The organism is Streptomyces sp. NPDC006739 (assembly GCF_042869815.1).
In the GTDB taxonomy this organism is placed as follows: domain Bacteria; phylum Actinomycetota; class Actinomycetes; order Streptomycetales; family Streptomycetaceae; genus Streptomyces.
In genome coordinates this window covers 1-57,671 of the sequence record NZ_JBIAGM010000003.1, presented here as the reverse complement: position 1 = coordinate 57,671, position 57,671 = coordinate 1, and the positions used below count along the sequence as shown (strand labels likewise).

General features: G+C 72.5%; 41 protein-coding genes and 3 pseudogenes (1 of these 44 running past the window's edge). 13 read left to right on the top strand and 31 right to left on the bottom strand.

Features of this window, described 5'->3' with window-relative positions; translation table 11 throughout:
• Window positions 1-1,161, bottom strand: partial view of a carbamoyltransferase gene (locus ACFYMM_RS06820; RefSeq protein WP_388384616.1) — the 5' portion only. It extends 474 nt beyond the left edge of the window; the window shows 1,161 of its 1,635 coding nt (coding positions 1-1,161); the start codon lies at window positions 1,159-1,161; the stop codon falls past the left edge of the window.
• A 35-nt stretch (window positions 1,162-1,196) separates the two neighbouring features.
• Window positions 1,197-2,186: an NAD-dependent epimerase/dehydratase family protein gene (locus ACFYMM_RS06815; RefSeq protein ID WP_388384614.1), complete on the bottom strand. Its 990-nt coding sequence runs from the start codon at window positions 2,184-2,186 to the stop codon at window positions 1,197-1,199.
• Between the two features lie 599 nt (window positions 2,187-2,785).
• On the opposite strand from ACFYMM_RS06815, the gene ACFYMM_RS06810 reads away from it, so the two are divergent.
• Window positions 2,786-4,036, top strand: coding sequence for an MFS transporter (locus ACFYMM_RS06810; RefSeq protein WP_388384612.1), 1,251 nt, complete (start codon window positions 2,786-2,788; stop codon window positions 4,034-4,036).
• A gap of 240 nt (window positions 4,037-4,276) precedes the next feature.
• Here ACFYMM_RS06810 and ACFYMM_RS06805 read toward each other — a convergent pair whose 3' ends face one another.
• Window positions 4,277-4,783: a hypothetical protein gene (locus tag ACFYMM_RS06805; protein ID WP_388384611.1), complete on the bottom strand. Its 507-nt coding sequence runs from the start codon at window positions 4,781-4,783 to the stop codon at window positions 4,277-4,279.
• Window positions 4,784-5,080: 297 nt separating this feature from the next.
• Here ACFYMM_RS06805 and ACFYMM_RS06800 point away from each other — a divergent pair.
• Window positions 5,081-5,297, top strand: a pseudogene (locus ACFYMM_RS06800) (hypothetical protein); the annotation flags it as partial.
• Between the two features lie 182 nt (window positions 5,298-5,479).
• Complete coding sequence (locus ACFYMM_RS06795) at window positions 5,480-8,842, top strand: discoidin domain-containing protein (RefSeq protein WP_388384609.1); 3,363 nt, start codon at window positions 5,480-5,482, stop codon at window positions 8,840-8,842.
• 24 nt (window positions 8,843-8,866) lie between these two features.
• On the opposite strand, the gene ACFYMM_RS06790 is transcribed toward ACFYMM_RS06795, so the two are convergent.
• From ACFYMM_RS06790 to ACFYMM_RS06705, 18 genes are all read right to left on the bottom strand, one after another.
• Window positions 8,867-11,263 (bottom strand): hypothetical protein, encoded by a 2,397-nt coding sequence (locus ACFYMM_RS06790; protein WP_388384607.1) that lies wholly within the window; start codon window positions 11,261-11,263, stop codon window positions 8,867-8,869.
• A complete protein-coding gene (locus tag ACFYMM_RS06785) occupies window positions 11,260-12,111 on the bottom strand; it encodes an effector-associated domain EAD1-containing protein (protein ID WP_388384605.1) in 852 nt (283 codons plus the stop codon). Before ACFYMM_RS06785 ends, ACFYMM_RS06790 begins: the two co-directional genes overlap by 4 nt.
• Before the next feature lie 22 nt (window positions 12,112-12,133).
• Window positions 12,134-13,762: a hypothetical protein gene (locus tag ACFYMM_RS06780; protein ID WP_388384603.1), complete on the bottom strand. Its 1,629-nt coding sequence runs from the start codon at window positions 13,760-13,762 to the stop codon at window positions 12,134-12,136.
• Between the two features lie 201 nt (window positions 13,763-13,963).
• Window positions 13,964-14,668, bottom strand: coding sequence for a hypothetical protein (locus ACFYMM_RS06775; protein ID WP_388384602.1), 705 nt, complete (start codon window positions 14,666-14,668; stop codon window positions 13,964-13,966).
• Window positions 14,661-14,924, bottom strand: coding sequence for a hypothetical protein (locus tag ACFYMM_RS06770; RefSeq protein ID WP_388384600.1), 264 nt, complete (start codon window positions 14,922-14,924; stop codon window positions 14,661-14,663). Before ACFYMM_RS06770 ends, ACFYMM_RS06775 begins: the two co-directional genes overlap by 8 nt.
• A 145-nt stretch (window positions 14,925-15,069) precedes the next feature.
• A complete protein-coding gene (locus tag ACFYMM_RS06765; protein WP_388384599.1) occupies window positions 15,070-15,843 on the bottom strand; it encodes a hypothetical protein in 774 nt (257 codons plus the stop codon).
• Window positions 15,844-15,849: 6 nt separating this feature from the next.
• On the bottom strand, window positions 15,850-17,073 hold the full coding sequence (locus tag ACFYMM_RS06760; RefSeq protein WP_388384597.1) for an AAA family ATPase: 1,224 nt from the start codon (window positions 17,071-17,073) through the stop codon (window positions 15,850-15,852).
• On the bottom strand, window positions 17,070-19,127 hold the full coding sequence (locus tag ACFYMM_RS06755; RefSeq protein WP_388384595.1) for an ATP-binding protein: 2,058 nt from the start codon (window positions 19,125-19,127) through the stop codon (window positions 17,070-17,072). The genes ACFYMM_RS06760 and ACFYMM_RS06755 overlap by 4 nt, the downstream gene beginning before the upstream one ends.
• Window positions 19,128-19,140: 13 nt before the next feature.
• Window positions 19,141-20,079: a hypothetical protein gene (locus ACFYMM_RS06750; protein ID WP_388384593.1), complete on the bottom strand. Its 939-nt coding sequence runs from the start codon at window positions 20,077-20,079 to the stop codon at window positions 19,141-19,143.
• Complete coding sequence (locus ACFYMM_RS06745) at window positions 20,076-21,092, bottom strand: JAB N-terminal domain-containing protein (protein ID WP_388384591.1); 1,017 nt, start codon at window positions 21,090-21,092, stop codon at window positions 20,076-20,078. The genes ACFYMM_RS06750 and ACFYMM_RS06745 overlap by 4 nt, the downstream gene beginning before the upstream one ends.
• A complete protein-coding gene (locus tag ACFYMM_RS06740; RefSeq protein WP_388384589.1) occupies window positions 21,089-22,657 on the bottom strand; it encodes an effector-associated domain EAD1-containing protein in 1,569 nt (522 codons plus the stop codon). The genes ACFYMM_RS06745 and ACFYMM_RS06740 overlap by 4 nt, the downstream gene beginning before the upstream one ends.
• Window positions 22,636-23,727 (bottom strand): HesA/MoeB/ThiF family protein, encoded by a 1,092-nt coding sequence (locus ACFYMM_RS06735; protein WP_388384587.1) that lies wholly within the window; start codon window positions 23,725-23,727, stop codon window positions 22,636-22,638. The genes ACFYMM_RS06740 and ACFYMM_RS06735 overlap by 22 nt, the downstream gene beginning before the upstream one ends.
• A 6-nt stretch (window positions 23,728-23,733) precedes the next feature.
• Complete coding sequence (locus tag ACFYMM_RS06730; protein WP_388384585.1) at window positions 23,734-24,363, bottom strand: hypothetical protein; 630 nt, start codon at window positions 24,361-24,363, stop codon at window positions 23,734-23,736.
• A complete protein-coding gene (locus tag ACFYMM_RS06725) occupies window positions 24,354-24,566 on the bottom strand; it encodes a radical SAM-modified peptide, FtsH ternary system-associated (RefSeq protein ID WP_388384583.1) in 213 nt (70 codons plus the stop codon). The genes ACFYMM_RS06730 and ACFYMM_RS06725 overlap by 10 nt, the downstream gene beginning before the upstream one ends.
• A complete protein-coding gene (locus ACFYMM_RS06720; RefSeq protein ID WP_388384581.1) occupies window positions 24,563-25,606 on the bottom strand; it encodes a radical SAM protein in 1,044 nt (347 codons plus the stop codon). The genes ACFYMM_RS06725 and ACFYMM_RS06720 overlap by 4 nt, the downstream gene beginning before the upstream one ends.
• Entirely contained in the window at window positions 25,603-27,960 is a 2,358-nt protein-coding gene (locus tag ACFYMM_RS06715) for a hypothetical protein (RefSeq protein WP_388384579.1), read from the bottom strand. Before ACFYMM_RS06715 ends, ACFYMM_RS06720 begins: the two co-directional genes overlap by 4 nt.
• Complete coding sequence (locus tag ACFYMM_RS06710) at window positions 27,957-28,628, bottom strand: hypothetical protein (protein WP_388384578.1); 672 nt, start codon at window positions 28,626-28,628, stop codon at window positions 27,957-27,959. Before ACFYMM_RS06710 ends, ACFYMM_RS06715 begins: the two co-directional genes overlap by 4 nt.
• A 163-nt stretch (window positions 28,629-28,791) precedes the next feature.
• Window positions 28,792-29,928, bottom strand: coding sequence for a sugar ABC transporter substrate-binding protein (locus ACFYMM_RS06705; protein ID WP_388384576.1), 1,137 nt, complete (start codon window positions 29,926-29,928; stop codon window positions 28,792-28,794).
• Window positions 29,929-30,222: 294 nt separating this feature from the next.
• On the opposite strand from ACFYMM_RS06705, the gene ACFYMM_RS06700 reads away from it, so the two are divergent.
• Window positions 30,223-32,895, top strand: a complete 2,673-nt coding sequence (locus tag ACFYMM_RS06700; RefSeq protein ID WP_388384574.1) for a glycosyl hydrolase — start codon at window positions 30,223-30,225, stop codon at window positions 32,893-32,895.
• A gap of 83 nt (window positions 32,896-32,978) precedes the next feature.
• On the opposite strand, the gene ACFYMM_RS06695 is transcribed toward ACFYMM_RS06700, so the two are convergent.
• Together ACFYMM_RS06695 and ACFYMM_RS06690 are read right to left on the bottom strand one after the other, a co-directional pair.
• The gene (locus ACFYMM_RS06695; RefSeq protein WP_388384572.1) at window positions 32,979-33,509 is read right to left on the bottom strand and encodes a hypothetical protein; all 531 of its coding nucleotides are present in this window, start codon (window positions 33,507-33,509) and stop codon (window positions 32,979-32,981) included.
• 96 nt (window positions 33,510-33,605) lie between these two features.
• Window positions 33,606-35,486, bottom strand: a complete 1,881-nt coding sequence (locus tag ACFYMM_RS06690) for an exo-alpha-sialidase (RefSeq protein WP_388384570.1) — start codon at window positions 35,484-35,486, stop codon at window positions 33,606-33,608.
• Between the two features lie 344 nt (window positions 35,487-35,830).
• Between ACFYMM_RS06690 and ACFYMM_RS06685 the strand changes: the two genes are divergently transcribed.
• Window positions 35,831-36,796 (top strand): SDR family NAD(P)-dependent oxidoreductase, encoded by a 966-nt coding sequence (locus ACFYMM_RS06685; RefSeq protein WP_388384569.1) that lies wholly within the window; start codon window positions 35,831-35,833, stop codon window positions 36,794-36,796.
• Here ACFYMM_RS06685 and ACFYMM_RS06680 read toward each other — a convergent pair.
• A pseudogene (locus ACFYMM_RS06680) lies at window positions 36,777-37,574 on the bottom strand (AraC family transcriptional regulator ligand-binding domain-containing protein); the annotation flags it as partial. The gene ACFYMM_RS06685 and the pseudogene ACFYMM_RS06680 overlap by 20 nt on opposite strands.
• Window positions 37,575-37,616: 42 nt before the next feature.
• Here ACFYMM_RS06680 and ACFYMM_RS06675 point away from each other — a divergent pair.
• Window positions 37,617-38,272 (top strand): annotated as a pseudogene (locus ACFYMM_RS06675) (molybdopterin cofactor-binding domain-containing protein).
• Here the strand turns inward: ACFYMM_RS06675 and ACFYMM_RS06670 are convergent.
• Window positions 38,237-38,575, bottom strand: a complete 339-nt coding sequence (locus ACFYMM_RS06670; RefSeq protein ID WP_388384567.1) for an ANTAR domain-containing protein — start codon at window positions 38,573-38,575, stop codon at window positions 38,237-38,239. The pseudogene ACFYMM_RS06675 and the gene ACFYMM_RS06670 sit on opposite strands and share 36 nt — an antisense overlap.
• Window positions 38,576-38,765: 190 nt before the next feature.
• Between ACFYMM_RS06670 and ACFYMM_RS06665 the strand changes: the two genes are divergently transcribed.
• Window positions 38,766-39,749, top strand: coding sequence for a helix-turn-helix domain-containing protein (locus tag ACFYMM_RS06665; protein ID WP_388384565.1), 984 nt, complete (start codon window positions 38,766-38,768; stop codon window positions 39,747-39,749).
• A gap of 25 nt (window positions 39,750-39,774) precedes the next feature.
• Here ACFYMM_RS06665 and ACFYMM_RS06660 read toward each other — a convergent pair whose 3' ends face one another.
• Together ACFYMM_RS06660 and ACFYMM_RS06655 are read right to left on the bottom strand one after the other, a co-directional pair.
• Window positions 39,775-42,255: a SpoIIE family protein phosphatase gene (locus ACFYMM_RS06660; protein WP_388384563.1), complete on the bottom strand. Its 2,481-nt coding sequence runs from the start codon at window positions 42,253-42,255 to the stop codon at window positions 39,775-39,777.
• A gap of 68 nt (window positions 42,256-42,323) precedes the next feature.
• The gene (locus tag ACFYMM_RS06655) at window positions 42,324-46,601 is read right to left on the bottom strand and encodes a HAMP domain-containing protein (protein WP_388384561.1); all 4,278 of its coding nucleotides are present in this window, start codon (window positions 46,599-46,601) and stop codon (window positions 42,324-42,326) included.
• A gap of 528 nt (window positions 46,602-47,129) precedes the next feature.
• Here ACFYMM_RS06655 and ACFYMM_RS06650 point away from each other — a divergent pair.
• The 3 genes from ACFYMM_RS06650 to ACFYMM_RS06640 all read left to right on the top strand — a co-directional run bounded on the left by ACFYMM_RS06650 (window position 47,130) and on the right by ACFYMM_RS06640 (window position 48,744).
• A complete protein-coding gene (locus tag ACFYMM_RS06650; RefSeq protein ID WP_388384559.1) occupies window positions 47,130-47,621 on the top strand; it encodes an ATP-binding protein in 492 nt (163 codons plus the stop codon).
• A 167-nt stretch (window positions 47,622-47,788) separates the two neighbouring features.
• Window positions 47,789-48,034 (top strand): DUF5133 domain-containing protein, encoded by a 246-nt coding sequence (locus ACFYMM_RS06645; protein WP_388384557.1) that lies wholly within the window; start codon window positions 47,789-47,791, stop codon window positions 48,032-48,034.
• A 206-nt stretch (window positions 48,035-48,240) separates the two neighbouring features.
• Window positions 48,241-48,744 (top strand): MarR family winged helix-turn-helix transcriptional regulator, encoded by a 504-nt coding sequence (locus ACFYMM_RS06640; protein ID WP_388384555.1) that lies wholly within the window; start codon window positions 48,241-48,243, stop codon window positions 48,742-48,744.
• Between the two features lie 109 nt (window positions 48,745-48,853).
• Here the strand turns inward: ACFYMM_RS06640 and ACFYMM_RS06635 are convergent, their stop codons facing one another.
• Window positions 48,854-50,029 (bottom strand): PP2C family protein-serine/threonine phosphatase, encoded by a 1,176-nt coding sequence (locus ACFYMM_RS06635; protein WP_388384553.1) that lies wholly within the window; start codon window positions 50,027-50,029, stop codon window positions 48,854-48,856.
• A 200-nt stretch (window positions 50,030-50,229) separates the two neighbouring features.
• On the opposite strand from ACFYMM_RS06635, the gene ACFYMM_RS06630 reads away from it, so the two are divergent.
• Both ACFYMM_RS06630 and ACFYMM_RS06625 read left to right on the top strand, forming a co-directional pair.
• Window positions 50,230-50,664: a MarR family transcriptional regulator gene (locus ACFYMM_RS06630; RefSeq protein WP_388384551.1), complete on the top strand. Its 435-nt coding sequence runs from the start codon at window positions 50,230-50,232 to the stop codon at window positions 50,662-50,664.
• 407 nt (window positions 50,665-51,071) lie between these two features.
• Window positions 51,072-51,431: an STAS domain-containing protein gene (locus ACFYMM_RS06625; protein ID WP_388384549.1), complete on the top strand. Its 360-nt coding sequence runs from the start codon at window positions 51,072-51,074 to the stop codon at window positions 51,429-51,431.
• A 6-nt stretch (window positions 51,432-51,437) separates the two neighbouring features.
• On the opposite strand, the gene ACFYMM_RS06620 is transcribed toward ACFYMM_RS06625, so the two are convergent.
• The 3 genes from ACFYMM_RS06620 to ACFYMM_RS06610 all read right to left on the bottom strand — a co-directional run bounded on the left by ACFYMM_RS06620 (window position 51,438) and on the right by ACFYMM_RS06610 (window position 56,163).
• Complete coding sequence (locus tag ACFYMM_RS06620) at window positions 51,438-53,435, bottom strand: protease pro-enzyme activation domain-containing protein (RefSeq protein WP_388384547.1); 1,998 nt, start codon at window positions 53,433-53,435, stop codon at window positions 51,438-51,440.
• Between the two features lie 113 nt (window positions 53,436-53,548).
• Window positions 53,549-54,769: a metallophosphoesterase gene (locus ACFYMM_RS06615; RefSeq protein WP_388384545.1), complete on the bottom strand. Its 1,221-nt coding sequence runs from the start codon at window positions 54,767-54,769 to the stop codon at window positions 53,549-53,551.
• Window positions 54,770-54,900: 131 nt separating this feature from the next.
• Window positions 54,901-56,163 (bottom strand): peptidase S8, encoded by a 1,263-nt coding sequence (locus ACFYMM_RS06610; RefSeq protein WP_388384544.1) that lies wholly within the window; start codon window positions 56,161-56,163, stop codon window positions 54,901-54,903.
• A gap of 370 nt (window positions 56,164-56,533) precedes the next feature.
• On the opposite strand from ACFYMM_RS06610, the gene ACFYMM_RS06605 reads away from it, so the two are divergent.
• A complete protein-coding gene (locus ACFYMM_RS06605) occupies window positions 56,534-57,370 on the top strand; it encodes a trypsin-like serine peptidase (RefSeq protein ID WP_388385279.1) in 837 nt (278 codons plus the stop codon).
• The last annotated feature ends 301 nt before the right edge of the window (window positions 57,371-57,671 follow it).

Here is a 57,671-nt window from a genome sequence, read left to right as displayed (position 1 = left end):
ACCGCGCCCCTGGAACCACGCCACGATGCCGTCCGAGGCCAGCTCCTCGGCCACCGTCTCGGCGATGTCGCCGGGCTCCTCGTAGGGTACGGCCGCCCGCTCCAGCCAGGCCCGCAGTTCGGCGTCGCTCCAGCCGCGGCCGAGCGCCGCGGTCGGCATGGCGTCCACGGTCTCCTTGGCGCTCGCGACGTGGTAGGCGGCGCCGAGCGCCGTGCCCGCGTCCCCGGCGGCGGGCTGCACCCAGATCCGTTCGAACGGCCCGTCCCGGTGCAGCCGGGTGTTGGCCACACAGTTCAGCGCCACCCCGCCGGCGAGCGTCAGCACCCTCTCACCGGTCCGTTCGTGCAGCCACCGCGCCAGGCCCAGCAGGACCTCCTCCAGACAGGCCTGGGCGCTCGCGGCCAGATCGGCGTGGTCCCGGGTCCAGCCGGCGCCGGGTGCCCGCGCCGGCACCAGCAGCGACCAGGGGACCGGCCGGGCCCGGAACCCGCCCCGGCCGGCCGGGCGGACGTACTCGCGCAGGACGTCGAGGAAACGCGGCCTGCCGTACGAGGCCAGCGCCATCACCTTGAACTCGTCGCTGCTGCGCAGGAATCCGAGGTGCTGGGTGAGGTCCTCGTAGAACAGGCCCAGGGAGTCGGGCAGCGACTGCGTGGCCAGCACGGTGAGTTCGCGGTTCGCGTAGCGGCCGGCGAGATGGGAACCGCACTCGCCCCGGCCGTCCAGGACGAGGACCGCGCAGTCCGGGTACGGGGAGGCCTGGCCCGCCGAGGCGGCGTGGGCGACGTGGTGCGCGACGAAGCGGACCTTGGCGGGGTCGAGGCCGGGGAGGGCCTCGGCCAGGAATCCGGGGGCCCTGCGCGCGTACTCCTGGCGGAGGTGGTCCCAGGGGTCGTCGAGGTCCAACTGGTCGGCTGGACGGGCGAGTTCGGGGTCGTAGGAATAGGCGACCGCGTCGAGTTCGGACGGGCTGAGCCCGGCCCGCTCCAGGCACCACCGGGCGGAGAGCTCGGGCAGTTCCCACGCGGAGAAGGGGACGGGCCGCTTGCCGTGCTTACGACGGCTGAAGCGTTCCTCCTCCGCCGCGGCCACGACCCGGCCGTCCATGACCAGGGCGGCGGCGGGGTCGTGGAAGAGGGCGTTGATTCCCAGGACGCGCATGCGGTGCCTCCGTAGCGGCGGGGGGCTCAGGGGGACTACGGCGCCGGTTCGCCGGCCGGCCGGGTCGCGGCGAAGTAGGCGATGGTCTGCTTGATCCCCTCCTCCCAGGGCACCTTCGGCTCCCAGCCGAGCAGTTCCCGGGCCAGTCCGGTGTCCGGGCGCCGCCGCTGGGGATCGTCGACGGGCCGGTCGACGAACTCGATGGACGAGGACGAGCCCGTCAGCTCCACCACCCGGCGGGCGATGTCGCCGACCGTGACCTCGTCGGTACCGCCGATGTTCACGGGGCGCACGGAATGACTCCCGGCCACCGACAGCACCCCGTCGACCGTGTCGTCCACGTAGCACAGGCAGCGCGTCTGCCGGCCGTCACCGGCCACCGTCAGGGGCTCACCGGCCAGTGCCTGGCAGACGAAGGTGGGCACGGCGCGGCCGTCGTGCGCCCGCATGCGCGGCCCGTAGGTGTTGAACAGGCGCACGATGCCCGCGTTCGCGTCGCGGGTCCGCACATGGGCGGTGACCAGCGCCTCCGCGAACCGTTTGGACTCGTCGTACACGCTGCGCGGGCCCACCGGGTTCACGTTGCCCCAGTAGTCCTCGCGCTGCGGGTGCACCAGGGGATCGCCGTACACCTCGGACGTCGACGCCAGCAGGAACCGGGCCCCGTCGCGCTCCGCCACGGCCAGCATGGCGCGGGTGCCGAGGCTGCCGGCGTCCAGGGTCTCCAGCGGCAGCCGCAGATAGTCGGCCGGTGACGCACAGCACGCGAAGTGCAGGACCAGGTCATAGGGCCCGGGAAGGGGCCCGGGGCAGTCGGGGGCCGACACGTCGCACTCGACGAACCGGAAGCCGGGGCGGCCCTCCAGGTGGGCGACGTTCGCCCGCGCTCCGGAGAGCAGGTTGTCCACACAGTCGACTTCGACACCCGAATCCAGCAGGCGCTCGCACAGGTGACTGCCGAGGAAACCGGCACCGCCGGTCACCGCGGCCCGGTGCCACGACACACGGGGGCTCGCATCACTCATGGGACTCCTTCAGCCGCGCGGACGCGCCCGGAAACGGCGCGAAGGGCCTGATGGGGGCGGGGGCTGGGGGATGGAGGGGCGGGAAGGTGCAGGACGTACGGTCCCGGTGATCAGCCGGACCGGCCTGGCGGCCGTCGTTGTCCCGACGGCGCTGAAACGGGTGCCCGTGTCAGTACGTTTCAAGCATTGATGACTAGTTTGAGTCGATATCGACCGATTCGCGACTTCGGCCCGCAGGTCAGGGCCCTGTGAGCAACCGCACTCGGCCCCGCAAGCACCCTGACGGCCAGGGGATTTGGGGCCGACGGGAGGAGCCGGCGGGCACGGACGGTCACCGGCTCGCGGGGACCGTCTGCCACGATGGTCTGCGCCGTAACCGACTCGCCGTGACGACTCGGTGGAGCGGCCGTGCAGTGCAGCCGGCGTTCCTCGGTTCCGCCGTCCTCCCCGCCGCCTCGCCCCTCGGGTACCGCACTGTGTCTACCGCATCGCCAGCACGACCGTCCGCCGCGTCCGCTGCCGCCTCCGCCCCGGGTCACGCCCCGGCGCCCCCCACGGGCTCGTCGCGCTCGCCCTGGCGGTCCCTGAGGTACCGCAGCATGCGCTGGTGGTCCGTCGCCAACCTCGTGTCCAACACCGGCACCTGGATGCAGCTGACCGTGCAGAACCTGCTAGTGCTCCAGATCACCGGCTCCGCCGCCGCCACCGGCCTGTCCATGTCGGTGCAGGCCGCGCCCGCCCTCCTGATGAGCCTGGCCGGCGGGGCCGCCGTCGACCGCTGGCCGCGCAAGCTCACGGCCGCCGTCAGCCAGGTCCTGCTGGGCGCGGTCGCCCTGGCCACGGCCGTGCTGGTGTCGCTGGGCCGGCTGGACATGACGTCCCTGCTGGTGCTGGCCGCCGTCACCGGCACGATCGCCACCGTCGACGCGCCGGCCTGCGCCCTTCTCGGCAACGACCTGGTCCCCGCGCGGGACGTCCCCTCCGCGATCGGGGTGGGCGCGCTGGTGCACAGCGCCGGCCGGCTCGCGGGGACCGCGCTGGCCGGTGTGACGGTCGCGTTCCTCGGCACGGCCGCCGCCTACGCCGCCAACGCGCTGTCGTTCCTGTTCGTGGCCTCGGTCATCCCGTTCCTGCGCCCGGCGCCCGGCGCCGTCGCACCGGCCGCGGTGCCGAGCGGGCGGCGGACGGCCACGGCGGACGGGACGACCGTGCGCGAGGGGCTGGTCTTCTTCGCACGCCGGCCGCGCCTGGTCGCGCTCGCGGTGATCACCGGGATCAGCACCGTCTTCGGCCGCAACTACGGCCTCACCCTCGCCGTACTCGTCACCGGTCCCCTCGCGGGCGGCGCCGGGTCCTTCGGCATCGTCTCCACCGTCCTGGCCGCCGGCGGCATCCTGGGAGCCGTCCTCGGCGCCCGGCTGCACCGCCCGTCCGTCCGGGTCGTGGGCATCCTGGCGGCCGCCGGGGGACTCCTCCAGGCCGCGGCGGGCCTGTCTCCGTCGCTGGCCGTGCTGCTGGTGCTGGTGCTGCCCATGGCCGTCGTCGAGTCCGTGTCCGACACCGCCGGAACGGCCGTCCTGCAGACCGACCCGCCCGCTCATCTGCGCGGCCGAGTCCTCGGCGTGTGGAGCGGCGTCGGCACGGTGTGGGGCCTCGCCGGCCCCCCGGCGCTGGGGCTGCTCATGGAGTGGGCCGGTACCCGAGGCGCCCTCGTCACCGGCGGACTCCTCGTCGCCGCCGTGATCGGCGCGGGCCTGATCACCCGCGGCTGGCGCGCCTGCGACCCGGTGGTCGTATCGACGAAGCCAGGCGAAATCACGGAACGCGAGGCTTTGAGCACGGCCGCGTGAGCCTGGCCGGCTGGGTCGGCCGAGGGTGCGCGGCCGGTGCCCGGAGGTGGCCGCGGCGCCCGGGGCGGGCGGTCGCGTCGGGCGTGCCGCCGAGGTCTTGCCGAGGCCACGGATGGCGAGCGCGCCGGTTGCCTTGGCAACCGTACGACGTCGGCGTGCGCTCCGCCGGAGTGCCGTAACCGCGGTGCACCAGCAGGCCCCGCGGCGTACGAGCAGGCCGTGGCGCGGGGGCCTCTCACCTCACCCCGGCGCGTCCGTCGTCGTCCGGGGCGGTGCCGCGGACAGCGTGGTCGCGGCCCTGGCGTGCAGCGCGTCCAGCGTCCTGAGCTGTTGTTCCGCCCGCTCCAGCAGCTGCCGCAGCCAGTCGGGGTCCAGGCGCGGTTCCCCGGCCGAGGCCGCGAGCAGGGCGCGCCACAGCAACGCCTTGCCCTGCACCCCCACCCGCAGCGCCTCCAGCTCGACCAGCGGGGTCAGCGGGGAGCGCCGCAGCAGCCGTCCGTTGGGCTTCGCCCGTGCGATCTTCTCGCCCAGCCAGGCGCCGTACATCTTGTACCGGCTCACGGCGACGTCCAGGTCGCCCAGGAGCCGCAGCAGGTGCTGCCGGTCCCGCGAGATCTCCACCGCCAGGGTCTTCAGCTCGCCGCCCAGCTCGGTGTCGCCGTGCTCCCCGGCCATGCGCCGGGCCAGCTCGGTACCGGTCGTCGCACCGGCCAGGTGATCGTTCAGATAGATGTCCAGGATTCCCATGACGTCCCTCCGGCTCCGAAAGCTCCCGACGGCCCTGTGACGGCCCCCGAGGACCCCCGAGTGCCCCGCCCGCACCGGACAACCACCGTGCGGGCGAGGCGGACGGCCCCCGCGCGCCGCCCGCCGTGTCACACGAGCGGACCGAGGGGTACCGAGGCCGGGGGCCGATGCCCCGGACTGGTGCTGGGGGGGCAGGCGTGGACGCTTCCGTGGACCGGACAGCACACCCGTGGGGGAGCCGCACCCCGTACGGGACGGCAACACCCAGGCCGCCGGCGCAGGGCGGCCGGCCGGCACCACCAGTCCCACCAGGCCACCCCCGCCGCCGTGCAGATCAACAACCTGCACCCGATCCGCGGCATGCCCGGCCCGGCCCGGCGCCGGCGTGCCGCAGATGAACGGGCGGCCCACCGCCCAGAACACCCGTGAGTGCGCAGCCGACGGCGACCTGCCCGGCTTCCGCAACTGGCAGAACGACGATCACGTCGCCGACCTGGCGCGGGTGTGGAACGTCCGAACGGCGTGACGACCGGGCGGCCTTCGTCGTCCGCGCGAATCACCTGCCGCAGCACTCTTGACACCCGACCGCGCGACGACGAATCATCACGCCTGCAAACAACCGTTTGAATCGATTCAATAGAGCCGTCCCAGCCGCCCACCCCCGCCTCTTCGCGCCGCCGTCAGTGAGGTCCCCCGATGCAGCACATCTCCCGCCGCTCGATCCTGCGCTCCGCCACAGCCGTGGCCCTCGCTCCCACCGTGGGCTCCCTGCTCCTGCCCGGCCTGGCCACCGGAGCGGCCGCCGCCGTCTCCTGGACCGCCAAGTGGATCTGGGCGCCGTCCAGTTCGACGAACCAGTGGGTGGCCTTCCGCCGATCGCTCACCCTGGCATCGGCACCGGCGCAGGCGGTGACGCGGATCGCGGCCGACTCGAAGTACTGGCTGTGGGTGAACGGCACGCTGGTCGTCTTCGACGGCCAGCTCAAGCGCGGCCCCAACCGCACCGACACCTACTACGACGAGATCGACCTCGCCCCCTACCTGACCGGCGGCGCCAACACCATCGCCCTGCTGGTGTGGTACTTCGGCAAGCAGGGCTTCTCCCACAACGACAGCGGCAAGGGCGGTCTGCTCCTCCAGTCCGACGTCACCACCGGCTCCACCACCACCCGCCTGGTCAGCGACACCGGCTGGAAGCACACCGTCCACCCCGGCTACTCGAACAACACCGGCGGCACACAGGTCAACTTCAGGCTGCCCGAGTCCAACGTCTACTACGACGCCCGCAACGCCACGGCCATGTCCGGCTGGCAGTCCCCGGGATTCGACGACGGCTCCTGGAGCGCGCCCACCGACTACGGCGCGGCAGGCGCCGCCCCCTGGAACGGACTCGTCCAGCGGCCGGTCCCGCAGTTCCGGTTCTCGGGCCTGAAGTCCTACACCAACGCGTCCTCGCTGCCGTCCACCGGCCAGGGCTCCACCGCCATCTCGGCGACCCTGCCGTCCAACCTCCAGGTCACCCCGTACCTGAAGGTCGACGCCCCGGCCGGCGCGGTGATCGGCGTGCAGACCGATCACTACGACGACGGCGCGGGCCTGACCGGCATCCAGCCCGGCACCGCCTACAACATGCGCGCCACCTACGTCTGCACGAGCGGAGTGCAGGAGTTCGAGGCACCGGCCTGGATGAGCGGCACGGCGGTGAAGTACACGATCCCCACGGGCGTGACCGTTCTGGGCCTGCAGTACCGGGAATCGGGCTACGACACCGACTTCGCCGGGTCGTTCAGCAGCGGTGACGCCTTCCTGGACACCCTGTGGTCCAAGGCCGCCCGCACGATGTACGTCAACATGCGGGACAACTACATGGACTGCCCCACCCGCGAGCGCTCCCAGTGGTGGGGCGACGTGGTCAACCAGCTCAAGGAGGGCTTCTACACCTTCGACACCCGCTCCCACGCGCTCGGCGCCAAGGCCATCGCCCAGCTGACCGCCTGGCAGAAGGACAACGGGGCGCTGTACTCGCCGGTCCCGTCGGTCATCTGGACCAGCGAACTGCCCGTGCAGATGCTGGCCTCGGTGTGGTCCTTCGGCACGTACCACCTCTACACCGGCAACGCAGACGCCGTCACCGGCGCCTACCCGGCGGTCAAGAAGTACCTGAACCTGTGGACCCTGGACGCCGACGGCCTGGTCAGCCACCGGGCCGGGGACTGGGACTGGGAGGACTGGGGGTCCGACATCGACGCCCGTGTCCTGGACAACTGCTGGTACTACCTGGCCCTCGGCACGGCCATCACCCTGGCCGGCCTGAGCGGCAACGGCGCGGACGTCGCCGGATGGCAGGCCAAACGAGACAGCATCACGGCCAACTTCGACCGCGTCCTGTGGAACGCGACGAGCAACGAGTACCGCTCGCCCGGCTACACCAAGGACAGCGACGACCGCGCCAACGCCCTCGCCGTCGTCGCGGGCCTCGCCCCCGCCTCCCGCTACCGGGCCGTCACCGAGGTCCTGCGCACCCACCTCAACGCCAGCCCGTACATGGAGTTCTACGTCCTCGAAGCGCTCTACCTCATGGGCGCGCCCGTCGTCGCCGAGGAGCGGATACGCAACCGGTACGCCGCGCAGGTCGCCGACCCGGCCTGCCACACCCTGTGGGAGGTGTGGACCAAGGCCGACGGCACCGACAACCACGCCTGGAACGGCGGCCCGCTCTACGCCCTGTCCGCCTATGCGGCCGGCGCGCGTCCCACCAAGCCCGGCTGGGAGACGTACGACGTCACCCCGCAGACCGGCACCCTCACGAACATCACCACGGTGACGCCCACCGTCAAGGGCGACATCCGCCTCGGCGTCACCCGTGCCGCCGACAAGGTGACGCTGACACTGACCTCGCCCAGCGGGACCACGGCCCGAGTGGGCGTGCCCACCTACGGCGGAGCGCGGCCGGTGATCGGCGCGAACGGCACCACCGTGTACAGCGGCGGCTCTTCGACCGGGAACGTGAGCGGTCTGACGTATGCGGGCAAGGACTCCTCCTACGTCTACTTCACCGTCCAGCCCGGTGCCTGGACGTTCACCGTCACCGGCGCAGGCCGTCTGGACAACCTCGCCCTGGGCAGGTCCGTCAGCAGCAACAACAGCCTGGAGAACGCGGATTGGGGCAAGAGCCGGCTCACCGACGGCAAGCTCGCGAGCGTGACCGGCGCCAAGGGCTACACCAGCAACGACTTCCCCTCCGCCGACGTCGGCGCGAATCCCGTCTGGGTCGAGATCGACCTCGGGGCGGACACCGACGTCGACGCCGTCCGCCTCTTCCCGCGCACCGACACCCCGGCCGCCGGCGGCGGCACCGCCGGCTTCCCCGTCGACTTCAGTCTCCAGGTCCGGCGTGACGGATCCAGCGGCTACACCACCGTGCGCACCGTCACCGCCGAACCCGATCCGGCCGGGCTGGTGCAGACGTACGGCTTCCGGACCACCACCGCCCGCTACGTCCGCCTCCAGGCCACGAGACTCGGCGCCCCCGCCTCCGACGAGTCCGCCAAGTACCGCTTGCAACTGGCGGAACTGACCGTTCCCACCGCGGCGACCACCGTCACCGCCGACTACACCCTGGAGAACGGCGACTGGGGCAAGACCCGGGTGCTGGACGGCACCACCACGAGCGTGACCGGAGCCAAGGGGTTCACCAGCATCGACTTCCCCTCCGCCGACGTCAGCGCGACACCGCTGTGGATCGAGGTCGACCTGGGCGCGGACCGGTCCGTCGGCTCGGTCACGCTCTACCCGCGCACGGACACCGCCGGAACCGGCGGCGGTACGGCGGGTTTCCCCGTCGACTTCGCCCTCCAGACCCGCGCCGACGGCTCCACGTCGTACACCACCGTCCGTACCGTCACCGGTCAGGCCGATCCGGCCGGTGCGGCGCAGACCTACACCCTCACGGGGGCCACGGGCCGGTACCTGCGCCTGCGCGCCACCAAGCTCGGGACACCGGCGTCCGACGAGCCGACCCTGCACCGGCTGCAGATCGCCGAGATACGCGTCAGGTGACGGCGCCCGCGTCGAGCCCCGCACTCACCCCAGCAGAAGCGCGGAGATGGCCTTCCGCAGCTGGGCGGGGTGCGGGGAGGGGGGAACGTGCTGCTGGAACGGCAGGGACCAGCGGCCGGCGGGCGCGTCGTCCGCCAGATGCGTGGTGAGCAGACGCAACCCCGGTCCGGCGGTCAGGCCCAGTTCGCGCGCGAGGCGGTGATGGGTGAGCAGCACGGCGGGGACACCCGTGACGGACGCCGTCTTCAGCGCACGGTCCACGTCGGGGACGGCGAGCGTGCGGGTGGTCCACAGCGCGAGCAGGTCGGTGGGCCGGGCGATGGGCACGGCCTGGGACGGCTGGTCGAAGGTCACCAACTGCGGATGGCGGCCGTACCGCCACAGTTCGGCGGTGATGACGTGCGCCGCCGCCCGCAGCAGCCCCTCGACCGGCCCGAACGTCGGCGGGCTGGTGTCCAGGACCAGGGTGACCTCTCCCGGCAACGGATCCGCCTCCGTGACGTGGAGCCGGAAGAGCAGCTCGTGGCGGGAGTGCTTGAGGAGCAGAACCTGCCGGGGCAGGGCCAGCTGGGTGGGCAGGAGGTGGGTCAGGGCACCACGGTTGGCGGTACCGCTCGTCCCCGGCGCGTGCACGGTGGTCCTCGTCCGGGCGGAGCCGTCGCTCGCCTGCGTGCTGAGGATCCGCAGCTGACGGCTGTCGAGCTGAGGCATGTCGGCCGCCGAGCGCGCGAGCAGCAGCGGGAGGCTCGGATCCGCCTGGACCGTCTCCGGACCGAGCACGGTCAGCAGGGAGATCATCCGGTCGGTCACCGTGTCGGCCGCGTCGGTGACCGGGTGCACCGGCACGTGCGGGACGTCGGCCGGCCCCCGGCCGAAGGCCAGCGCCTCCCGCAGCGCCGCCACCCGGTCCGGGTCGCCGCTGTCCGGCGGGGGGACGCACCCGTCGGTCTCCCCGGTCCCGGCCGCGAGGAGCCCCGCGAACCCCACCCGCGAACGGTCCGGCCAGGAAAGACCCCTGAGCCTGACGATCCCGGGGTGGTCGGCGAGAGCGCCGAAGCGCGGGTCGTGGAGCGGGCCGGCGACCGCCCTGCCGGTGAGCGAGACGAGGTCCTCGACGAGGGAGAGCGGCGGCCACAGGCCGACCCTGCCGAGAGCGACCAGCCCGGCGGGGTCCACCCTGGGGCTCGTGGAGCGCGGCTCGGTGCCGGCGGCGTCACGGGACTCGGGCGCGCCGGGCTCCTGCGGCATCCCGGGACCGGCCGGAGGAAGCAGGTCGGAGGGATCGACGACGAAGGGAAGCTGCTCGCGGCAGACGGTGAGGTCCTTGCACAGTACGGCGACCATCGGTTCACGGCCGGGCGTCATGCACCAGGTCGCCTTGACGACACCGGGGTGCGTGTGACTGCACGAGTGCGTTGTGACCTGCCAGCCCCGGTCCGCCGACCGCTGCCCGGGCGGCCGACGTTCCACCGTCACCACGGTCAGTTCGCCGTCCTCGTGGCCGATCGCCAACAGCGACCGGCGGGGCAGCGCGAGCCAGTCCATTGCCCTGGCGCCCCTGAGCCCTCCGTCCAGCAGCGTGACGGCCTCCGAGGACGTAGCGCGGATGAGCCGCAGTTCACCCTCCGTCGCCGCCGCCGCAAGAACGCCCGTGTCACCGAGCAGGGGCGTCACCGCCATCTGGTCCACCGAGCCCTGGGACAACCGCACCGCGCGTTCCGGCGTTGTCGCGGCTCCGTCGACCTCGTCCCTGAAGATCATGAACAACTCGTCGGAGACGTGGTCGGCGTAAACGGCGATCATCTCCCCCGAAGGAAGCGCCACCGCGCAATTCGGTCCCACGAGGTCACCATGTGGCGCCTCCACGGCCGGCAGCTCGCCACAACGGCCGCCGGGTCCCCAGACATCGGTGTAGGTCTGCATCTCGTTCAAGAAGCGTGCCGCGCCGCGAACGGGCACCATGCCGGACGGGCCGGACAGCACGAGATGCACAGGGTCGGCCACCCGCACCAGCAACGCCGCCGTCAACCCGTCCCAGATGCCCACCCCGGACTCGCCGGTGACCGCCAGGAGCGCACGATCCCGGTGCGCGTTCCACACGACGGAGTGGACCTGCCCGCGTGCGGGCATCGTCCGCAGCAACCGGCCGCTCTGTCCGTCCCACACCCGTACCAGGCCCGACCGGGTGCCCGTGGCGACCAGCAGGGGACCGCCGGGCACCGTGCAGATGTCCATGCAGGTGACGTCCCGCGCCTCGGCTTCCGTCACGTCCAGTCGCGTGACGCCGGGGATCAGCTCGTGCGACGGCCGGCCCGGCGACGGGACAGGTTCCGGTTCCGTACCGCCGCATCCCACCGAGCGGGCGTGGGTCAGGGCCCAGGCGCGCAGCTCACGGTCCGCGGCGGCCGGCGTCGACGTCACCGCCGTCCCTCCAGGTTCCCGGAACCCAGCACCACCAGGTTCGCCGTCAGCCGCCGGCCGTACTCGTCGCCCAGGTTCAGCGCGACGTGCTCGGCCGCGATCCGCGCGGCCTCGTCGAAGGCGGGCACCCGCCGCAGGAGGCCGTACAGCTCCGCCGCGTAGAGCACCGCGGTGTCGTCGTCGAGCGGTCCCCGGTGGGCGACGACGACCTCCGCCACCTCCCGGAACAACTCGGCCACCGCTGTGCTGTCGCAGGACGCCAGGACCAGCCCGCGCAGTCGCTCGCCGGCTGACCGGGCATACCCGTCGAGCAGTCGCGCGACATCGGCCGCGGGCACCCGGTGGGGGTCGCCGTACGTGTCCTCGAAGACCAGGTGCTCCGCCTCCCCGTGACAGACGAGGTGCAGGACATCGGGGGGTACGTCCAGCATCCGCCCCAGGTCCGTGACGGCCGCGGCCGGACAGTAGTCCACGGTGATCGCACCCCTTGCCGTGGCCTGCTGGACGGCGCGCAACTCCCGGTCGGCACGCACCCGTTGCGTGCCGTGCGGGGCGGCGCCGACGACGAGGACGCGCTCGATGGGCGACCGTCTGCGCGCCGCCGCACGGAAGACGGCGTTGTGCGGGTATTCCCGTGCCGCCGTCACCAGCAGCCGGCCCCGACCGTCCGCCACCCGGCCGGCCGAGACGGCGGCGGCCACCGCGTACCAGAAGTCGAGGGATGTGGTGCCGACCTGGCTCGGTACGTGTTCGGCGGGGAACCCGGCCCGGCGCAGCAGGCCCTGGGCGCTCGGCCCCGGCGGGTAGGCACGGGCGAGTTCCTCGATCTCCTCGGGCGCCAGGTCCATGGCTTCGGTCCTCGGCACCGGGCTACCGCCCCCGCCGGGCGGCCTGCCGTGCCGCACGCTCGTAGAGGTTGGCGGCGCGCAGTACGTCACCGTTGCGCTCGTGGATCTCCGCCGCGTCGACCAGTTCACCGGCGAACTCCGCCTCCAGCGCGGCGTCCCGCCAGTTCCGGTGTCGCCGTGCGATGCCGGGACCCGCGGGCCTGGGCCGGCTGCCCGGCTGGGGCGGCTGCCCCGGGCGCGGTGGCCGTGCCGACTCCGGCTTCGGCTGGGGGGCGAGCCGCTCGTCCACCACGCGCAGCACGGTCTCCGCCTCTTCGGGCAGCTGGAAGTCCAGCTCGGGCGGCCCGCCGAGCCACAGGGTCCAGGCGGGGCGGCGCTGCTCCAGGTCGAAGACCAGGGCGGCTCCCGAGGTCAGCACGACGGCCCGCGCGGCGTCCGGCTCGAACAGGGCCTGCAGCGCGGACGGCGGCAACAGGGGCTCCGTGCGGAATCCGAGCGGGATGTACAGCGGGCCCGGGCCGATGCAGTGCAGTGGCTCTCCCAACGGCAGGCGCTCCAGCAGCCCTCCCGCCGCCAGCAGCAGGTGCCGGTCGCGCCCGCTGACGACCTGGACGACGTCGGCGAGCGGATGCCCCTCCAGCAGCATCCGCACGGTGTCCGTCCCCGTCCCGTCCAGCAAGGTGGCGTCGACCGTCGCGTCCGGTGTCCGGGCGGGCACGATCGTCAGCCGCGGCGCGTCCGGGGCGGCCGGCGCGTCGTCGGCCCAGTCCGGCGAGGAACCCACGTCCCGCAGCGGGTAGTCGGCCGCCAGGGCGACCAGCGCTCCACCGTCCAGCGGCTCGCCCAGCCGCTCCAGCCGGGCACAGCCGAACTCCGCGTCCGACAGCAGCCACACTCCCCGCTCGGCGAACTCCAGCAGCGGTCCGTCGCCGAGCGCCGAGGCCCGGCGGTACTGCATCAGCACCGTGTCCTCTCCCGCGACGCGGCGGCACAGCAGGACGAACGGGTCCCGGTGGAGCGCGTCCAGGAACCCGGGCGGCAGGTCTCCGTCCGGTGCCCGCAGGGCGACTTCGAGGACGACGCCGTGCCGGTCGGAGTCCGGCGGCTCCTCGTCGAAGAGCGGGGTGAGCCGGGTGGGGCGGTACGTCACCTCCAGGCCCAGGTCCAGTGCGCGCCTGATGACACCGCCGGCGAACCGGGCGCGGGTGAACACCACCGCGTCGTCCAGGGGCCGCGCCGGCGCACTGTGCAAGCCGGCCTGCCGCACCAGGTCGAGGAGTGTGGCCGGGCGCAGTGAGGCCACGGGCAGGTGCTGCGCCGGGCGGCGTCCCGCGACCCGCTCCGGGCCGCCCCAGCCCCGGTCCGGCACCAGGTGCGCGTCCCTGACCAGGAACACCGTGCCGTCGGCGGCCGCTGCCAACTGCCGCCCCAGGTCCAGGGCGACGGGTGTGAACACCCACCAGGATGCTCCGTCGGCGCTCCGGCGGTGGTCACCGGCCCGGGGACGGCCGAGGGCGATGAGCCGCCCGGTGAAGACCAGCGCGGCGGAAGCGGTGGCGAAGCGCACGGCGAGGGTGCTCTCGGCGGAATCACCGCCACCGCCGGCCGCCGGAGCACCGGGGCCACCGGCACCACCGGCAGCGGGGGTCACGGGGAGAGGCACCGGCGCCGGGGCCGGGGAGGGGCGCACCGGTGGGCGGTCGGCCGGGGGCGGGCCGACCGCCCCGCTCGCTCTCAGGACCTCCTCCAGCGATCCGGAGGGCGGCCTGGGCGGACCGTAGCGCGCCGGCCCCGGTACGGGCTGCCGGCCGCTGGTGTCGTCGTCTCTGCGTCGTCGTGGCCACTTCATCGTTCATCCCTGTCGGAGTGGGCGGACGGTCTGCAGGCGGTCGTCCGCGGGAGGATCGGGGAGCGTGATCTCGCACCGCAGCACCCGAGCCGCCCAGTCGGTCCAGCGCTGCGCGGCGCCACCGCGCCCTCCGCGTACCGCCGCCGCGAAGAGGAGGGCGACCTGGTCGTAGCGGCGCATGGACTCGGCCGTGGCGACCGCCCACCCCTCCACGATCCGGTCGTGGACGGGGGAAGGGGACGCGAGGAAGTCCATCGCCGCGGCGAGTGCGGCGAGCGGCTCCCGCTCGGAGCGGCCCTCGGCGATGTCGCAGCGCGCCAGGGCCAGCCGCATCCGCAGTGAGCTGTCCCGGGCGCTTCGGTCGGCGTCGGACGTCTCCCGCTGGGACAGGACGCGCGCCGGCCTGAGCCTCACCTGGTCCCAGCGGGAGCCTTGGGAGGCCTCTGCACCGCCCCCCCACGGCATGAGCGCCACCGCCCTGGCCGTGGCCGCGTCACCGGCCTCGTGGACGATGACCCACACGGCCAGGTCCGTCATGCCGGCGCTCACGTAGTCCGCCGCCGCCTCCATGAACTCCCCGAGCCCCAGCCAGAGTTCGGCCGAGCGTCGATAGGCTCCGGCCTCCCGCAGACAGCGCGCGGCCTCGCTCGGCAGCCCGCCGCGCAGGTAGCAGTCCGCGGCGCGTTCCAGCAGCGCGGCGTCACTCACCGTCGCGCTCCTTCCGCCGGGTCGCGGCGGGCCCCTCGGCCGTGGAACGGTGCGGCTCGCTCCGTCGCCGGCCGCCGTCGCCGCGTACCTCCTCGATCAACGCGTTGTCCTCGACGAGGCGTGCCAGCGCGGCGGCCACCCCGTCGTGACGGGCATCATGGTCGGCGGCACGCGGACCGGAGCCGATCTCCTCGACCTCGTACAGCTCGACCTCCCCGGTATCGGCCCGGTACCGGAACCTCACTCGGACACGCATGGCACCCCTCTCCGCCCGTCCGCCGCCGCCCGTGCTGTGGCTGTATGGGTTCACCGGCTCGCGACGCCCACTGCCTGAACGGCGTGGGAGGTGCCCCCAGCACCGGACGCCGCGAGCTTCTCGGCAATCCTTTCCGGCCACAGCACTAGATCCGCAGCTCGAAGTCGATCTCCAGCACCCCGTCGGCCTCCGAGCACCTGACGAACTCGGCCCCGCGTGAACGAGCGAACGCCAGCACCGCGTCCCGGTACGCGTCGGCCAGCGCCTGGTGGAAGTGGTTCCTGGCGGTGACGCCCACCGCGGCCAGCCGCGCCGCCGCCCGGTCCCGCAGTTCCGGCTCACGCGCCCGGGCCGCCGCCGCGAGCGCCTCGTCGGCGCGGGCGGTGGCCGCCTCCTGCGCCTGGCCCTCCTCGCCCGCGCCCGCCTCGCCGCGGGCCGCACGGACCCTCTCCCGCACCTCGCGGTCCAGGGCCGCCTCGGCCGCCAGGCCCGCCTCCCGCCGTGCGGACTCGGGGTCCGTACCGCCCCACCGGTCGTCGTAGTAGACCCCCGTGCCCTCGGCCTCGATGGTGCCGGTGACCTGGCCACGCACGGTCTCCGTCGCCTCGCCCACCGCCTCGATGTCCGCCGACACGGTCGCCACGATCTCCAGTTCCGCCTCGGCCGGACGGTAGGCGACCCAACCGCCGTCGAAGGAGTGACGGAAGGAGTCCTCGGTCTCCTCCCAGCCGGGGGTGCGGGCGAGCACCCCGGGCAGGGCGGCCAGGGTCGGCGCGCCGACGGATCCCCGCAGCGGCTCGCACACCCGCGCCGACCCCGTCGCCTGCCCGGAGCGGACCACGCGCCGCCGAATCTCCCGCTCCCAGGCGACGGCCAGTTCACGCGTCGCCCGCACCCTGATGCGCCTCGGATTGCACACCCTCGATCACCCCTCCGGGAAGTCCTCGCGCAGTTTGGTCAGCGTCTCGCGCTGGGCCTGCCCGATCTCCCTGAGCAGTGGCTGCTCGGCCGGATGGTCCCGGCGTGCCTCGGTGGCCAGGCGGCCCAGCAGCCGCAGCACCTCACGGATCTCGTCGCAGGTCCGCAGCACGGCCAGCCGGTTGCGCAGCTCGCGCAGGTCGATGCGCAGGTCGTAGGGATCGCGCCGGACCCGGCCGGGCGTGTCGAGGGGGACGTCGTGATCGGCGACGATGCGACGCAGCGACTGCTCGTCCCTCGGGTCCGTCCACAGCCGGGACAGCACAGCGAGGTCCGCCACCTCCGCACGCAGCCGGCCGGCCAGCAGCGCGGACGCGGCGAACGCCTTCTGCGCCTTGACCGCGCGGCGGTCGGAGAAGGCGATGCCCTCGGCGCGCAGGGCACGCACGATCCGGGCGTACGGATCCCGTACGGCGCTCAAGTCGATGTCGGCCAACGCCTGCTGCAGCACGGCCAGGTCCGCCAGCGGGAAGACGACCTGGGAGCGGTCCGCCGTGGCGACCTTGACGGGCGCCTTGCCCACCTGGCCGTTCACCGGGCTCGCGGCACCGCGGATCTGCTGCTGCTCCTCCCGCCAGCCCAGTCCCAGCACCTCCTCGACCTCGTTGTCCCCCACGTAGTCGAGGCGGCAGCGGAACAGGAAGCGGTCGCTGAACGCGGCGAGAACCGGGTCGTCGGGAATCTCGTTCGACGACCCGAGCAGCGTGATCAGCCGACCGTGGACGGTCTTGCTGCCGGTGAAGAAGTTCCGCTCGTTGACCAGGGTCAGCAAGGTGTTGAGGATGGCCGAGCTGCCCTGGAAGACCTCGTCCAGGAAGGCGATGCGCGCCTCGGGGAGCATGCCGGAGGTGTTCACCTCGTACACGCTCTCGTCCTGGAACTTGCGCAGGTCGATGGGGCCGAACAGCTCGGCGGGCTCGGTGAAGCGGGTGAGCAGGTAGGTGAAGGGCGAGGTGTCCAGGATGCGGCAGTACTTCTCGATCAGCCTGGTCTTCGCCGTGCCTGGCGGGCCTATCAGCAGGGCGTGTTCCCGGCACAGGGTGGCCAGCGCCAGCATGTCGACCACGTCGTCGCGCTCGACGAAGTCCTGCTTCACCTCTTCCAGCCGGGTGGCGAAGGTGCGTGCCAGCAGCCGGGTCCTGTCGTGCCTCGTCGGCGTCGTGTCGGTCACGGTGTCGTGCTGTCCCCTCGGTCGAGCGGTGCTGCCCCGGCGGGGGCTCTGCGGTCGTCCCCGCCCCCAGCGAGAATGATCATGGAGGCGCGCTGGGCGCGCTGTGCCGCACCGGCGGCCACGGTGCGGCTCCTGTGCTGCTGGGCCCGGTCGAGGTCCCGCTGCTGACGTGACCTGCGGAGTTCGCCGACGAGTTCACCGAGGCGGCGGGCGTCGGGAGCGCCGCGTCCGCCGACCAGCTGCTCGGCTCGGGCATCGCGGAACACCGAGCGGATCTCGTCGCCGTTCATTCCCTCCGTCGCCGTGGCGATGCGCTCCAGCAGGGCCGGCCGTACCGGAACCCCGAAGTGCCTCGCGTGTACCTCGGCGATGGCGGTACGGGCGGAATGATCCGGGAGGTCGATCTTGATGGGCCGGAAACGGCTGGGGCGCAGGAGCGCGTCGTCGATCAGGTCGATCCGGTTGGTGGTGCCGATGATCAGGACGGGCACCTCGGGCCGGAACCCGTCGAGTTCGGTGAGGAGCTGCGCGACCACGGCGTTGCCCGCCCGGCTGCCTCCGTCGTCGCGGCCGGTGCGCTGGGCGGCGATCGAGTCGAACTCGTCGAAGACGATGACCGCGGGCGCGTTGCGACGGGCCTCGGCGAACAGGTCCCGTACCTTGCGCTCGCTCTCGCCGACGTACATGTCCGTGATCTCCGGGCCGGAGACGACCAGGATCGTCGCCCCCAGTCTGCTGGCGACCGCCTTCGCGAACAGGGTCTTCCCGGTCCCGGGCGGTCCGTGGAAGATGAAGCCGCGCGGGACCAGGTCGTGACGCAGGTGTGCGGGCAGGTCGGCCGCGCCGCCGACGATGTCCAGCGCCCGCTGGAGTTCCTCCTTGACCTCCGGGTATCCGCCGATGGCCGACAGCGGTACGTCGGGCACTTCGAAGGCGCTGGACGTGCGCGCCTTGAAGGTGCGCAGCTCCTGCAGGAGGTCGGCGAAGGTCGGCCGGCGGCCGTTGCCGTGGCCGCCGGCGGGGCCCGCGTGGTGGTGGTAGGCGAAGCGCACGGCGTGCCGCAGCCGGACGGCGTTCATGCCCGCCACGTGTTTGTAGAGGCCGGCCGGGTCGAACCCGGAGAACAGCTCCGCCTCGGCCTGGGTGATCAGGGCCTGTCCGAGCGGCACCCGCCGGTCGTCCGCGCTCTCCACCTCGCGCGGCAGGATGTCCAGCGCGAGCCGGACCCCGAACCGGCCCGCGAGTACCTCGGGGACGATCAGGGAAGGATCCGTGAACGCCAGCAGCACGCGCTCGCTGCGCTCGTAGAGCACGTCGGTGAGTTCGCGTGCCTCCGCCGTGAGGGCGGCGTCGCTGCCGCCCGCCAGCAGGTCGAGGTGGGGTACGACGACGACGTCCTCGGGCGGGGTGTCGGTGACGGCCTCGTGCAGCATGGCGAGCAGCTCGGCACGGCGGCCGGGGCCGAAACCGCCGGGTGCGGCGGCGTCCGTGGCGCTCGCGGCGAGCCGCACGGTCTGCTGGGTGCGCCCGGACCGTCCGGCTATCTCCTTCGCCAGGTGCTCCACGAGCAGCTTCTCGCAGCGGATGAGCACCGAGAGGCCGGACTCCAGGTAGGCGGCCGCGCGGCTGATTTCGAGGTCGTGCGCGATCAGCACGGCCTCGCGCTCGCTCAGGCGCCGGGGGTGACCGTCCGCCGGTGCCACCGTATGCTCCCGGCCCCGGTCCTCGTCGTCGTCCTCGTCCCGGGGTCCCGGAGCCGGGCCGGGGGCGGCCGGGGCCGCGTCGGCGGCGCGACCGGACAGGGTGCCGAGCCCGACCCCGGGCGGCAGATAGAGCGGGGTGCCGGCGGCGGGCGGCTGGTCGAGTACGTCCACCAGCACCCGGCTCAGTGGGAGCCGCAGGTGGTCCTCGCCCAGCTCGGTCAGCGACAGGGCCGGGAACTCCTCGAGGAGTTGACCGAGCGTCAGGTCCGGTTCGTCCACCGGAGCCAGCAGACAGCGGTCCCGCAGTGCCCTCGGGGTGGTGGACACCAGGACGAGACGGCGCTTGGACATGGGCCCGCTCCTCTCAGCCGGCCACGGGCTGGTTCAGCCGGTAGCGGCGCACGAGTTCGACGGCCGGCCGGTGCCCGGCGAGCAGCGGCCGGGTCGCCGGCAGGTGGGGGTGCCTGCGCGCCAGGTCCGCGAGCGGCGCCCAGAACCGGACGGTGGCGAGGGTGAGTTCGTCGGGCAGCGAGCGGGCCGCGAGACGCCGGCGCGCCGCGCTGATCCGCTGGTCCCACTCCTCGCCGTAGCGCAGGCGGGCGGCGAGGTAGGTGTCCAGGACGACCTCCGGATGGTCCGTGGCGAGCCGGGACAGCAACTGGGACCGCCAGTCCAGTACCGGGGCGTGACCGTCCCAGGCGGCGAGCCGGTCGCACAGCAGCCGGCGCCCCCCCGGACGGGTGAGGAGCAGCGCGGCCGTCCGCACGGCGGCGGTGGCACCCCGGGAGAGCCGCCCGTCGGCGGGGCGGTACAGCACGGCGGTCAGCGGTGAGGCGTCCAGCAGCACCTCGGCGATGCGCAGTTCCTTCGCCCCTGCCTCGTCGTGGGCCACCCCGGCCGCCCCCCGAGGGGCCGGTCTTCCCTCGAACGGCGCCACGCCGTTCAGGAACGGGGCGACGACCGTGTGGCGGGCGATCGCGTCGCACCAGCCGTCGCTTCGCTCCGTCAGGACCGGCGGCGGCAGCGCCTCGGCGACGGCGCAGGCGGATTCCGGGTCCATCCGGCCGCCGATCGCCGCCGCGAGCAGCACCGCCCCGGGGCCCGCCGGTCCGGGGTCGCCGAGCGGTGGCCGGCCGGCGCCGTGCCGCGCCGCGTAGCGGCGGATCAGCTCCGCCAGGGCCGTCGCCGCCTCCGTACCGGGGTCGACGAGGTCCAGGGTGTGCTGGAGGGGGCCGCCCGGCGGCAGGCCCCTGCCCTCGACCGCCCAGCGCAGCACCCGCAGGGCGGTGGTCAGGGCGTTCACGGCTCCCTCACCCAGTAGGGGACCGCGGTCATGGTGTCCGGGCCCTCCCGGCGGTACACGCGCAGCACCCGCGACGCCCCGTCGATGTTGACCAGGGCCGCCACCTGCCACGGGCGCTGGAAGGTGGTGGTGTGCAGGTCGACGTCGGCCGAGGACAGCCCGAAGCGGCTGGTGGCCGGGAACAGGTGGGTGTGGTACCAGCCGAGGAGGCTCTCGCCCCGGTCCCGGGCGGCCAGCGACTCACCGATCCGCAGATAGCTCTCGCCGGTGAAGGTGAAGTGCAGCAGCGAGGCGCCGGTGCGCTCGGCGGGGATGGCCCCGGTCACCTCCACGACATGGCCGTCGAGGTGTTCACCGTTGCGGTGGACGCGCCCGGTGAGGAAGCCGCCCTCCTCGACCTCGTGGGAGAAGGAGCGCGTACCGCCGAGTGCCTGGTGGACCGGCGTGTGGAACACCACGACGACCGGTTCGGACGGTGCCTGCGCGGTGGGTTCGGCGACGCCGAGTTCCTGCAGGGTCGCGACGGGCGGCTCCGGTTCGGGCACCTCCTCGATCCCGAAGAGGCCTCGTCTGGGTCCGCCGACGGCGATCTCGACCCGGTTGGCGACCACCGGTTTCGGCCGGACCAGAGCGACCTGTTCCAGTCCGGGCCCGCGGATCCCGAAGCCCCAGTGCGTCTCCTCGGGCAGCCGCTCGCCCAGGAGTTCCTGCAGGGGCCTGCCGACGATCTCGCGCAGTGCGTGCGGGTGCTGGTAGAGCACGGTGTCCCCGCGGACGATGCGTACCCGGACGTAGCCGTGGCTGCCCCTGAGGTTGATCACGGACGGGGTGCCGCGCACCGGTGTGCGGTCGGTGAGGGGCAGGAAGGACAGCTCGATCGTGGCTCCTTCGAGCGGCTGGCCGACCACCGGCTGCAGGACGCCGCGCAGCAGGGGCAGCAGGGGCAGGCGCCCGGCGTGCACGTAGTCGTCGCTGCGGAAGAGTTCCACTTCGATGGCCGCCGCGGTACTCATGGGCCGTCGAGGGGTTCGACGAGGTTGGGGTAGCGAGGTGTGTCCCGTGGGGCCGGCGCGACGACGCTGCCGCTGATGGCCCTGACCCGGTCCTGGTGCTCGTCGACCCACTGCGCGGCGGTACGGTCGTAGAAGTTGCCGCGGATCCGTGGGGTGCCGTCGGGTCCGAGTTCGCCCGTCGGCTCGAACAGCGAGTAGTTGCGGAAGCCGGCCATGTCGACGAGCATCTGGCACAGCGTCTCGAAGCTGAGCGACGGCTGGTAGGACTCCGCCAGCAGGCCCAGGCAGACCAGACCCTTGCTCTGCGCGTAGGCCCGGGACTGCTCGCAGTCGTAGTTCGGGTAGACGTTGGGGTGGAAGACAGGCGTCAGCCAGTACACCTCGGGGGCCGTCTCCGGGAATTCCGGGCCCAGTTGGATCAGCACGACATGTCTGGTGACCTCGGTCGGTTCACCGCCGGGGACGGCGGGCGGGCCGAAGCTCGGTTGCTCGAACTCCACCTCGAACTCGGTGGGCAGGAGTGCCGAGTCCGCGCTGACGCGAAACCCCGGGTGGCCTTCCGCGTAGGCGACGATCTGGTTGCGCACCCGGTAGAGGGCGTCCTGCCGGTCGAGAGGGTTGACCGCTCCGGCCGTGGTCTCGAATCCGACGCGCATACGGTCCCCGTCCCGGACGCCCGAGTCGTGGAGGGTGGCGTCGGGATCCAGCCGGCGGCCCTGGCCGTCGCCCTGGACGTGGTCGATGACGGTGGTCCGGGTGGCGTCGGCGAACCCCCGGCCGTACTGGTCGATCACCTCGGCGGCGACATCGCTGTTGTGCTGCTGGGCCGGGGCGTCGACGAGCCGGAACTGCCTCCCGTCCGGGCCCTCGACGAAGAGCTGGTGCAGCAGGTAGTCGGGCTGGCCCGGTGCGACGACGGTCCAGCCGAACAAGGTCTCCCGCAAGCCGTCCCGCACCACGTCGGGCTGGTCGGAGTCGACCCGGAAGGAGACGGCGTGGGCGGTCGACCACACCTCCCTGGGCCGCAGCCCCAGCCGGTTGAGGGCGCCGGCCGCAGCCCGGCGGTCGTCCTCGGAGTCCGCGCGGACGATCACATGACAGGTCCGCTCCGTCTGCGGCGCGGCCGCCGCCACGGGCGCGGGCGCGGCATCCGGCCGGGGCACGGCCTGCGGGGCGGGGGCCTGCACCGGGGGCGCCGCGGCGGCGGCCGGCGGGAGGATGCCGTACCGCTGGGCGAGGTCCACCAAGGTCGAGTTGGCCCGGTACACGCCTACCGACACGGTCAGCAGCTGACGGTAGGGGGACGCGACGACCCCGTTGGCCAGGTCGACGAAGATCTCCGCCCAGGTGTCGTCGGGCTTCGCGCCGACGAAGTTGGGCCGGCGCCCACGGGGGAAGCCGATGCGGTCGAGGATTCCGGCCGCCTCCTTGTCGTTGCGGTAGATCTTCGCCAGCTCGTCCTGCAGCCGGTAGAGGTCGGCCTGCGTGATGGCGATCTCCGGCTGCGCCGCATGGCCCGTCGCCTTGGGCTCGGGCGGGCCGCTCAGGAACTCAGCCGATGCCATGTGTAGTCCCCCCTGGGCTGCCGGACGGGCAGGATCTCCTCCGGCGGCACTCCGAGTTCGTCCAGCCGGGCATGCGGAGCGGCGTCCCTGAGGCGATTGCTGAACCGCGGCCGCAGCACACGTCCACAACGCTCACATCGTGAGAACGGCGTGTCGGCCACCGCCCGGTCGCCGACCGCCTCAGTGTAGGGGTGACAGGCCCCGCAACGGGGCAAAAGCGGAAACCGCGACCAAGTGAGCGGCTCGGCACCGGGCGCCAGCGCTGCGGCCAACTCCCCGGCGGTCGCACGGTTGTTCAAAGCGCACGCGGTGACGTCCCCTTCGATCGGGCGATGGTGGGGGCAGTCGGCCGCGCGGGTCATCACGACCGGGGCGCAGCGGCCGGTCAGGGACTCGACGCGCAGCATGCGGTACGGCAGCGGCCTGCCGAGGACGGTGAGCAGCGCGGCCTGGGTCATCCAGGCGGCGACCAGCGCGGTCGTCCCGATGGAGGTGCCGAGCGGACCGGCCGCCGGGGCGTCCAGACAGCTCCACGGGACGTCGTCAGCGCTTCGCTGATGAGCCGTCAGGGTGCAGCCGTAGCAGGCCTCCCGGGTGTCGAGGCGCAGCCGCACCTCCCCCTCCCAGGGGCCGGTCCCGCCGTCCACGAGCGGCGCCTCGACGAGCGCGCACCGCCCCAGCAGGCGCATGCGCGAGCGCAGGCTGTCCAGGCACCCCAGCACCACGGCGGCCGAGGCGAGTTCGCCCAGCCCCACCCCCGCGGCGAGGTCGTGCGCCCGGGGCTCGACGACGGTGTCGGCCGACAGGCGGCCCAGGGCCTCGGCGGCGGCATCCGTCTTGGGCCGGCCCACATCGTGCGGGCCGAAGAGGACGGAACGGCTCAGGTTGGTCGTCTCCACCGTGTCCGGGTCGCACAGGACCAGCCTTCCGATCCCGGCGAGCGCGAGGTTCTTGGCCACCTCGTTGCCCAGCGCGCCGACCCCGACGACGACGGCCGTCGCCCTGCCGAAGGTGCCCGGGTCCCACCCCGGTACGAGGCGCTCACGTGCGAACCGGTCGTTCTCGGTCATCGGCGGCTACTCCGGTACGGCGACGAGCTTGACGGGACAGATCGTCAGCCGGCCCTCGGGCCGCCAGTTCTCCCAGCAGGCGAGGCCCGCGGCAGGGTCCCGGTGGACGGCCGCGCCGCAGGCGGGCCGGTTCGGTGAGCAGGGGCAGAGCACGACGTGTTCTCCCGCGCGGAAGGTGTGCGCGCAGTACAGGCAGCGGGGCGGCCTGGCGCCGTGGATCGCCGGACGCGCCACCTGCCAGTCGTCCGCCGTCAGCGCGGTGACCGGGACCCCGTCGACCGGCGGCCAGGTGGCCAGCAGCCCCGCGGCGAAACCGGCGGAGTCCGCCGCGTCGGCGCGGGCACCCTCCGGCGCCTCGTGGGGCGCGCCCGCGCAGGCCAGAGCGGGGGCGAGGTGGGCCACGTCGTCCGCGGCGGTGCCCGAGCCCGTCGTCCCGGCGTCGCCCACGCGCACGGTGTCGCCGCGACGGAAGGTCTGCCCGCAGGTCGTGCACAGGCGGTGGTTCCACGGGGAGGAGGCGTGGGTGACGGCCGTCCGGCCGCTCTGCACGCTCTCCTCCTGCGGGTCGAGGCCCGCCGCCATGCCCGCCTCGAAGGCCCGGCGCGCCAGGGCGTCGCCGTCGTCGGCTACCCGCACAGCATCTGCTCCATCGGTCCCTCGCCGAGCGCGTCGAGTACGGCCTCCACGGCGGACGGCCGCAGTGCGTCGCCGATGACCTCGACCCCGGATCCGGTGATCCTGATGCGGACGCGGACGAGATGTCCGTGGGGGTGCTCCGCGTATTCCTCCGGTCCGATGAGATCGGGTATCGCCTCGGTGAACACATGGTCCGTGGTCACGGTCGTGTCTCCCACCTTCCTGGAATGTGCGCCCCGCACGACGGGCATCCGCCGCCGGTGAGCCTGTTGTCGAGCGTCTCCCAGACGCCCCGCTCCACGACGGTGTCCGCACAGCGCGGGCACCGGGTGGCGCGGCCCTCGGGTCCCAGCGCCCGCTCCACGTAGACGAAGCGCAGTCCCTCCTCGGCCCCGGTGTGCCGGGCGGCCGCCAGCGCGGAGGGTGCCGTGGGATCCTGACCGCCCATCCGGAAGTCCGGTGTGAAGCGGAGCAGGTGCCAGGGGAGGCCGGGGTCGATGGCCGCCAACCTGCGTGCGATGGACCGCAGTTGGGAGGGGTCGGCCGAGGTGCCGGGGATGAGGGGCGTACTCACCTCCACCCATACGCCGGCCGCCCTGAACCGCTCCACCGCCGCCAGTACGGGGGCCAGCGGGGCGCCGGTGAGCCGACGGTGCGGACCGTCCTCGGCCGCTTTGACATCGATGTTGACCGCGTCGAGCACGGGGGCGACGAGGTCGACGGCCCGCGGGGTGAGGAAGCCGTTGCTCTTCCACATCACCGCCACGCCCAGGGGCCGGGCACGCTCGCCGAGCGCGAGGGTGAGTTCCGGAGCGAGGGAGGGTTCGGCGTAGGACAGCGCGAGATCGGCGCCCCGCGCGTGCGCCGAGGCCGCCAGTTCGCCCGGGCGGGCGGGTTCTCCCGTCCATGGCGCACGGTCCGTGCGGCCGTACTGCGACAGCCGGTGGTTGACGCAGTAGTCGCAGCGGAAGCTGCAGCCGGGTCCGGCCACGGTCAGGACCTTGCCGCCCGGCCTGACGTGGTAGAACGGCTTGCGCTCGATCGCGTCGAGGTGTGCGACGGAGGCGGTGAACGTCGCGGTCTCCAGCCGGCCGCCGTTGTTGCGGCGGACCCGGCAGTAGCCGGTCTGTCCGTCCGCCATCCGGCAGCGGTGGGGGCACAGTTCGCAGCGCAGGCCGGTGCCCGCGGCCGGCTCGCCGAGGAGAGCGGGCCGCCAGTGCGGCTGTGCCTCCCGTGCGGTCATGACGGTCCGTCCCCCGTCAGCAGGAGGCGTACGGCGTCCGCGAAGCGGCGCCCGTCGGCATCCGGCGGCAGGTGCACGTGGTGGGTCTCGGCCGGCCGGCCGCGGGGCGGATCGTCGCCGATGTGTGTGGTGGCGAGCCGGAGGCGGGGGCCCCCGACGAGCGCGTGGTCCCGGACGAGGTGGTGGAGGGCGAGCAGTACGGTCGGCGTTCCGGTGGACGCCGCCGTTCTGAGCGCGGCTTCGAGATCCGGCGGCTCCAGGGTGCGCGAGGTCCACAGCATGGCCAGATCCGCCGGCCGGGAGACCGGTCTGAGCAGGTCGGGCCGGTCGAGCCCGACGAACGCCGCGTGACGGCTGTGGCTCCACAGGGACGTGGCCAGCAGGTGCGCCAGGGAGCGCAGGACGACCTCGGGCGGTCCGAAGGTGGGCGGACTCGTGTCCAGCACGAGGGTCACCGGCTCGGGAACCCACGTGGCGGCGGAGCTGTGCAGGCGGTAGAGGAGTTCCCTGCGCGCGTGACGCAAGGTCAACCAATGTGCGGGCAGCGCGAGTTGACTTGGCAGGATCTGGGTGATCCGGCCGGTGCGGGAGATGCCGCCGGAACCGGGGGCGTGCGTGAGCGTGCCGGCGTGCCGGGCCTTCGTCGACACGGCACCGGTGAGGATCTGGAGCCTGCGGAGGTCCACGGCCGGCATGGCGGCGGCCTGTTGTGCCAGGCGCAGCGGAAGCACCGGGTCGTCGGCGACGGCCTCGGCCCCGATGACGGCGAGCAGGGCGGCCGTACGCCCGGTCACCGCGTCGGCGGCGGACCTGAGTTCCTCCAGGGGGAGTTCCCCGTCGGGCACCCGGGAGAATTCCCCGATCAGGGCGCGGCGCAGCGCCTCGGCAAGTTCGAGCGGGCCGTGGCCGGGGGAGGGGACGGTGTTCGGCTCGGACAGTCCCGCGGCCAGCAGGCCGGCGAGTCCGACCCGGGACCTCACGGGCCACGCCAGCTCGCGCAGGAGCCGTAGGCCGGGGTGGTCCACGAGACCTCTGAGCCGTTCGTCCAGCAGCGGCACGGCGGTCGTCGGCCCGGTCAGGGCGACCAGATCGTGCAGCAGGCCGAGCGAGGGGCACACCCCGTGCACGGCCAGCCGCACCAGCCCCCGGCGCACGGCCCACGGGAGGTGGGGGACCGGCGAGGCCGACGGGCCGGTACCGTCCGGGATGCGCCCGGCGGTGCCGAGGAGTCCGTCGAGTTCCCAGACGCGTGCGCCCGTCTCCCCGGCTGCGTACAGCCACACGGCGCCGTCGGGAAGGAACAGCCAGTCGACCTTCGTGCCCACGTCGCACTGGGCCGGTCCCCGTGCGGTGAGGTCGTCGAACTCGTGCAGGACGGCGCCCGTCAGCCAGCCCCAGATGCGCACCGTGCCGTCACTGTGCCCGCTGGCGAGCACCCTCGCCCCGTTCGGTGCGACCGCCCAGGCCACCGAGTCCACGCGTCCGGGGCAGGGCGGACAGATCAGCAGGCGCTGGCCCCTCAGCCCGTCCCATACACAGACCCTCCCGTCGTCGTGACCGCTGGCGAGCAGCGCGGATCCGTCCGGGAGCATCGCCCAGGACATGGCCCAGACCGGGCCGAGGGCGGTCTGTATCTCATGGCGGAGCCCCTGGCCGGTCTCGTCGAAATCCCACACACGGACATGGCCGTCCCGGTGACCGGTGGCGATCAGGCCGGCGCCGTCCGGCTGGATCTGCCCCCGCTCGACCGACGACACGGTGTCCACGACGAACGGCACGTGGACGCGGTCGACCAGCTGGCCCCCCGTCAGGTCCCAGACGAGGACGTCGCCCGCTCCCGAGGCGGTCAGCAGGGCCGTGCCGTCCGGCCCCCTCGCCAGCGTCGCGAGTTCCAGGGAGATGCCCGGGCTGTAGGACTTCCTGCGCGGGTCGCCCCCGACGCGGTGCAGGAGCAGCTCGTTGCCTCCGGTGCGCGTCACGAGAAGGGGATCGCCCGTGGGGGTGGCGGCCCATCCGATGGGCCACTCCTCCGCTTCGAGCGGGACGTCGTCCATCGGCACCCAGCCGAGCCGGCCCCCCGCGCCGCCCGGCGGGAGGGCGAACACCCGAGGTCGCAGGCCGGCGCCGGTCAAGGGAGGGGCCACCCCCCGGGCCGTTCCCACCACCGGACCGTCGGCCGGGGCGGTCAGGCACAGCCGCGCGTACGGGCGCAGCTCGTCCGGGGTCCGGTCCCTCACTCCGAGCGTGCCGCCGCCGCCCACCACCGCCCCCGCGACGGAGGCGGCGACCGCGGGTCCCTCCCTGCCGATCGACCGTGCGTGGGTGCGCGCCCACGCGGTCAGGGCGTCGCTCACAGATGCGTCACCAGGGTCACCGGGTCCGGCACCGCCTCCCGGTACCGCCGCAGCACGGGCCCCTTGCGCACCGCCGCCTCCACCGTCAACGCCGCCCGGCTCGTCGCGCCGCGCGGTGCCCGCACCACCATGGCCAGCCGGTAGGTGCCGCCGATCGGCGCGGTCCGGGTGCGGCGGATCTGCCAGCCGGGGTCGGAGCGCAGCTCGCGGAGGGCCTCCAGGCACACGAGACTTCGCTGGACGCTTCTGCTGTAGCCCACGAAGGCCAGCTGCGGGCCCAGTTGGGCGGAGGTCGTACTCTCCACGGTCTCGGTCAGCTGCTTCGGCGTCATGGACCAGGCCGTCGGCTGGAACGCCGCCGCGCCGTCCGCGGACAGGGCCAGCGCGACGTCGACCGTGTGCAGTTCGGGAAGGCCGGATTCCTGCTCACAGGTGACCGAGAGATGCAGCAGGTGGTAAACGGCGTCGGCGGCCTCGGCCGCCACGAACGCCTGGAGTTCCATGTCGTGGGCGACGGCCTTGGCGTCCAGCGGGACCGAGACCGGGCCGCCCAGCAGGATCCTGCCTCCGAGCGGGGGCGGCGCCGGATCCCCGGGACCCCGTACGGCTCCGGCGGCCGGCAGACTGAGCGCTCTTCGGGGTAAGTCCGGGAAAATGACATCGATCAAGGCGGCATCCCCCATTCCCGCTGATGGTCGTCAAAGTGTAGCCAAACGGCGGGTGGCGAGCGCGAAATCCGGGAGTTTCTCCCGGGGAGGGAGGGCCGGGCCGTTCATGCGTCCGGGGGCTCCGGCGCCGGGGCCCTCCCGACGCGACGGCCCGGCAGGCGGTCTACCTCAGGCCGATCGCCTCGCAGTCCGGCTTGAAGGCCGGGGTGCAGATGTCCTTGACGGTGTAGACGCCGTCCGCGATCACGGTGTCCTTGATGTTCGCCTTGGTGAGGGCGACCACCGGCACGAGTGAGGCGGGAATCTTCTTCTCGGTCGGGCTGTCGACCCTGTCCTGGGTCAGCGCGTCGAACTGGATGTCCCGGCCCTGCACCTTGTACACCGCCATCTGGGCGGCCTGGGTCGCCTCGTCCAGGAACGACTTGTACACCGTCATGTACTGCTCGCCCGACACGACCCGCTGCACCGCGTCCAGGTTCGCGTCCTGCCCGGTCACCGGCGGGATCGTGGTGGCGCCCGCCTTCTTCAGGGCGCCTATGACCGCGCCGGCCATGCCGTCGTTGGCCGAGTAGACGGCGGCGATGTTGCCGAGGCCGAGGGCCCGGACCGCCTTCGTCATGTTCGCCGCGGCGACCTGCGGTGACCACTTGTCGGTGTCGTAGGTCCTGGCGATCCGGACCTTGTTCTGGAGTTCGTTGAGGGCGCCCTCCTTGAACTTCGCCGTGTTCGGGTCCGCGGGATCGCCGTTCATCATGACGATCCTGCTGGTGGCCGCCCTGCTGCCGAGCGCTTCGAGGATGGCGCGGGCCTGGACCTCGCCGACGAGTTCGTTGTCGTGCGAGACGTACGCGTCGATCGGACCCTGGGCGAGGCGGTCGTAGGCGATGACGGGGATGCCGGCGTCCTTGGCCTTCTGCACGTCCGGTGCGACGGCCTTGGCGTCGAGCGCGTCCACCACGATGATGTCGACCTTCCGCGCCACCATCTGCCGGAACTGCCGGCTCTGCTTGACGGGGTCGGCCTCGGCGTTGGCGTAGACGACCTTGCCCTTGCCGTGGGTGAGCGAGGCCACCTCCTTCTTGATGATGGGGTGATCGAAGTCCTCGAAACGCGCCGTGTCCCTGTCGGGCAGGAGCAGCCCCACCGTGATGTCGTCGCCCTTCTTCACGGAGGCGGAGCCGCCGTCCGCGCCGATGCCGTCGACGGTCCCGCACGCGGTGAGTGTGAGTGCCGAGGCGGAGGCGATCAGGGCGGTCGCGACACGGCATGCGGGGGTTCTGCAAAGAAGTGGAGCGCTCACGCCAGGGGCCTTCCGAGTGGGGGGATCATCATGCGCAACGGATGATGTGGAGGAAGCCAACTCGGAGACACCAGGCACGTCAAGACGTCAGGACAACAATACTGCCGATGTGCCTTCGGTGGCCGAAGGCCGTCTCCAACGCGGCTTTCTCCCTTGCGACTTCGGAATCATGTGAGGCGCGAGGTAAACAACCCGCCATTTTTCCTGTCAGCCCTTTGTGTGACTGTTGTGGCCACGCCAAGATCCCCTCTGTGCCGGGACACCCCCATATGACCGGTGCAGGGAGGAGAGGGCATGTTGCCCCCGAAGCACCGACGACGGTTCATATCCTGCGTCGTCGTAGCAGCCGCGTTCGGACTGGTCAGCACCCAGTCGTTCGCGGCGTCGAACAACACCAGACCGAGGCCCTGGCAGGCCCGCCATCAGGCGGCCGTCGGCCGGCAGCACATCAACGCGGTCCACGGGGGCCATGGGGCGTCCGCGTTCGCCGCTGAGGGCGGCGACGACGGCTCCGACGAGGCGGAGAACTCCGCCGAGTCCACCGCCCAGTTCACCGAGGCCCGCACCGCTCCCGGAGTGGTCGCGCCCGGCGCCTACGGGGCCGCCTGGCAGCAGCTGCAGTCGATGAAGCACACGAGCGGCAGCTGGGACCACGTCACCAGGAAGGCGTACAACTCCGACGACCCCCGCTACCGCGATGTGAACTCCAACTCCAGCGGTGGCGCGGGCAAGGTGACCGGCCGGATCACCGGTATCGCCGCCGACGACCAGGGCTATGTGTACGCGGGCGGCGCCAACGGCGGTGTCTTCCGCTCCACGACCGGCGGCGGACAGTGGAAGCCGATCTCCGACAAGCTGCCGTCCCTGTCGACGGGCACCCTCGCCCTGGACGGCCAGAAGCGGCTCTGGTACGCCACCGGCGAGTCCAACACCGGCGCGACCTCCTTCGTCGGCACCGGCGTCTACGTCCTCAAGGACCCGCGCCACGGGCAGTTCCAGCCCGGCGACCGCGTCGGCGGCGCCGAACTGGAGTCCACCGTCATCCACGCCCTGCGCTTCGCCGGCACCAAGGTGTGGGCGGCCACCAGCACCGGCGTCTGGTCGCACTCCACGACCACCCTGTCCGGTCCGTGGAAGCAGGAGTTCGCCCCCAACCCGGACTATCTGCCCGGTGGTTCGAAGGCGGACGACCCGAGCGCCCCGTACAAGAACATCGCCAACGACATCGCCGTCGACCCGAAGGACCCGAGCAAGGTCCTGCTCGCGGTCGGCTGGCGCGGCGGCGACACCTACAACGGCCTGTACGCGAAGGGCGCCGACGGCAGCTGGAAGCCGGTCAGCGGACTCGGTGACCTGCCCACCGGCAGCGACGACGTCGGCAACATGACGTTCGCCGCGTCGGCCGACGGCTCCCGCCTGTACGCCGTCGACCAGTCTCCCGCGCAGATGGCCGCCAACCCGGACAGCGGGCTGAAGGGCGTCTACGTGTCGCAGAACGGCTCGCCGTTCGGGCCGTGGACGCTGATCGCCGACTACACCAAGCTGAAGGCGTCCGGATCCGCCCTGCAGAGCGCGGGCTACATGCCCGGCATCCAGGCCTGGTACAACCAGTTCCTCCAGGTCGACCCGGCCAACGCCGACCACGTCTACCTCGGCCTGGAAGAGGTCTTCGAGACCAAGAACGGCGGCCAGAGCTGGACCGTTCCGGGCCCGTACTGGAACTTCCCGTTCCCCTGCTGGAGCATCGACCCGGCCAAGCAGACCGGCGACTGCTCGCCGACCACCCACTCCGACCAGCACGCGGTCGCGATCGGCAGCTACAAGGGCAAGACCTGGGCGTACGTCGGCAACGACGGAGGCATCTACCGCCGCCCCCTCGACGGCGCGGTCGACTCCGGCGGTCACGCCAAGGACTGGCAGTCCCTCAACGACGGCACCCTCGACACCCTGCAGTACTACTCCGTGGGCGTCGGCAAGGACCGCACCTACGGCGGTGTCTCGGTCACCGGCGGTCTGCAGGACAACGGCCAGTCGATCCTGCGCGGCCGTGACAAGGTCATGGGCTCCAACTTCGGCGGCGACGGCGGCGACACCATCGCCGACCCCGCCAACGGGTGCAACATCGCCGCCGAGTACGTCTACCTCGACCTGTGGGTGACGCAGAACTGCGGTGTGAACGACGGTTCCTGGTCGACGGACCCGGCCAAGGCCACCGAGTACGAGGTCGCCCCGCCCGACAAGGACCTGGGCGGCGCCGGCGCCCGCTTCATCGCGCCGATCACCGCCGACGCCAAGAACAGCCGCACCTGGATCGCCGGCGGCCGGCACGTGTGGGTGAACACCAAGGGCTTCGCCATCCGTTCCGGCAAGGAATGGGCGAACGCCTACGACCTCGGTGACGGCCATGTGGCCACGGCCGTGGCGTCCTCGGGCGGCACGGTGTACGTCGGCTGGTGCGGCCCCTGCAACAACCAGGGCTTCACCCGGGGCATCGCGGTCGGCAACGCCGACGGCACCGGCTGGCACCAGCTGAACCTCCCGGTCGACGGCACGGTCCCGAACCGCTACGTCTCCGGCTTCGAGATCGACCCGGCCGACGCCCAGCACGTCTACGTGGCGATCAACGGGTTCTCCCGCCGGTTCACCGAGGGCCCCGGCGCGGGCGTCGGCCACGTCTTCGAGTCCAGGAACGGCGGCACCAGCTGGACGGACATCTCCGCCAACCTGCCCGACGTCCCCGCCGACGCGGTCAAGCTGCTGCCCAACGGCGGCCTCGCCCTCGGTACCGACCTGGCCACCTTCTACCGCCCCGCCGGCGCCACGAAGTGGCTGGTCCTGGGGCACGACCTGCCCACCACGGCCGTGATGGAACTCCGCCTCGGCCCCGACGGCAAGCTGTACGCCGCCACCCACGGTCGCGGCATCTGGTCCTTCGACGTACGGCGCCTCAAGGGCCGTAAGGACTGATCACCACCTGTACGGCGGGTGGCACGACGACGGCCGGTGCGGCCCCGGTTCCCGGGGGCGCACCGGCCGTCCGGCGTCCGGGCTCACTGCACCGGATACGCCGCGACGCTCAGCCGCAACGTGAAGAGCGGCGCCTTCTCGGGGCCCCAGGTCACCGAGGCCGCTCCGATGCGCGCGGCACGCACCGTGACCCGCGCGCCTCCCTGGCCGTCGGTGGTGGACGAGGTCACCAGTGCCAGCATGGGGTTGCTGCTGCGCGGCGGCGGCCAGGGGCCGTGGGTGCGGGGTTCCAGGACGACGGTCACCGTCGTGCCGGACCGCACGCACAGGCTCCGGACCGAGGCGTCCCCGGCGCGGTGGGTGATCGCGGCGGAGCCTGCCTCGCAGCCCGGTGACCGTGTCCCGGGAGGTGCCGTCCCCGTGCCGCCGGCCGAGGGCGTGGTGGGGTGCGGGTCGGCGGAAGGGCGCGGTGGCGTGGAGCCGGAGGGTGAGCCACTGCCGCCGCCGCTGGTGCCGCCGCTCGTGCCGCCGCTTCCGCAGGCGGTCAGCAGGCAGGCGACCGCCACGACGGCGGCCATGAACCACGGCCCGCGTCCATGCCGCTCCGCTGCCACAGCCGCCTCCTCACCTCGCCGCACGCCACTGTGACGTTCTGGCCCGGCGCCCGGTTCCTGAGCCTGTGGTTCCGGGCGTCCCTGTGCTCTCCCAGGTCAGTGCCGGACGGGCAGTGGCCTGGTGAGGTGGGGTGAGGGGACGGCCGCCGCGCCGTGGGTGGTGGCGCGGGCGCTGCCGCCGGTGACGGGCAGGGGGCCGGCGGTGTAGAGGGCCTCGTCGAAGGCTTGCCCGTTGGAAGGAGCCTTGCCGACGGCGAAGACGGAGACCGCCTTTCCGCCGACGACGGAGGTGGAGATGTAGTCGCCGACCATGCTGCCCTGTGAGCTGCCGGCGATCTGGGACAGGGACATGGGCCCGGCCACGGTCGCCGGGCTGCTCCAGGTGCTGCCGCCGTTGGCGGAGGAGAGGTAGCCGACCTCCAACTGGCAGGTGGACGCGGTGCAGTTGGCGTTCGGGTAGAAGTAGTAGTAGAGGCCGATCCTCGCCGTCGTCCCGGAGGTGCTGGGGTCGATGCCGATGCCGGGGATGAAGTGGTCCGCGCCGCTGGTGGTGGCGTCGATCGGGACCCGGGTCACGGCCGACCAGGTGGTGCCGTTGGTGGACGTGGAGTAGACGATGTCGTTGGCCGGGCAGCCGGAGCGGAAGCGGCAGTCCTGCCAGGCGACGTAGATCTTGCCGGAGCCGTCGATCTCGGCCGAGGGCAGTCCCTCACCGTCGCGCAGGTTGCCGGCCACCCCGTGGCTGGAGACGTTGGCTATCAGGGTGCTGGAGGACCAGCTGGAGCCGCCGTTGGTGGAGTTGAAGGCGTTGACGGAGCTGCCGTCGGCGGAGTAGGGGACCACGACCGTGCCGGAGGGCTGGACGAGGGGCTGGCCGCCCAGGCCGCTCGGGCCGCCGGCCGGTGCCACCGGCGCCGACCAGGTCGCGCCGCCGTCGGTGGAGCGGCTCATCACCACCGCGTTGCCGGAGGAGGTGACGTCGACCTCGACGTAGCAGGTGCCGTAGTACGGGCTGGCGGCGGAGTTGTCGCAGACGATCCACTCCTTGTCGTAGCCCTTGCCGTCGTTGCCGACCGCGATCACCGGGTTCTGCCAACTGGTGCCGTTCGCGGAGCGGCTGACGCTGACCCCGGCGCCGTTCACGCTGGAGTCGATGACCAGCCCGGCGACCATCCAGGTGCCGTGCTTGGCGTCGTAGGCCACGGCCGGGTCGGAGACACGGGCCCAGGTGCCGCCCTGGTAGGTGGTGATGCCGGGCAGCATGCCGTGCTGCCAGGTGGTGCCGCCGTCGGTGGAGGTGTTCCAGCCGATGTCGGAGGATCCGCCGTCGTTGAACCGGCCGACCTGCGAGGACGCGACGATCGTGGTGCCGTGGGCGAAGGTGTCCGGTTCCAGCTCGGTGGCGTGCTGGCTGGAGGAGTTGGTGAACGGGTCGGTGCTGACCTGGGTCAGACCACTGGGCGGCGGTGTGGCGGTGGTGAAGGAGACGTCGTCGTAGAGCGTGTAGGTGGCGTCGCCCGCGTAGTCGTCGTCGTGGCTGATCAGGGTGAGCTTGTAGCTGTGCCCGGCGGTCACGGACGAGGCGATCTGCTTCCAGCCCTGGCCGTTGGTGCAGGTCTTGGCGAGCACGGTCGTCGTCGTGCCGGCCGTGGTGTCGGCCAGGGTGGCCGTGGCCCAGTCGTAGTTCACCGTGTCGGGGCAGGTGACGCTGTACCAGAACGACAGCTGCGTCGCTCCGCTCGGCGCGGTGAAGGTCTGGGCGATCGAGGAGTCGCCGTTGGTGGGGGAGGTGCCGCCGACCCGCGCGGCGTAGGTGCCGTCGTGGGCGCCGGAGCCGGCCACGGCGGTGGTCCCGGCGGAGGTCCAGCCGGTCAGGCTGCCGGACTCGAAGCCGCCGTTGGCGACGTCGGCCAGGGCCGGGTGGGAGGCGAGCAGGAGACCGCCCAAGGACAGCAGGGCGGTGGTGGCGGTCGCCACGGATCTACGGACAGCGGTGCGCGGCATGAGGCCGCGCCTGTCTCTGGATCGGGACACGGAACATCCTTTCGGGCAGCCGGAGATCGCCCGGCACACGGGGAGATGAAGGACGTCCACGCCGATGGAGCGCGTGTTCGCAGTCCGGGATGCTTGCACCGGACATGACATGCAACAAGAGCGCCGCGGCCCGCGGGGCGCGAAGCGGCCGAGAATTTACGCGAGCCGGTCACGTCACGGCAAAACCACAGGGCTTCCCCCGTATGGGGCCAAGGGATTTCCCTGTATCGCCTGGAGGGGAAGGGCCACTTGACTTCGAGTGCACTCGAATTCGTAGCGTTGCGCACATGAGCACTGCACAGCACAAGATCGGATCCGGTTTCGGCGCCACCAGCACCGCCGACGACGTCCTGCACGGCATCGACCTGACGGGGAAGACCGCCCTGGTCACCGGCGGTTACTCGGGAATCGGCCTGGAGACCACCCGGTCGCTCGTCAAGGCCGGTGCCCATGTGATCGTGCCCGCCCGCCGCCCGGCCACGGCCGAGCAGGCACTGACCGACATCTCCGGGGTCGAACCGGACGAGCTGGACCTCGGTGACCTGGAGAGCGTGCGCGGCTTCGCCGAGCGGTTCCTCGCCTCCGGTCGGACCATCGACATGGTGATCGACAGCGCCGGGATCATGGCCTGCCCGGAGACCCGGGTCGGGCCCGGCTGGGAGGCCCAGTTCGCCACCAACCACCTCGGTCACTTCGCCCTCGTCAACCGCCTGTGGCCGGCGATCGCGCCGGGCGGTGCCCGGGTCGTCTCCGTCTCCTCCCGCGGCCACCACTTCTCCGGCATCCGCTGGGACGACGTCCACTGGCGGCAGGGCTACGACAAGTGGGAGGCCTACGGCCAGGCCAAGACCGCCAACGTCCTGTTCGCCGTCCACCTCGACGAGCTCGGCCGCGACGCCGGCGTCCGGGCCTTCGCGCTGCACCCCGGCGGCATCCTCACCCCGCTCCAGCGGCACCTGCCCAAGCAGGAGATGATCGAGCGCGGCTGGATCGACGAGGACGGCAACGTGCTCAACCCCGAGGGCTTCAAGACCCCGCCGCAGGGTGCGGCCACCCAGGTGTGGGCGGCGACCTCGCCGCAGCTGGACGGGATGGGCGGCGTCTATCTGGAGGACTGCGACATCGCCGAGCCCGCGTCGGAGGAGAACGCCGACCGCTCGGGCGTGAAGGACTGGGCGATCGACCCGGAGCAGGCGGCTCGGCTGTGGGAGCTGTCGGCGGACCTGACGGGCGTCAACGCCTTCGCGGGCTAGCGCCGGTCCCTTCGGCCGTCCCGGTCGTCGGGGGCGCCTCCCGCTTGAGCAGGCCGCTGCGCAGTTCGAGCGGGGTCACTCCGTGCCAGCGCCGCACCGCCCGCCGCAGTGCGCTCACATCGGCGAAGCCCGCCTGACGTGTGATGTCACGGAGCGTCATGTCCGGTCGGCGCAACAGTTGTTCGACCTGCGCGCGGCGCACCCCGTCGACGATCGCCTCATAGGTGGTGCCGCACCCGGCCGGGCGACGACGCAGGGTACGTTCGCTGGACGCGTGCCTGTGGGCCTGCTCGGTGAACGAGGGGACGGCCGGAAGGCTCTGCGCGGCGGAGATCTCCAGCACCTCCAGCAGATCCTGCTGGTCGCGGCGGGACGCCATCTCCTTGTCCAGCACGTCGAGCACCGAGGCACAGGTGATGGTGTCCCGCCCCGGCATGGCCGCACGGGCCCACCGGGCGGGGAACACCATGCGGTTGCGGGCGGCGGCGAAGCGCACCGGGCAGCGGAAGAGGTCGTCGAACGGGCGCGTTTCGCGCGGTGCGGGGAAGGTGAACTCGACCGCCTGCGGGGCGAACGCGGCGCCGACGCTCAGCCGGGTGAGGGTGACGACACTGGAGTACGCCTCCTCGGCCAGGAAGACGGCGACCGTCGGATCCAGTGCGGGGTCCGGCAGATCGGCGCGCAACACGTAGCCGTCGTCCTCCCGGCGGGCCGACCACACCGTCATCGCCCCGGAGAGGTTCTGGTAGCGCACGCCGGTCTCGATGGCGTCCAGATCGCGGCCAGCCAACTGGGCACGACACCGTCGCGGATCCGGCTGGTGCAGTCCGACACCGACCGCACGGGAGTCGACACCGGCGCCTTCGCGAGCGCGGGCCTCTTCGTGGCGGGCAACGCGGTCCTGCGGGCCGCGGGCGCCGTACGCGACCGCATCCTGGAGTTCGCCTCGGCGCACACCGGCGTCCACGTCGTGATGTGCGCGATGGACGACGACGGTGTCCTCTGCGGTGACCGGCGGGTGTCCCTCGCCGAACTGGTCGCGCTGGCCAGGGCGCGCGGCATCCGGTTCACGGCCGCCCGCAAGGCGTACGGCTCGCCCCGGAGCGTCACCTCCAACACCCAGGGTTCCGGGTCGCCGTGCACCGCGTCACGGGTGAGATACGCATCCTGTACAGCGTGCAGGCGGCCGACGCCGGAGTGATCATCAACCCGGCGCAGGTCCGCCGGCAGGTGGAGGGCGGTGTCGCCCAGGGAATCGGCTTCGCGCTCACCGAGAACCACCAAGTCGACGACAGCGGCGTCATGGTCAACCCGAACCTCCGCAACTACCGCATCCCCACCTACGCCGACATCCCCCCGACCGAGGTCCTCCTGGTGGGCTGCGCGGCCTCGGTGTCGTCGCGGTGGCGATCGCCTTCTGGGCCGTCGTCTTCCACCTCGTCACGGTCCGGTTCTGGACACTGCCCTGACCGGTGACCGCGCGTCGGCGCCCGCCCTGCGCAGCACCGCCGCGTCCAGCGCGTCGCGCACCTCCTGGGGGAGCCACTCGCAGTGCGGCCACTGGACGATGTGCTCCGCGATCTCCCGCAGCTTGGTGTTGGTGTGCTGGGAGACCTCCCGCAGGATCTGCCAGGCGGTGTCGGGACGCACCCCGCCGTAGGCGACGACCACGCCCATGGCCTGGTCGACGATCGCGTGGGCGGTGACGGCGTGCCTCAGCTGGGCGACCTCCTCCTGGAGGGCCGCGATCCGGTCGGCGCTTGCGAGCGGTTCTGGCATCGTGGTCTGGGCTCCCTGGTGGGACAGGTCATACGGTCTTGTCCCACTGCTGCCCGTTGTCGCCGTCCGTGAAGGTCCACTGTGCGAACAGTCGGCCCACGGGATGTCCACAAAACGAAAGCGTCCCCGGCCCGGGCCGCCCCGGGCGCCCGCTTGCCGCCCACGCCGCCCGAGGTGTCAGGATGGCGGTATGGACTCGCTGGTTTTCGAGAGCGACGATCTCGGCGTGACGGAGGACTTCCTCTGCCGCGCCTACGCGACCATGCGCATCGGCAGCGCGACACCGGCCGCCGGCCGGGCCCGGGTCCGCCGCGACAGCACCGGGTCGATCAGCGTCGACGAACTCGACCTCGACTTCGACATGTCGTACTCGGTCAGCCCGCTGGGGAAGATCTGTCTGTGCGTCGTCCACGAGGGAACCGTCCAGGACCATGCCTTCCGTGGTGTCCAGGACTCCTTCGGCCCCGGTGACGCCGTGCTGTTCGCACCCCCCGACGAGCCGTACTCGGGGCGTGTCAACAGCGCCCGCTACAACATCACGCTGATCGACCCCGGTCTGCTCGAACAGGTCGCCGCCACCGAGCGCGGTCCGCTGCGCGCGCCCGTCCGCCTGACCGGCCACCGGCCCCTCACCCCGGCCGCGGCCGACCGGCTGAAGAGCACCATCGTCTACCTGCGCGACCAGGTGCTGGCCGACCCGGACGTCGAGGCGCATCCGCTGATCGTCTCGGCGGGCAGCCAGCTGCTGGCCGCGAGCGTGCTGGCGGCCTTCCCCAACACCGCGCGCACCGAGCCCACCGCCCGCGACCGCACCGACGCGCACCCCGCCACTCTCCGGCGCGCCGTCGCCTACATCGACGACCACGCCGACCAGCCGCTCACGGTGGCCGGCATCGCCGACGCCGTGCACGTCACCATCCGCACCCTGCAGTACGCCTTCCGCCGCCACCTCGACACCACGCCACTGGCCTATCTGCGCCGGGCCCGGCTGGCCCACGCCCACCGGGACCTGCTCGCGGCGAGCCCGCACAGCGGCGCCACCGTCGCAGGCATCGCCGCCCGCTGGGGCTTCTCCCACGCGGGCCGCTTCGCCGCCCTCTACCGGGACGCCTACGGCACCAGCCCCGCACGCACCCTGCGCGAGGGCGACGCGTTCGACCGGGCCCGGAACTGAAGTCCGTGACCCCGGCCGGCCGGGGTCACGGGGCCACCCGGATGCCCACGACGCAGGTGTCGTCGTCGGTGTCGGACCTGCTGTGCGTCAGGAGCCGGTCCACCTGCAGGTCCAGCGTCGGCGGGACCGTGCGCGCCGCCGTCAGCAGCTGCGCCAGGGACTCCTCGACGGACCGGTCACGGCGTTCGATCAGACCGTCCGTGTACATCAGCAGGGTGTCGTCGACGGCGAGCTGCACTTCGTGCTCCTGGTACACGGCCTCCGGCACGGCACCCAGCAGCAGGCCGCCGACCAGGGGCAGCGGCTCCGCCTGCGCCCCGCGCACCAGCACGGGCGGCAGGTGCCCGGCCCGTGCCCAGCGAAGGGTGCGGCGGTCGGGGTCGTACAGGCCGCAGACCGCGGTGGCGGTGACCGAGCCGGTCAGATGGTGCGTCACCATGTTCAGCCAGGACAGCAACTGCCCCGGCCCGGCGCCCGTCACGGCGAGCCCGCGCAGCGCGTTGCGCAGCACGACCATGCTGGTGGCCGCCTCGATGCCGTGGCCGGCGACGTCCCCCACGCACAACAGCACCAGCCGGGACGGCAGCACGACCGCGTCGTACCAGTCGCCGCCGACCAGGTGCTGGGTCTCCGCCGGCCGGTAGCGCACCGCGAGGTCCAGTCCGGGAACCTCCAGCGGGGCCTGCGCGGGCGGCATGATGGCGTGCTGCAGCTGCAGCGTGAGCCGGTTGCGTTCGCTGGCCTGCTGCTCGGTGTGGGCGAGCTGGTCCCGGGTGGCGGCCAGGGCGACCTCCGTCCAGTGGTGCGCGGAGATGTCCTGGTAGGCGCCGCGCACGACGTGCAGCCGGCCGTCCGAGTCGAGGACCGGTTCGGCCGCGACCCGGATGTGGCGGGTGACGCCGTCCGGGCGCTGGAGACGGAAGGCCGTGGACGCGGCCCGGCGGTGGTGCAGCAGATTGCGCAGGAACCGGCCGATGGTGACGGCGTCGTCGGGGTGCGCGTGCGCGGGCAGGTCCTCCAGCGGCACCGGGGCGCTGGAGGCGGGCTTGCCGTAGAGATGGTAGAGCTGGCCGTTCCAGGTGATCTCACCGGTGAGCAGGTTCTCCTCGAAACCGCCGATGCGGCCCAGGCGCTGCGCGTGCTGGAGCAGACTGGCCAGGCGCGCCGTCTCGTCCTCGATGCGCCAGATGAGCAGGACACTGCCCCCGTGCCGGCTGATGTTGATGTCGGCGACCGCCGCCAGGGGGACGTCGTCGACCAGGGCGGTCAGCCGCATGCGGTGGGCGCGGTAGGGCTCGCCGGTGGCGTAGACGCGCTCGATCCGCCCGAACAGCTCGCTGTGGCCGGCGGCCATCGGGTACGCCTCCAGCAGCAGCGCGCCGTTGATGACCCCCCGGGGGCGGCCCGCGGGATCCAGGAAGCGGCTGTTGACGTGGTGGATGCGGAAGTCGACCAGCTCGCCGCCGGCGTCCAGCTGCGGCACCAGCACCAGGGCGGGGTCGTGCAGCCCGTCGGCCAGGTCCATCAGTTCCGTCGTACCGGGCTGCACACGCGAGCCGTCGGCACCGTCGAAAGGATGCCCGGTGGAGGTCCCCAGCGTGTGCGCGCACAGCTCGGCCAGGGCCTCGACCTGCCGGACGATCGGCGGGGAGGGGGCCTCCAGCGGCGCCGGCCAGACGATCTCCAGCACGCCGTGGATGCGCCCGCCGGTGCCGGCCGGTACGGCGACCCGGCCGCCCTCGGGATGGTGATGCTGGCCGATGGAGGGCAGCCCGGTCTCGGCCAGGCTGCGGATCCAGTGGCCGGTGCGCTCGGCGAGACCGCGCCGGGCCACGGTCGCCACACCCGGTGGCACGTGCCGCCAGCGGCCGGCCTCGGTGGCGGAGAACCCGGCGTGGCCCGCCAGCGTGAGCGAGCCGTCGGTACCCAGGGCCCAGATCGCCACCGCCTCCGCGCCGAGGGGTGCCAGGGCGTGTTCCAGCAGGGAGTCGGCGACCGCCTGGGTGTCGGGGGCGGCCAGCGCACCGCTCTCGGCGGACCGCAGCCGTACGGCCCACGAGTCGTCGCCCCTGGCGCCGGCGGTCTCCGCGCGGGCCGCGGTGGCGGTGAGGAAGGCGGCGGTCACCTCCGAGAGCCGGTCGCGTGCCGCCTGGTTGATGACGTCGACCGCGAACTCGAGCGGTGTCAGCCCGGCCTGCCCGGTGAGTTCGGCCAGCTGTCGCGCCGCCTCCGCCGGACCGCAGCCCAGCCGTTCCACCAGGATGCCCTTGGCCAGTTCGATCAGGGCCCGGCCGTCGGCCTCGGCGTGCGCGGCCCGCACCTCGCGGCGCAGCCGCTCCACGGTGGCCGCGAGCCTGCCGACCGGGGACGGCTCGCCGGGACCGACGGCACCCGCGTCCCGCCCACCGCCGACGGCACCGGCCGGCCCGGCGTCCGCCGGCGAGGGCTGCTCGACCACCGGGACGCGCTCGTCCCGCGGTTCGGGAGGTAGACGGAGATCACTCACGATGGGCCTGTTCCTCGGGCTGGGACGTCACGCGGTCGGCTGACGGGCGATGCGGCCGTGCCGCGCGGTCACACGGGCAGCCAGCGCCGCACCCGGGCCATGAGTTCGCCGGTGTCGACAGGCTTGGTGACGTAGTCGTCGGCGCCGGACGCGAGACTCTTCTCCTGATCGCCCGGCATCGCCTTGGCGGTGACGGCGATGATCGGCAGGTCCGCGTACCGGGGCATGGCGCGGATCTCCGCGGTGGCGGCGTAACCGTCCATCTCCGGCATCATCACGTCCATCAGGACCAGGCAGATGTCCGGGTGGGCGAGCAGCATCTCGATGCCCTTGCGGCCGTTGTCGGCGTGCAGGACCTGGAAGCCGTGCAGTTCCAGCACCCCGCTGAGGGCGAAGAGGTTGCGTGCGTCGTCGTCGACCACCAGGACCGTCCGGCCGAGGAAGGCGTCGTCCACGACCTGCGCGGCCGGGCGGTGCGGGTCCTCGGCGCGGACCAGCGACAGCACGTCGCCGGGCTGTTCGGCGGACAGGTGCAGGGTGATGCGCTCGCGCAGCTCGTCCAGCGAGGACAGGAAGTCCAGCGGCCGGCCACCGGCGAGGGCGCGCAGCGCCTGTTCCTGCGCCAGATCCACCCGATGTCCGGTGTGCACCAGGACGGGCACGCTGGCCAGCGCGGAGTCACCGCGCATGGCCTCCAGGAAGTCCGCGCCCTCCTTGCCGGGCATGCCCAGTTCGAGGACGACGCAGTGGCAGGGCTCGGCCGCCAGCGTGCTCGCCGCCTCCTGGGCTCCCACGGCCGTGATGAGGTCGATCGCGCCGTGCGGGTCGCCGGGGTCGTCGTGCGTCAGGTCCGCCACGGCCCGCTCGGCGACCAGGCTGAGCAACCCGCGCGGACGCTCCTCGATCACCAGCAGCCGCCGCCTGCGGTGCGCGGCGGCCGGCCCGGAGCGGGGCAGCTCACGAGGGGCCGGAGCGGCCACGGAGGCGAGGGCGTCGTCGGGCTGCTCCGCCGGCCTGCCGCCGGACTCCAGAAGCTCCTTGAAGTCGGCCCGCGCGACCGGCAGGTACAGCGTGAAGGCGCTGCCCTGACCGGGGGTGCTGTCGACCGCGACGGCACCGCCGAGCAGATGCGCGATCTCCCGGGTGATGGACAGACCGAGGCCGGTGCCGCCGTACTTGCGGCTGGTGGTCCCGTCGGCCTGCTGGAACGCGCCGAAGATCGTCTCCAGTTGCTGGTGGGGGATGCCGATGCCGGTGTCGACGACGCGGAAGGCCACCACCGGACCACCGAGGTGGACACCCGGCGGCACCTCCCCGTCGGTCACCGGCTCGATCCGCAGCTGAACACTGCCCTCCTCGGTGAACTTCACCGCGTTCGACAGCAGGTTGCGCAGGATCTGACGGAGCCGGGAGTCGTCGGTGAGCAGGTCGTCCGGCGTTCCCGGAGCGGTCGCCACCGTGAACTCCAGGCTCTTCTGGGTCGTCATCGGCCGGAACGTCGCCTCGACGTACTCCAGGAGCTGGCGCAGCGGGACCCGCTCGGGCGTGACGTCCATCTTGCCGGCCTCCACCTTGGACAGGTCGAGGATGTCGTTGATCAGCTGCAGCAGGTCCGAGCCCGCCGAGTGGATGATGCCCGCGTACTCGACCTGCTTCGGGGTGAGGTTGCGCGAGGGGTTCTGCGCCAGCAACTGGGCGAGGATCAGCAGGCTGTTGAGCGGGGTGCGCAGCTCGTGGCTCATGTTGGCCAGGAACTCCGACTTGTACTTGGAGGCCAGCGCCAGCTGCTGCGCACGGGTCTCCAGTTCCTGCCTCGCCTGCTCGATCTGCAGGTTCTTCGCCTCGATGTCGCGGTTCTGGGAGGCCAGCAGGGAGGCCTTCTCCTCCAGTTCGGCGTTGGAGCGCTGCAGCTCCTCCTGCTGCACCTGCAACTCCTCGGACCTGGCCTGCAGTTCGGCGGTCAGCCGCTGGGACTCATCCAGCAGCTCGTCGGTGCGGACGTTGGCGACGATGGTGTTGAGGTTGACGCCGATGGTCGGCATCAGCTGCGCCAGGAAGTCCTGGTGGATCTGGGTGAAGCGGCTCAGCGAGGCCAGCTCGATCACACCCAGCACCTGTTCCTCGACCACGATGGGCAGCACCATCAGGGCGCGGGGCACCGCCTGACCCAGCCCCGAGGAGATGGCCACGTAGCCCTCCGGCAGTTCCTCCACGGTGATCGGACGCCGGTTGCGCGCGGCCTGCCCGACCAGGGAGCGTCCGACCGGGATACGGGTGGGCCGCTCCTCGTCGTCGGGACGGCCGTAGGACCCCACCAGCCGCAGTTCATGGCCGTGGTCGGTGTCCTCCGCCAGGTAGAACGCGCCGTACTGGGCCGACACCAGCGGTGTCAGCTCGTCCATGATCAGCTCGGCGACCACGGGCAGGTCGCGGTGGCCCTGCATCAGGCTGGAGATGCGGGCCAGGTTGGTCTTGAGCCAGTCCTGCTGCTGGTTGGCCCGCGTGGTCTCGCGCAGCGACCCCACCATGGAGTTGATGTTGTCCTTCAGCTCGGCGACCTCCCCGGAGGCCTCCACCGTGATCGACCGGGTCAGGTCGCCCTCGGCGACGGCGCTGGCGACCTCGGCGATCGCGCGGACCTGCCGGGTGAGGTTCCCGGCCAGCTCGTTGACGTTCTCCGTCAGCCGCTTCCAGGTGCCCTCGACGCCCTCCACCTCGGCCTGGCCGCCGAGCCGGCCCTCGCTGCCGACCTCGCGGGCGACGCGGGTGACCTCGGCGGCGAACGACGACAGCTGGTCGACCATCGTGTTGATGGTGGTCTTCAGCTCCAGGATCTCGCCCCGGGCGTCCACGTCGATCTTCTTCGACAGGTCGCCGTTGGCGACCGCCGTCGTCACCAGGGCGATGTTGCGGACCTGCCCGGTGAGGTTGTTGGCCATGGAGTTGACGTTGTCCGTCAGGTCCTTCCAGGTGCCGGCCACGTTCGGCACGTGCGCCTGACCGCCGAGGCGCCCCTCGGTGCCCACCTCGCGCGCCACCCGGGTGACCTCGTCGGCGAACGCCGACAGCGTGTCGACCATCGTGTTGATGACGTCCGCCAGCGCGGCGACCTCGCCCTTGGCCTCCACGGTGATCTTCTGCGAGAGGTCACCGCGCGCCACGGCCGTGGCGACCTGGGCGATGGAGCGGACCTGCCCGGTCAGGTTGGACGCCATCACGTTGACGTTGTCCGTGAGGTCCTTCCAGGTCCCCGACACGCCCCGCACGATCGCCTGCCCGCCGAGGTTCCCCTCGGTGCCGACCTCGCGGGCGACGCGGGTGACCTCGTCGGCGAAGGCGGAGAGCTGGTCGACCATCGTGTTGATGGTGTCCTTGAGCTCGAGGATCTCGCCGCGTGCGTCGACGGTGATCTTCTGGGAGAGGTCGCCCTGGGCCACCGCGGTGGCCACCTGCGCGATGGAGCGGACCTGCCCGGTCAGGTTGCCGCCCATGAAGTTCACGGAGTCCGTCAGGTCACGCCAGGTGCCCTTGACGCCCTTGACGTCCGCCTGCCCGCCGAGCCGGCCCTCGGTGCCGACCTCGCGGGCGACGCGGGTGACCTCGTCGGCGAAGGCGGAGAGCTGGTCGACCATCGTGTTGATGGTGTTCTTCAGTTCGAGGATCTCGCCGCGTGCGTCGACGGTGATCTTCTGGGAGAGGTCGCCCTGGGCCACCGCGGTCGTCACCTGGGCGATGTTGCGGACCTGGGAGGTGAGGTTACCGGCCATGAAGTTGACCGAATCCGTGAGGTCGCGCCAGACGCCGCCGACTCCGGGAACCTGCGCCTGGCCGCCGAGCCGGCCCTCGCTGCCGACCTCGCGGGCGACGCGGGTGACCTCGTCGGCGAAGGCGGAGAGCTGGTCGACCATCGTGTTGACGGTCTCCTTCAGCTGCAGGATCTCGCCGCGCGCGGGGACGTCGATCTTCTGCGACAGGTCGCCCTTGGCCACCGCCGTCGCCACCTGGGCGATGTCGCGGACCTGGGTGGTGAGGTTGCCCGCCATGGCGTTGACCGAGTCGGTCAGGTCCGCCCAGGTGCCGGAGACCCCGGGTACCTCGGCCTGGCCGCCCAGCGTGCCCTCGGTGCCCACCTCGCGGGCGACCCGCGTCACCTCCGAGGTGAACACGGACAGCTGGTCGACCATGCCGTTGAACACCGTGGCGATGTCGCCGAGCAGCCCCTGTCCGTCGGACGGCAGGCGGGTCCCGAAATCACCGTCGCGTACGGCCGTCAGCCCGGCGAGCAGCTGACGCAGCTCCTGCTCGCCCGGGCCCTGTACCTGGGCGTCCATCGACGTACCGGTCATGCCCACCCTCGTTCCACTCCCCAGGGGTCCGCGCGGACCCGGAACCACACCGGTGTCGTGAAGTCACGTTTGCCGGCGGCGACCCCGCGTTCGACGGCGCCGGCCGACGAGGAATCCGTCGCAGGTTAACTCAGTTGCCGTGCAGCAACAAAAGGCCGGCTCACTATCGCGGCTCGCCGCGAAAAAATGCGGGAACCGCGGCATGGCCAAGCCATATCGGGATACACGAAGGGGTTTGTCCGACTCCGGATCCCGGCGGGATCCCGTGTGAGGCGGCGTCGCGGGCCCTTCGTCGAGGACGCGTCCGGAGCGTCGGGCGGGCCCCGGCTCACGCACCGTCGGCGTCGTCTCGCCAAGGCTCCCGCATGGGGGGGGCGTGCACGGCCCGCGCCCCGCCTTTCCGGGCGTGCCCGAACCGATGCGCGCGGCGTGGGAGTATCGCGGCGCATCGCGGGTAGACGCGCGCCCATGAACGGGGTATCGCAGATCTACGGCAGGGAGCATGTCCCTCCTGAGGGGTGTTCCGTGATGCCGGAGGCCGCACCTGCCGATGTCAGCATCGCCCTCGACGGGGCGGACGGCTGTATCGCCGACGCACGGAACCAGGTCTGGCAGTTCCTGACCCGTGCTCGGGCCGAGCACGGACTGCCGGTCACGGCCCGCACCATCGACCTGGCCCAGCTGGTGGTCAGCGAACTGGTCACCAACGCGCTGAAGTACGCGCCCGGACCGGTGCTGGTGCACCTGAGCGTGGTCGACGGCATGCTGGAGACCGAGGTGTGGGACACCGATCCCACGCTTCCGCTGGCCCGGGCCGCCGACGCCGGGCGGGTGGGCCAGCACGGCCTGGAGATCGTGCTGGCGGTGGTGCAGGGTTTCGAGGCGCGCCGTGAGCCCGTGGGCAAGCGCGTCATCGCCCGCCTCGCGCTGTCCGACGACCCGCTGCTGGGCTTCGGCCGGCCGGGCCGTGGCGGGGGCCGGCCGGCGGTGCGCGACGAGCCGCCGACGACGGACGGTTGAGAGGTATCCGCACATTGCGTGTGCATGGATCTCTCGGCCGGGGGCACTTGGTGATCGCTCGATACGGCCCGGTGTCGGGATGGCGTCGAACGCCATGTACGGGATTCTGTTCCTCGCGATGGCGGTCGGCCCGCCGGGCGAGCTGTGTTGTGTGGGAGGGGACCACCATGATTCTTCCGGCGGAGAAGGAACTGCGGGCTGTACTGGCCCGGTTCGCCGAGGCGCGCATCGAGCACGACGTGCGTCCCACCGGCCGCACCAGCCGTGCGCTCGAAGACGCCACGTACACACTCTGCGTGATGACCGGGGCCCGTACCGTCGAGCGGGCGCTGGCCGCGGCGGACGCGCTCCTGCAGGAGTACACCGCCGACCGTGAGGGAACCACGCAGGACGAGACGACTTTGGCCGCCTGAGAACGGCCCCTCTTCCGCCCGTCCCGTCCGCCCGGAAGGGACGGGCGGTGGGCGAACCGGTCGGCGTCGCGCCACCACCGGTCGATCGCCGCGTCGGCCGCAGGGGTCCGTCGGCCGGGATGCGTGCCCGGCGGCTGGTCGGGTACCGCGAGGGAAACAAGGCGGTGGTAACCGGCATGGACAGGCGATTCTGAAAGCGATGCCTCGTGACTGGGCTCAGTGACTCCGGGGACGGTCGAGCGGGCGGGCCGCGCGACGGCCCCATGTCGCTGGCCCTGGCCATCGCCGATGCCGTGGAGGGCCTCACCAACCTGTGGTCTGCCGCCGCACAGGGCGCGGGCCTCGGTCTGTCGCCGCAGCAGTTGCGGGCCCTGCGGACCCTGGAGGCGGAGCCGGGGCTCAACCTCACCGCTCTGGCCGTGGGGCTGGACATGGGGCTGCCCACGGCCAGCCGGCTGTGCGACCGTCTCGAGGCGGCCGGTCTGCTGCAGCGCGTACTGCATCCCCGCAAGCGGCGTGAAGTACGGCTGTTCCTGACCGGGCGGGGCGGGGCGGCGCTCGACGAGGTGGCCGCGCGCAGGTCACGGGCGCTGGCCGTCGTACTCGACGCCATGGAGCCGGCCGAGCGGGAGGCCCTGGGGCGCGGGCTTCAGGGGTTCCTGGCCGCCTGGGACGGCACGGCCGACGGCCCGGACGGAACCGGGTCCTGACGACGGCCCGGACCGAACCGGTTCCTGACGGAGGGGCGAGCCGTCCGCTGTCGGCCGGGGCCGAGGTGAGGGCCCCGGCCGGCAGCGAGGGGGAGCGCCCCCGTCCCGATCACGGCTGCCGCTGACGCCCCCGCCAGTCCAGGCACACGACCAGGGCGTCGTCGTCCGCGACGGCGGTCTCACCGCGGTGGGCCGCCAGCTCGCGCAGGATGGCGCGGGGCACCTCGGCGGCGGGCAGCAGCCGAGTGGACTGGATGGCCCGGGCGAGCGCCCGGTCGCCGTACGCCTCCCCCTTCGGGGAGTGCACCGCGTGGACGCCGTCGCTGACGAAGACGAGCCGGTCCCCGGGCTCCACGGAGAACTCCTGCGGTACGTAGTCCGTCTCCTCGAACATGCCCAGCGGCAACTGGGCGTCGAAGGGCACCCGCTCGACCGTGCCGCCGCGCAGCCGGAGCATCTGCGGGGATCCCGCGTCGACGACCCGTACCCGGCCGGTCTCCAGGTCGAAGTCGAGCATCAGGACGGACAGGTAGCTGCCACCCCGGTAGTGGGCGTACACGGCCTGGTCGGCCAGGGCCGCCTGGTCGGCGAGGGGGATTCCGGCGCGCCGCGCGTTGCGCAGCGCGTTGACGGCGAGGCTGGTCAGCAGCGCCGCCTCTATGCCCTCGCCCATACCGTTCGTGACGTACAGCGTCAGGCGGTCGGCCGAGGCGGACCAGTCGAAGTTGTCCCCGAAGACGGCGTAGGCGGGCTCCAGCTGGCCGCCCAGGTCGTACTCGGGCCGGGAGCAGGAGCGGCCGGGCAGCAGATGCCACTGCATCTCCGCGGCCAGCGTGAGCCGGTCCTTGCGCCGGGCCTGGAGGTACAGGTCCGTGTGGCGCTCGGCCACGACCACCTCGTGGGCCAGCGCGTCGGCGCAGTCGGCGAGTTCGGGGACGCACTCGGCCACCGCCCGGTCGGCGGGCAGTGTCACGGACAGCACACCGAGGCGGTCGCCGCGCACGCTGACCGGCAGATGGACCCGGGTGCGCCCGTCCCGGTCCTGTTCGCAGTAGGGCTCCTGGGAGCCGAAGGCCCGGCCGGCCGGGCTGCCGTGCACCGGCACCGGATCCAGGTCGTGCAGTGCCGCCGACACCGGCTGAAGCACCGTCAGGCCGTAGTCGGCCATGAACAGCTCCACGTCCTGCGCGCCGTAGTGCTCGTCGAGCACGGCGCGCAGGACGTCCAGCAGTTCGTCGGGAGCCGCTGTGCGCAGAGCACGCTCAGCGGTTTCGAATCTGTTCACGATGGGAAGCGCACCATTCCTTCTCCTGACAACGTGCGGGCGCGGCCGGGAGGGCCTAACTCCGCGAAGAGCCGTGTCTGTCGCGCCGCGGTGTCCGTGTCCGGCGCGGCTGCTAGTAGGCTGAAAGCCGCCCCAGTGCCTGCGAGAGTGTGATTGTGACTGCCTTCCGCCGCCGCCCAGAGCCCGATGAGGTCGCCCGTGTGACCACGCGGGCCGTCGAGCTGCTGGAGGTCGTCTGGGGCCGGGCCTCGACCGCGCCCACGTCCGCCTCCCAGTTGCGGGTACTGCACATCCTTGAGCACAACGACGGCATCAACCTGCGCACTCTCGCCGAATCCCTGGCCTCCACCCCTCCGTCGACGAGCCGGCTGTGCGACCGGTTGCAGGCCGCCGGGTTCGTGGAACGCGTGGTGAGCCCGGAGGACCGGCGCGAGGTACGGCTGCATCTCAGCGGCCGGGGGCGTTCCTTCCTCGCCGATCTGCGGGCCCGCCGCGAGAGCGAGCTGCGGTCGGTGCTGGCCGACATGCCCGCGGCCAAGCGGGTCGCCCTGCTGGAGGGCCTGGAGGCGTTCTGTGTCACCGCGGCGACGCAGATACACGAGGAGGCGCCGGACTCCGGCAGCCGGACCGCCTGAAGGATCCTTCACGGCACCGGTGCCACCACCGCTCCGTGACGATGGTGGAGGGTGCCGGAGCGGTCTCCGTCCACCGGATCATTCCAGGTCCTTCCTCGTGCGTGCCCGACTCGGCTACTCTGTTGCCTCATGGCTATTGTTGTCAAACGACAACAGTCCTTTTGGATTGCTCTTACGTCGTTCGGTTACCCCGCTATCCGCACGATCTGCAGTGACTGTGCGGTATGTCTCGTAAGTCGCGGATCCGGAGGCGCGCGCGGACGCCGCGTCGCACCCGGGCCGGCCCGGAACATACCGGCTGTCCTGCCGGGTGCGGCCCCGCGCCCACCGCGGGGCGCGCGTCGCTCCGCCGGCCGGCCCCATGACGCGGCCCACCCCCTGGAAACCGGTGACGTGAGGATGGCACCATGCACGCCGCTCCCCGCCTGAGGGTGCACATCGACCGTCGTGAGCAGGCGTTCGTGCTCATCGTGCGGGGCGAGGTCGACTACCAGTCCGCCGAGGACTTCGAACAGGCCTGGGAGGCCGCCGACCGGGCGGCGATGCCCGTCACGGCGGTGGACCTCGCCGAGGTCACCTTCGCCGACAGCATGCTGCTCAACGCGCTCATCGCGGCCCTGCACCGCCACCGGGCCGACGGCCGCGAACTCGTGCTGATCGGCCCCCTGCGGCCCGCTGTCCGCCGGCTGCTGACCATCACCGGCACCATGGAACTGTTCACGATCACCGGCACCCGCCCCGACGGCGACGGGGCGGACACGTCATGAAGCCGGTCAGCCGCCGCCGGCGCGCAGCCCCGCGATGAACGCGGCGCCGTTCGGCGTTCCCACGCCCGTCATGGTGTCGTACCCCTTCGCCGTCACCTGTCCGGTGTAGGCGCGTTCCTGCGAGTCGAACACGTCGAGGCCCACGGACCCGTCGCCGGCGACATAGGCGCCGCGGTCCTGTCCGGGCGTCGACGCCGTGACCGGCAGGGCGTCGTGGAACGCTCGGGTTCCGGCCAGGTGGTAGAGCAGTGGGTCGATGAAGCCGAAGGCGGACCTGCGGCCCTGCTGAGCGTCGGCGACCAGACCGGCGACCAGCGGGCACGCCAGGCTCGTGCCCGCGTTCGGGACGGTCCGGTACGGCCCCGGCCGCCCGTTGCCCGTCGACTCGGTGTAGCCGGTCAGCATCCCGGTGTCGGGGTCGCCGTCCGCCGCGATGTCGGGCACCGCGCGCCCGGTGACGACCCGCCCGCCGACCCGCACACGCGACATCGACGCGGGAACGACGTTCTTCTGGTAGGACGGCTGCCCGTATACGGCGCTGGCGCCTCCGCCGCCCCCGCTGACGCCCACGTCGGTCCACCTGCCCTGGTCCAGGGACCCGTAGTCGTCGGACCAGCCGGTCTCGAACACCCGATGGTCCGCCGCCCCGATGCCGAGGCTGGTGCCGCCGACGGCCACCGCGTAGGGGTCGGAGTCGGTCACCGTCACACCGGGCGTGTCACCGGAGGCGAAGTACATGCCGACTCCCTCGGCGGCGGCCCGCACGTCGATCGCGTGCACGGTCCTGGCCGACACCTCGCCCAGAGGGATCTGCCAGGAGTTGGACACGATCGAGGCGCTGGGACGGCCGCCGCTCCCGGTCAGTACGGCGAGATCGGCGTTCAGCAACGCCTGGTCCTCGTCGCACCCCTGTCCGACCACCATCAGCTGGTCGGCGTCGGGCGCCATCGCGTAGAGCGCCTCGGAGTCCATCTCCGCCTCGTCGTCGACGGCGGGCGCCTGCACCGCCGCGCGGGAGACCGACGAGGAAGCGCAGCCGTTGCCGGACCGCACCTGCCGGAACTGCGAGCGCCTGGGGGCGGGCAGGTGATTGGCCTTCGCATAGGCCGTCAGCGTCCGGAACATCGCGGTCGGCTCCGCGGCCTCGGTGAGGGCGACGGTCTGGCCCCTCCCGGTGTCCCTCCAGGTCGCGCCGTAGGCGGCGCGGATCTGCGCGGCGGAGTACCCGCAGACCGGCAGCGGGGCCCTGGTCAGCCCCTGGTACGCCGGATGGAAAGCCTGGACGTGCTGTGCCCAGTAGCTGGAGCACGTCGGTGGCTTGAAGGCCTTCGTCGCCCGCTCACGGTGCCCCGGCGCCGAGGAGGCCGGGGCGCGGCGCGCGGTGGGCGGAAAGCTGCTGAGGCCGGTCACGCCCAGCACGGCGGACGCGAGCGAGGCCGGAACGGACACCTCGCGGTCGTTGGACCGCGCCACGGCCGGTCGGCCGTTCGCGTCCCTGACCCGGTACCGGTCGATCCGCACCCCGAACGCCGCCTCCACTTTCGCCACCGGACCGGTGGCCGAGACGTAGTCCCGGCCGCTGTCGGCGTGCACCCGGGTCAGACCCCTGGACGCCAGCCAGCGTGCCACCGCGGCGGTGTGCGCGCGGGAAGGACCGAACTCGGCGGTGTAGGCGTTCGGGCTGAGGTACCGGTGGAACCGAGTGCTGCCGGGCGTGGCGACGGCGTCCGCGAACGCGGCGGCCCCCGCCAGATCGGGCGTCAGCCACACCTGCACGGTCAGCTGCTGCGAGGCGGGCACGGCTCCCGCGCGAGAGGCCGTGCGTACCACGGGGGAGACCGACCCCGGCACGGCAGCGGTCGTCGCCGCGTGCGCGCCGCCGGGTACCCCCAGCAAGCCTCCGGCCGCCAACGCTGCCGCGCAGACGGCCCGGACGGCCGCTGCTCCGCGCCCGCGCCGCGCCGTCGAAACCCCTGCGACCCTGTGCGAAACGGTGCTTTCCACGCCCCGGTCCACTCCCCTCGTGGTTGCTGTGCGGCGATGTCGGAGACGACGATCGGCCGCGCCGGGTTCCCGCGGGACCGACACCGTCGCGCGCAGCCTTGGCCCGCCCCGTGCTACGGCGAGGTGGTCCGGTGCGGGGAGCGGAGTACGAGGAGGGTGATCTCGCTGGGCGCGAAGACGCGGAACGGCGGGCCCCAGAAGCCGGTGCCGCGGCTGGTGTACAGGAGGGTGCGGGTGCCGTGGTGGCTCAGGCCCGCGACGACCGGCTGGTCGATGCGGACCAGGTGGTGGAAGGGCCAGATCTGGCCGCCGTGGGTGTGACCGGAGAGCTGGAGGTCGATGCCGTCGGCCGCCGCCCGGTCGACGAACTTGGGCTGGTGCGCCAGGAGCAGGACGGGCAGGTCGGGGTCGGCGCCCTGCAGGGCTCCGGCGAGGTGGGCCCGGTGGCCTGCCAGGCCGGAGGACTCGGCGGTGACGTCGTCCACGCCGGCGACCACGAGGCTGTCGCCTCCGCGTTCGAGCAGCAGGTGGCGGTTGCGCAGCGGCTCCCAGCCCAGCTCGTCCATCAGGTCGACCCAGCCCTGGGCCTCGCTGTAGTACTCGTGGTTGCCGGTGACGTACACCCGGGCACGGGTGGCCCGCACGGTGCCGAGTGGGGCGGCCTGGGCGCGGCGGCGTTCGGCCGTGCCGTCCGCGATGTCGCCGGTGTGGCATACCAGGTCGGCGTCCAGGGTGTTCACCGTCTCGCACACCTGTGCCGACCAGCGGGCGCGGTCGAGGGGGCCGTAGTGGGTGTCGGTGATGAGGACGACACGCAGGCCGTCCAGCCCGGCACCCAGTCGCGGGAGTGGCACGTCCAGCCGGCGCACGCGCGGTACGCGGCGGGCCTCGGCGTACCCCCAGGCGAGCAGGACGGCGGTCGTGCCGAGGACGGCCCAGGTGACGATCCGGGCCCGGTCCTGACTCTCGCCGACGCCGGCCACGGTCAGGGCGAGCCGCAACAGGACACCGAGCAGGACGGACCAGGTGAACAGCACCCAGCCGGTGCCCAGCAGGGTGTCACCGACGATCGCCGCCCGGTCCTGCTGGCGCCGGCCGTGGCCGCGCGCCATCGCGAGCGGCATACCGATCAGGCCGAGGGCGAACAGGGCGGTGCCGGCCAGCGTGACGGCCGGCGGCCAGTGCTGGCCGCCGTAGAGGAGCACCCCGCAGGGCACGGCCCACAGCAGGACGGGGGCGATCAGCGGGATGTAGCGCATCAGGCGCTGCAGTCGGCTCCGCCGCGGCACCTCCGCTTCACCCTCGGCGGGCCGGGTGTTGCTGGTGTCGGTCACGCTTCCCCTCCCTGACCGGGCTGCCGTCCCGCGCACTGTATCCGGTCGCTGCCGTAGGGGAGATCCTGCGTACGCCGGCCCCGGCCGGGCTCGCCACCGTGGTCGACCCCGCACTCGTGGGGGCACCGCCGTCAGAAGGCGCCGGTGCCGTTGGGCGTACCGAGGCCGGTCGGCCCGTCGTATCCCGGACCGGCGGTGCACAGGTAGGTGCCGCCGCAGGAGCCGTTGCTGCCCGCCGTGACGTCGTGAAGCGCCGACCTGTGGCTGTACGGATACGCCCCGTCGGCGACCTGAGAGGTGTTTCCGGCCAGTGCGTAGACGCTCGCGATGATCGGCGACGAGACGCTGGTGCCGCCGGCTTCGACCCAGCCGTCGGCACCCTGTGCGAGACCGAGTTGAAGCTCGGTGTCGCACAACAACGCGCCGCCGCAGCTGTTGTAGGTGTCGTAGACCGCCACCCCGGTGTGGGGATCGGCGACGGCGGACACGTCGGCGACGGCACGCCCGGCGCATCCGGAGTGGTGCTGCCAGGACGGTTCGGCCTCGTACGCCGAGCAGCCCGAGCCCGCGCCGCGCCATGCCGTCTCGGTCCAGCCGCGCGCGTTCGACGCCCTGCTCAGCGAGGTGCCGCCCACGGCGGTGACGTACGGGGAGGAGGCGGGCCAGGAGACACCGTAACCGGAGTCACCCGAGCTGGCGGTGAACGCGACTCCCGGGTGGCGGAAGTGCGAGTCGAGGGAGGTGACGGTGATGTCCTCGGCCCCGCCCCAGCTGTTGGAGACGGAGGCGACGCCCGGTGTGGCGGCGGCGGTGTCCTCGGCCCTCACGAGATCCGGGATGTTCGCCGATGTCGCCTCGACCAGCAGGATGTGGCAGCCGGGGCAGGCGGCCGAGACCATGTCGAGGTCGAGGCTGATCTCCTCGGCCCATCCGTGGTCACCGGAGGGCAGCGGCGATGCCCGGCCGCTCTGGTTCACTTTGCGGAAGCAGCCGTCGGCGGTGGTGCACGACGGCAGACCGTAGGCGCTGCGGTAAGCGCTCAGGTCGGCCTCGGCGTTCGGGTCGTCCATGGCGTCCACGATCGCCACCGTTCGACCCGACCCCGAGGCACCGCCCAGTTCGTAGGCGGACCGCAGGTCGGACGGTACGAGCCCCGTCGTGGTCGGGGAGCCGGTGGTGAACGGTGACATGCGGCCCGAGGCGGTGCGGTGGGCCTTCAGGAGCCCGAAACAGCGGGCTTGCTCCGTTCGCGAAGGATGGTCGCAGCCGAAGCCCGTCGTACTCGCGGAGCCGGACCCGCGTGGGGTGGACGCGCGCGGGCCGGACGGGAGAGCGGCGGCCTGGACCCCGATGGCCGGGCCGACGGTGAGGGCGGTGACGGTGAGCGTGAACATCGCCGTGAGGCCGGCCGCCGTCCTCCGCGTCCGGCGTCTCGACCGGGTGCGGCGCATCACCAAGGGTGCGGAGGGTATCTCGCGTCGGTGCATCAAGCCTCCGTGCGGTTTCAGGCGTTCGGAAGTGCCACCTGACGAGAAACAGCGTTGACAGATGGCATGTCGGGTCAGCCGCGGGCCGGTCGGTTCACCATGCGGCCGCCGTCTTCCGCTGGTCAAGGTCATGCCAATGCAGGTCTTGTGAGGCTGCCGAGGTGACCGGGTGAATCGCCGTGTGTGACGGGAGCCTCCCGGCGAAGCACCTCCCGAATTCCCGGCCCATGTCGATAATGACCTTGTGCGCTCGCTTGCCAGGAAATCCGTCTTGCCCGTGACGTTGGTCGTCATCGCGGCAGCCGCAGTGGTGGGCGACGCCACGGCGGCGACCGATGCGGCCAGAAACAGCCGGCACGGCGGTTTCGGCAAGTCCGGCGAGCCGGGTCAGTCCTCGCAGGCACAGGACCAGGACCTCCCCGCGTCGGCCCCGGTCAAGGACGGCGACGCGTACACCCCCCGCAGGACCGAGGAGAACGCCCGGATCGGCGCGGTCTTCGAGAAGGACGACCAGGGCTCCCATTTCTGCACCGCGAGCGTGGTGCGGAGTCCGGGCCGGAACATGCTGATCACCGCGGCCCACTGCGCCTTCGACGCCGACTCCGGGGAGCCGGTGAACGACCTGGTTTTCGCCCCCGGCTATCGCAAGGGCGACGAGCCCACCGGCCTGTGGAAGGTCGGCAAGGTGGTCGTCGACGACCGCTGGGCCAAGTCGCAGGACGAGGACCTCGACGTCGCCTTCCTCGTCCTCGACCAGAAGGACGGCAAGAACATCCAGGACGTCCTGGGCGCCAACGCCCTCGGCACGGACCGCGGCTTCGGCAACAAGGTCGAGATCACCGGATACCCCACCAGCCGTGACACCCCGGTCTCGTGCCGGAACCGCACCACGAAGTTCAGCGACACCCAACTGCGCATCCAGTGCGCCGGCCTGGAGGACGGGACCAGCGGCAGCCCCTGGCTCGCCGACTACGACCCCAAGAGCCGCACCGGCACGGTCATCGGCGTCCTGGGCGGCCATGAGGGCGGCGGCGACCAGGACGACGTCTCCTACGCCGCGTACTTCGACGACGACATCGCCAAGCTCTACCGACACGCCCAGAACGAGAGCTGAGCCCCGTTCATCCGCCCCCCGGTCACGCCGAAGGCCGTACTCCGTGCGCGCCTGCTCGCCGGAGTGAAGCGACGTTCCTCACAGCCATCGACTCCAGGGCGTGCCCGTGTAGAGTGAAGATCGCCCTTGACCTGCACAAAGCAGGCAGGGAGCCGTCTTCCATTAGTCCAACGTGCTGCGTACTCTGTTCAAGTCCAAGATCTAGCTGTATTGCCCTGTGAGGTTGGGGACGCGGCTGGCGGGTGGTTGGCCCTTCAGCGCGGTGTGTCCGCGGTGGTGATTGTAGGTGTGCAGCCACTGC

Excerpts from the sequence above, each read along its gene's own strand:
- ACFYMM_RS06815 (WP_388384614.1), bottom strand. The coding sequence starts at position 2,186 with ATGAGTGATGCGAGCCCCCGTGTGTCGTGGCACCGGGCCGCGGTGACC.
- ACFYMM_RS06810 (WP_388384612.1), top strand. The coding sequence starts at position 2,786 with ATGCGCTGGTGGTCCGTCGCCAACCTCGTGTCCAACACCGGCACCTGG.
- ACFYMM_RS06805 (WP_388384611.1), bottom strand. The coding sequence starts at position 4,783 with ATGGGAATCCTGGACATCTATCTGAACGATCACCTGGCCGGTGCGACG.
- ACFYMM_RS06795 (WP_388384609.1), top strand. The coding sequence starts at position 5,480 with ATGCAGCACATCTCCCGCCGCTCGATCCTGCGCTCCGCCACAGCCGTG.
- ACFYMM_RS06785 (WP_388384605.1), bottom strand. The coding sequence starts at position 12,111 with ATGGACCTGGCGCCCGAGGAGATCGAGGAACTCGCCCGTGCCTACCCG.
- ACFYMM_RS06770 (WP_388384600.1), bottom strand. The coding sequence starts at position 14,924 with ATGCGTGTCCGAGTGAGGTTCCGGTACCGGGCCGATACCGGGGAGGTC.
- ACFYMM_RS06755 (WP_388384595.1), bottom strand. The coding sequence starts at position 19,127 with ATGTCCAAGCGCCGTCTCGTCCTGGTGTCCACCACCCCGAGGGCACTG.
- ACFYMM_RS06745 (WP_388384591.1), bottom strand. The coding sequence starts at position 21,092 with ATGAGTACCGCGGCGGCCATCGAAGTGGAACTCTTCCGCAGCGACGAC.
- ACFYMM_RS06740 (WP_388384589.1), bottom strand. The coding sequence starts at position 22,657 with ATGGCATCGGCTGAGTTCCTGAGCGGCCCGCCCGAGCCCAAGGCGACG.
- ACFYMM_RS06735 (WP_388384587.1), bottom strand. The coding sequence starts at position 23,727 with ATGACCGAGAACGACCGGTTCGCACGTGAGCGCCTCGTACCGGGGTGG.
- ACFYMM_RS06720 (WP_388384581.1), bottom strand. The coding sequence starts at position 25,606 with ATGACCGCACGGGAGGCACAGCCGCACTGGCGGCCCGCTCTCCTCGGC.
- ACFYMM_RS06700 (WP_388384574.1), top strand. The coding sequence starts at position 30,223 with ATGTTGCCCCCGAAGCACCGACGACGGTTCATATCCTGCGTCGTCGTA.
- ACFYMM_RS06685 (WP_388384569.1), top strand. The coding sequence starts at position 35,831 with ATGAGCACTGCACAGCACAAGATCGGATCCGGTTTCGGCGCCACCAGC.
- ACFYMM_RS06670 (WP_388384567.1), bottom strand. The coding sequence starts at position 38,575 with ATGCCAGAACCGCTCGCAAGCGCCGACCGGATCGCGGCCCTCCAGGAG.
- ACFYMM_RS06665 (WP_388384565.1), top strand. The coding sequence starts at position 38,766 with ATGGACTCGCTGGTTTTCGAGAGCGACGATCTCGGCGTGACGGAGGAC.
- ACFYMM_RS06655 (WP_388384561.1), bottom strand. The coding sequence starts at position 46,601 with ATGACCGGTACGTCGATGGACGCCCAGGTACAGGGCCCGGGCGAGCAG.
- ACFYMM_RS06650 (WP_388384559.1), top strand. The coding sequence starts at position 47,130 with ATGCCGGAGGCCGCACCTGCCGATGTCAGCATCGCCCTCGACGGGGCG.
- ACFYMM_RS06645 (WP_388384557.1), top strand. The coding sequence starts at position 47,789 with ATGATTCTTCCGGCGGAGAAGGAACTGCGGGCTGTACTGGCCCGGTTC.
- ACFYMM_RS06625 (WP_388384549.1), top strand. The coding sequence starts at position 51,072 with ATGCACGCCGCTCCCCGCCTGAGGGTGCACATCGACCGTCGTGAGCAG.
- ACFYMM_RS06610 (WP_388384544.1), bottom strand. The coding sequence starts at position 56,163 with ATGTTCACGCTCACCGTCACCGCCCTCACCGTCGGCCCGGCCATCGGG.